General features: G+C 63.5%; 47 protein-coding genes (1 of these 47 only partly in view). 12 read left to right on the top strand and 35 right to left on the bottom strand.

Annotation, left to right across the window (positions count from 1 at the left end):
* On the bottom strand, nucleotides 1–981 hold the 5' portion of the coding sequence (cydB, locus tag MPN20_RS02130) for a cytochrome d ubiquinol oxidase subunit II (protein ID WP_242778937.1). The gene continues 42 nt to the left of window position 1, outside the view; only the first 981 of its 1,023 coding nucleotides appear in the window; it begins with the start codon at nucleotides 979–981; the stop codon falls past the left edge of the window.
* Nucleotides 982–993: 12 nt separating this feature from the next.
* Nucleotides 994–2,562, bottom strand: coding sequence for a cytochrome ubiquinol oxidase subunit I (locus MPN20_RS02125; protein ID WP_242778934.1), 1,569 nt, complete (start codon nucleotides 2,560–2,562; stop codon nucleotides 994–996).
* Between the two features lie 258 nt (nucleotides 2,563–2,820).
* Here MPN20_RS02125 and MPN20_RS02120 point away from each other — a divergent pair, with 258 nt between their 5' ends.
* Entirely contained in the window at nucleotides 2,821–3,183 is a 363-nt protein-coding gene (locus MPN20_RS02120; RefSeq protein ID WP_242779064.1) for a BlaI/MecI/CopY family transcriptional regulator, read from the top strand.
* A gap of 18 nt (nucleotides 3,184–3,201) precedes the next feature.
* A complete protein-coding gene (locus tag MPN20_RS02115) occupies nucleotides 3,202–4,095 on the top strand; it encodes a M56 family metallopeptidase (protein WP_242778931.1) in 894 nt (297 codons plus the stop codon).
* Between the two features lie 186 nt (nucleotides 4,096–4,281).
* Here the strand turns inward: MPN20_RS02115 and MPN20_RS02110 are convergent, their stop codons facing one another.
* Entirely contained in the window at nucleotides 4,282–6,393 is a 2,112-nt protein-coding gene (locus MPN20_RS02110; RefSeq protein ID WP_242778928.1) for a DNA topoisomerase IV subunit B, read from the bottom strand.
* Nucleotides 6,394–6,520: 127 nt separating this feature from the next.
* On the opposite strand from MPN20_RS02110, the gene MPN20_RS02105 reads away from it, so the two are divergent.
* Nucleotides 6,521–7,342, top strand: a complete 822-nt coding sequence (locus tag MPN20_RS02105) for an N-acetylmuramoyl-L-alanine amidase (RefSeq protein ID WP_242778925.1) — start codon at nucleotides 6,521–6,523, stop codon at nucleotides 7,340–7,342.
* A 174-nt stretch (nucleotides 7,343–7,516) separates the two neighbouring features.
* Here the strand turns inward: MPN20_RS02105 and MPN20_RS02100 are convergent, their stop codons facing one another.
* Both MPN20_RS02100 and MPN20_RS02095 read right to left on the bottom strand, forming a co-directional pair.
* Nucleotides 7,517–9,037, bottom strand: a complete 1,521-nt coding sequence (locus tag MPN20_RS02100; protein ID WP_242778923.1) for an RNA polymerase sigma factor — start codon at nucleotides 9,035–9,037, stop codon at nucleotides 7,517–7,519.
* A 147-nt stretch (nucleotides 9,038–9,184) separates the two neighbouring features.
* Entirely contained in the window at nucleotides 9,185–10,468 is a 1,284-nt protein-coding gene (locus MPN20_RS02095; RefSeq protein ID WP_242778920.1) for a DUF4192 family protein, read from the bottom strand.
* A gap of 233 nt (nucleotides 10,469–10,701) precedes the next feature.
* On the opposite strand from MPN20_RS02095, the gene MPN20_RS02090 reads away from it, so the two are divergent.
* Both MPN20_RS02090 and MPN20_RS02085 read left to right on the top strand, forming a co-directional pair.
* Entirely contained in the window at nucleotides 10,702–11,424 is a 723-nt protein-coding gene (locus MPN20_RS02090) for a fused MFS/spermidine synthase (protein WP_242778917.1), read from the top strand.
* Between the two features lie 86 nt (nucleotides 11,425–11,510).
* The gene (locus MPN20_RS02085; RefSeq protein ID WP_242778914.1) at nucleotides 11,511–13,721 is read left to right on the top strand and encodes a UvrD-helicase domain-containing protein; all 2,211 of its coding nucleotides are present in this window, start codon (nucleotides 11,511–11,513) and stop codon (nucleotides 13,719–13,721) included.
* Between the two features lie 348 nt (nucleotides 13,722–14,069).
* On the opposite strand, the gene nrdR is transcribed toward MPN20_RS02085, so the two are convergent.
* The 22 genes from nrdR to mraZ form a co-directional block, all read right to left on the bottom strand.
* Nucleotides 14,070–14,567, bottom strand: a complete 498-nt coding sequence (gene nrdR / locus MPN20_RS02080) for a transcriptional regulator NrdR (RefSeq protein ID WP_242778910.1) — start codon at nucleotides 14,565–14,567, stop codon at nucleotides 14,070–14,072.
* A 2-nt stretch (nucleotides 14,568–14,569) separates the two neighbouring features.
* Entirely contained in the window at nucleotides 14,570–15,880 is a 1,311-nt protein-coding gene (gene hisD / locus MPN20_RS02075) for a histidinol dehydrogenase (RefSeq protein ID WP_242778907.1), read from the bottom strand.
* A gap of 39 nt (nucleotides 15,881–15,919) precedes the next feature.
* Complete coding sequence (gene dnaE / locus MPN20_RS02070) at nucleotides 15,920–19,477, bottom strand: DNA polymerase III subunit alpha (RefSeq protein WP_347566789.1); 3,558 nt, start codon at nucleotides 19,475–19,477, stop codon at nucleotides 15,920–15,922.
* A 96-nt stretch (nucleotides 19,478–19,573) separates the two neighbouring features.
* The gene (locus MPN20_RS02065; protein WP_242778904.1) at nucleotides 19,574–20,497 is read right to left on the bottom strand and encodes an RluA family pseudouridine synthase; all 924 of its coding nucleotides are present in this window, start codon (nucleotides 20,495–20,497) and stop codon (nucleotides 19,574–19,576) included.
* Nucleotides 20,490–21,035 (bottom strand): signal peptidase II, encoded by a 546-nt coding sequence (locus MPN20_RS02060; RefSeq protein WP_242778901.1) that lies wholly within the window; start codon nucleotides 21,033–21,035, stop codon nucleotides 20,490–20,492. The genes MPN20_RS02065 and MPN20_RS02060 overlap by 8 nt, the downstream gene beginning before the upstream one ends.
* A 132-nt stretch (nucleotides 21,036–21,167) precedes the next feature.
* Entirely contained in the window at nucleotides 21,168–22,019 is an 852-nt protein-coding gene (locus tag MPN20_RS02055) for a DivIVA domain-containing protein (RefSeq protein WP_242778898.1), read from the bottom strand.
* A 341-nt stretch (nucleotides 22,020–22,360) separates the two neighbouring features.
* On the bottom strand, nucleotides 22,361–22,660 hold the full coding sequence (locus MPN20_RS02050; protein WP_242778895.1) for a YggT family protein: 300 nt from the start codon (nucleotides 22,658–22,660) through the stop codon (nucleotides 22,361–22,363).
* Nucleotides 22,661–22,914: 254 nt separating this feature from the next.
* Nucleotides 22,915–23,403: a cell division protein SepF gene (gene sepF, locus MPN20_RS02045; RefSeq protein WP_242778892.1), complete on the bottom strand. Its 489-nt coding sequence runs from the start codon at nucleotides 23,401–23,403 to the stop codon at nucleotides 22,915–22,917.
* 76 nt (nucleotides 23,404–23,479) lie between these two features.
* Nucleotides 23,480–24,238, bottom strand: coding sequence for a peptidoglycan editing factor PgeF (gene pgeF, locus MPN20_RS02040; RefSeq protein ID WP_242778889.1), 759 nt, complete (start codon nucleotides 24,236–24,238; stop codon nucleotides 23,480–23,482).
* Nucleotides 24,239–24,241: 3 nt separating this feature from the next.
* Nucleotides 24,242–25,447, bottom strand: a complete 1,206-nt coding sequence (ftsZ, locus tag MPN20_RS02035; RefSeq protein WP_242778886.1) for a cell division protein FtsZ — start codon at nucleotides 25,445–25,447, stop codon at nucleotides 24,242–24,244.
* A gap of 254 nt (nucleotides 25,448–25,701) precedes the next feature.
* The gene (locus MPN20_RS02030) at nucleotides 25,702–26,457 is read right to left on the bottom strand and encodes an FtsQ-type POTRA domain-containing protein (protein WP_242778883.1); all 756 of its coding nucleotides are present in this window, start codon (nucleotides 26,455–26,457) and stop codon (nucleotides 25,702–25,704) included.
* 5 nt (nucleotides 26,458–26,462) lie between these two features.
* Complete coding sequence (murC, locus tag MPN20_RS02025; RefSeq protein ID WP_242778881.1) at nucleotides 26,463–27,863, bottom strand: UDP-N-acetylmuramate--L-alanine ligase; 1,401 nt, start codon at nucleotides 27,861–27,863, stop codon at nucleotides 26,463–26,465.
* Nucleotides 27,864–27,865: 2 nt separating this feature from the next.
* A complete protein-coding gene (locus tag MPN20_RS02020) occupies nucleotides 27,866–28,969 on the bottom strand; it encodes a UDP-N-acetylglucosamine--N-acetylmuramyl-(pentapeptide) pyrophosphoryl-undecaprenol N-acetylglucosamine transferase (RefSeq protein WP_242778878.1) in 1,104 nt (367 codons plus the stop codon).
* 1 nt (nucleotide 28,970) lies between these two features.
* Nucleotides 28,971–30,578, bottom strand: a complete 1,608-nt coding sequence (ftsW, locus tag MPN20_RS02015; RefSeq protein ID WP_242778875.1) for a putative lipid II flippase FtsW — start codon at nucleotides 30,576–30,578, stop codon at nucleotides 28,971–28,973.
* A gap of 1 nt (nucleotide 30,579) precedes the next feature.
* Nucleotides 30,580–32,115 carry a UDP-N-acetylmuramoyl-L-alanine--D-glutamate ligase gene (gene murD, locus MPN20_RS02010; RefSeq protein WP_242778872.1) on the bottom strand — a complete coding sequence of 512 codons (1,536 nt, stop codon included), beginning with the start codon at nucleotides 32,113–32,115 and terminating at the stop codon, nucleotides 30,580–30,582.
* Nucleotides 32,108–33,196 (bottom strand): phospho-N-acetylmuramoyl-pentapeptide-transferase, encoded by a 1,089-nt coding sequence (mraY, locus tag MPN20_RS02005; RefSeq protein ID WP_242778869.1) that lies wholly within the window; start codon nucleotides 33,194–33,196, stop codon nucleotides 32,108–32,110. Before mraY ends, murD begins: the two co-directional genes overlap by 8 nt.
* On the bottom strand, nucleotides 33,193–34,659 hold the full coding sequence (gene murF / locus MPN20_RS02000) for a UDP-N-acetylmuramoyl-tripeptide--D-alanyl-D-alanine ligase (protein ID WP_242778866.1): 1,467 nt from the start codon (nucleotides 34,657–34,659) through the stop codon (nucleotides 33,193–33,195). Before murF ends, mraY begins: the two co-directional genes overlap by 4 nt.
* A 1-nt stretch (nucleotide 34,660) precedes the next feature.
* Nucleotides 34,661–36,286 carry a UDP-N-acetylmuramoyl-L-alanyl-D-glutamate--2,6-diaminopimelate ligase gene (locus tag MPN20_RS01995; protein ID WP_242778863.1) on the bottom strand — a complete coding sequence of 542 codons (1,626 nt, stop codon included), beginning with the start codon at nucleotides 36,284–36,286 and terminating at the stop codon, nucleotides 34,661–34,663.
* A complete protein-coding gene (locus tag MPN20_RS01990) occupies nucleotides 36,286–38,067 on the bottom strand; it encodes a penicillin-binding protein 2 (RefSeq protein ID WP_242778860.1) in 1,782 nt (593 codons plus the stop codon). The genes MPN20_RS01995 and MPN20_RS01990 overlap by 1 nt, the downstream gene beginning before the upstream one ends.
* A gap of 60 nt (nucleotides 38,068–38,127) precedes the next feature.
* Nucleotides 38,128–38,694: a hypothetical protein gene (locus MPN20_RS01985; RefSeq protein WP_242778858.1), complete on the bottom strand. Its 567-nt coding sequence runs from the start codon at nucleotides 38,692–38,694 to the stop codon at nucleotides 38,128–38,130.
* Nucleotides 38,691–39,653: a 16S rRNA (cytosine(1402)-N(4))-methyltransferase RsmH gene (rsmH, locus tag MPN20_RS01980; protein ID WP_242778854.1), complete on the bottom strand. Its 963-nt coding sequence runs from the start codon at nucleotides 39,651–39,653 to the stop codon at nucleotides 38,691–38,693. Before rsmH ends, MPN20_RS01985 begins: the two co-directional genes overlap by 4 nt.
* Before the next feature lie 166 nt (nucleotides 39,654–39,819).
* Nucleotides 39,820–40,251, bottom strand: a complete 432-nt coding sequence (mraZ, locus tag MPN20_RS01975) for a division/cell wall cluster transcriptional repressor MraZ (protein ID WP_242778851.1) — start codon at nucleotides 40,249–40,251, stop codon at nucleotides 39,820–39,822.
* A gap of 708 nt (nucleotides 40,252–40,959) precedes the next feature.
* Here mraZ and MPN20_RS01970 point away from each other — a divergent pair.
* From MPN20_RS01970 to MPN20_RS01960, 3 genes are read left to right on the top strand one after another with little or no spacing between them, the layout of a single operon-like run.
* A complete protein-coding gene (locus MPN20_RS01970; RefSeq protein WP_242778848.1) occupies nucleotides 40,960–41,949 on the top strand; it encodes an AAA family ATPase in 990 nt (329 codons plus the stop codon).
* A gap of 4 nt (nucleotides 41,950–41,953) precedes the next feature.
* Entirely contained in the window at nucleotides 41,954–43,102 is a 1,149-nt protein-coding gene (locus MPN20_RS01965) for a DUF58 domain-containing protein (RefSeq protein ID WP_242778845.1), read from the top strand.
* A complete protein-coding gene (locus tag MPN20_RS01960) occupies nucleotides 43,066–45,576 on the top strand; it encodes a DUF3488 and transglutaminase-like domain-containing protein (RefSeq protein WP_242778842.1) in 2,511 nt (836 codons plus the stop codon). The genes MPN20_RS01965 and MPN20_RS01960 overlap by 37 nt, the downstream gene beginning before the upstream one ends.
* An 80-nt stretch (nucleotides 45,577–45,656) precedes the next feature.
* On the opposite strand, the gene MPN20_RS01955 is transcribed toward MPN20_RS01960, so the two are convergent.
* From MPN20_RS01955 to dinB, 3 genes are all read right to left on the bottom strand, one after another.
* A complete protein-coding gene (locus tag MPN20_RS01955; RefSeq protein WP_242778839.1) occupies nucleotides 45,657–46,262 on the bottom strand; it encodes a YdcF family protein in 606 nt (201 codons plus the stop codon).
* Between the two features lie 149 nt (nucleotides 46,263–46,411).
* Entirely contained in the window at nucleotides 46,412–46,825 is a 414-nt protein-coding gene (locus tag MPN20_RS01950) for a DUF3040 domain-containing protein (RefSeq protein ID WP_242778836.1), read from the bottom strand.
* A 145-nt stretch (nucleotides 46,826–46,970) separates the two neighbouring features.
* Entirely contained in the window at nucleotides 46,971–48,209 is a 1,239-nt protein-coding gene (gene dinB, locus MPN20_RS01945) for a DNA polymerase IV (protein ID WP_242778833.1), read from the bottom strand.
* Between the two features lie 69 nt (nucleotides 48,210–48,278).
* Here dinB and MPN20_RS01940 point away from each other — a divergent pair, with 69 nt between their 5' ends.
* On the top strand, nucleotides 48,279–48,809 hold the full coding sequence (locus MPN20_RS01940) for a hypothetical protein (RefSeq protein ID WP_242778830.1): 531 nt from the start codon (nucleotides 48,279–48,281) through the stop codon (nucleotides 48,807–48,809).
* Nucleotides 48,806–50,095, top strand: a complete 1,290-nt coding sequence (locus MPN20_RS01935) for a polyprenyl synthetase family protein (RefSeq protein ID WP_242778827.1) — start codon at nucleotides 48,806–48,808, stop codon at nucleotides 50,093–50,095. Before MPN20_RS01940 ends, MPN20_RS01935 begins: the two co-directional genes overlap by 4 nt.
* A 40-nt stretch (nucleotides 50,096–50,135) precedes the next feature.
* Here the strand turns inward: MPN20_RS01935 and MPN20_RS01930 are convergent, their stop codons facing one another.
* Nucleotides 50,136–50,486 (bottom strand): Rv2175c family DNA-binding protein, encoded by a 351-nt coding sequence (locus MPN20_RS01930; protein ID WP_242778824.1) that lies wholly within the window; start codon nucleotides 50,484–50,486, stop codon nucleotides 50,136–50,138.
* 156 nt (nucleotides 50,487–50,642) lie between these two features.
* Here MPN20_RS01930 and MPN20_RS01925 point away from each other — a divergent pair, with 156 nt between their 5' ends.
* Together MPN20_RS01925 and pknB are read left to right on the top strand one after the other, a co-directional pair.
* Nucleotides 50,643–51,959, top strand: a complete 1,317-nt coding sequence (locus tag MPN20_RS01925; RefSeq protein ID WP_242778821.1) for a LysM peptidoglycan-binding domain-containing protein — start codon at nucleotides 50,643–50,645, stop codon at nucleotides 51,957–51,959.
* Complete coding sequence (gene pknB, locus MPN20_RS01920) at nucleotides 51,956–54,004, top strand: Stk1 family PASTA domain-containing Ser/Thr kinase (RefSeq protein ID WP_242778818.1); 2,049 nt, start codon at nucleotides 51,956–51,958, stop codon at nucleotides 54,002–54,004. Before MPN20_RS01925 ends, pknB begins: the two co-directional genes overlap by 4 nt.
* Before the next feature lie 64 nt (nucleotides 54,005–54,068).
* On the opposite strand, the gene MPN20_RS01915 is transcribed toward pknB, so the two are convergent.
* From MPN20_RS01915 to gcvH, 4 genes are read right to left on the bottom strand one after another with little or no spacing between them, the layout of a single operon-like run.
* Entirely contained in the window at nucleotides 54,069–55,463 is a 1,395-nt protein-coding gene (locus MPN20_RS01915; RefSeq protein ID WP_242778815.1) for a 3-deoxy-7-phosphoheptulonate synthase class II, read from the bottom strand.
* Nucleotides 55,464–55,473: 10 nt separating this feature from the next.
* A complete protein-coding gene (locus tag MPN20_RS01910) occupies nucleotides 55,474–55,959 on the bottom strand; it encodes a bifunctional nuclease family protein (RefSeq protein WP_242778812.1) in 486 nt (161 codons plus the stop codon).
* A gap of 10 nt (nucleotides 55,960–55,969) precedes the next feature.
* Nucleotides 55,970–57,133 (bottom strand): FHA domain-containing protein, encoded by a 1,164-nt coding sequence (locus MPN20_RS17450; RefSeq protein ID WP_347566788.1) that lies wholly within the window; start codon nucleotides 57,131–57,133, stop codon nucleotides 55,970–55,972.
* Nucleotides 57,133–57,537 (bottom strand): glycine cleavage system protein GcvH, encoded by a 405-nt coding sequence (gcvH, locus tag MPN20_RS01900; RefSeq protein ID WP_242778809.1) that lies wholly within the window; start codon nucleotides 57,535–57,537, stop codon nucleotides 57,133–57,135. The genes MPN20_RS17450 and gcvH overlap by 1 nt, the downstream gene beginning before the upstream one ends.
* Between the last annotated feature and the right edge of the window lie 134 nt (nucleotides 57,538–57,671).

The following is a 57,671-nucleotide window of genomic DNA, read 5'->3' as shown; positions in this document are numbered from 1 at the left end:
GTGTGTCTCCTTGATGCGTCCCAGGAACATCCGGTAGCTGAAGATCTGGTAGCCGATGATGATCGGCAGGCAGATCACCGTGACGACCAGCATCACCGTCAGCGTGTAGTCCGATGACGACGCCGAGGCGATGGTCAGGGAGTTCGCAGGATCGAGTGTGGACGGAAGCACGTTCGGATAGGCACCGGCGAAGACTGCCGCCAGCCCGGCCACGAGATAGATCCCGTGGAAGACGAAGGCCCGCTTCTCGGCACCGGCGCGCACTGCAGCGAAGGCGGCGATGAGGGCAGCCACGGTGACAGCGACGATGACGACGAGCCACGTCCGGTGCGCGATAGCTAGACCGAACCAGATGAGGAACGGGATGGCGCACGGCAGCATCGCCCGCTTGGCCCACCGCTGGGCTTTCTTCCTGACGTCGCCTTCGGTCTTCAGGCCGAGGTAGATCAGCCCGTGGACGAAGGTGAATCCGAGCCCACCCAATCCGCCGATGATGGTGGGCCAGCCGAACCATGCGAAGGCGCCTCCGACGAGGTCACCGTTTTCATTGAGCGGCAGACCGCTCGAGGTGATGGCGAGCATGGCACCGATGAAGAAGGCTGTGCCCGCTGAGCCGAGCGCCATCGCCCACGTCCAGAACGACTTCCAGACCTTCGTGTGGCCCTTGCCTCGGTATTCGATCGACACGGCGCGGAAGATCAGTGCCAGCAGGCATAGGGTCAACGGAATGTAGAGGGCACTGAACAGCGACGCGTACCAGTGAGGGAAAGCGGCGAAGGTCGCGCCGGCTGCGGTGATCAGCCAGACTTCGTTGCCGTCCCAGACCGGTCCGATCGCGTTGAGCAGGACGCGCTTCTGCCGCTCATCGCGGGTGAAGATCGGCATGAGCATGCCGACTCCGAGGTCGAAGCCGTCGAGGAACAGGTACCCCATCCACAGCACGATGATGAGGACGAACCAGATCGTAGCGAGAGTTTCCATTGTGTCTTCTCCTCAGTACGCGAACGACAGGACGTCGTCGTCGTTCGTGATCCGCGGGGTGTGGTTGGTGGCATTGAGCTCAGGCATCGCCGAGGCGACCCCTCCCCTGATGTAGACCGTGAGCAGCCGGAGTTCGACGACCATGAGAACCCCGTACACGAGGCTGAGGCTGATCAAGGAGAACAGCAGCATCCCCGGTGTCAGCTCGGGTGAGAGCGCGGCTTGGGTGAACATATACACCCCGTCGAGCTGCGCCGGGTTGGGTGCGACGACGAAGGGCTGGCGGCCCATCTCAGTGAAGATCCATCCTGCGGAGTTCGCAATGAACGGTGCGGTGATGGCCAGAAGGAAGCCGCGCATCAGCCAGGGCGATAGCGGGACAGTTCCCTTTCGTGTCAGCCACAGTCCCAAGGCACAGACACCTGCGGCGAGGATCCCGAAGCCGATCATCATGCGGAAGCCCCAATAGGTGACGATCATGATGGGTTGGTAGTCGATCTTCTCTCCCGCGTGCTGGCCGTAGCGTTCGTCGTCGGGCAGATGGGTTCCGTACTTCGCCTGGTATTCCGGTAGCAATGTTTTCACTCCGTGAACCGGTGTGGAGAAGTCACCCTTGGCGAGGAAGGACAGCAGACCGGGGATCTCGAAGACGTTCTCCACGCCCTTGCAGTCGTTCGACGAGGGATCGCCGATCGTGAGGACGGAGAATTCAGTACCGTCGTGGCAGGCAGCCTCGGCAGAGGCCATCTTCATCGGCTGCTGTTCGAACATGAGTTTGGCCTGAACATCGCCGGTGATCGCAACACCGGCGAAGGCGATGATGCCGACGATCGCACCGATGCGCAGCGTGCGGATCCAGACCTCATGGTCGAGAGCGTCGCGGCCGGGAACATCCGGAGCGGACCCGACGATGACCTTCTTGTTCTCGCCGATCGTGTCGATGCCGTCCTTGCGGCGACGGTAGAGGTGATACCAGGAGATACCCAACAGAAAGCTGCCGCCGACGGCCAGGGCACCGCAGAGAGTATGCGTGTAGGCGGCTATCGCAGTGTTGTTCGTCAGGACTGCCCACACATCGGTCATGACCGGACGCCCGTCGACCATTTCGACTCCCACCGGATGCTGCATCCAGGAGTTGGCCACGATGATGAAGTACGCGGAGAGCCATGAGCCGATGACAGCGCACCACAGGCTGCCGAGGTGGACTGCTCGGGGCAGGCGACCCCAGCCGAAGATCCAGAGCCCGAGGAATGTGGATTCGAGGAAGAACGCGAGAAGGGCTTCAAGCGCAAGCGGTGCCCCGAAGACGTCTCCGACGAACCGGGAGTATTCGCTCCAGGCCATCCCGAACTGGAACTCCTGGACCAGGCCGGTCGCCACACCCATGATGAAGTTGATGAGGAAGAGCTTGCCGAAGAATTTCGTGCTGCGCAGATACACTTCGTTGTCGGTGCGGTGATACATCGTCTGGAGAATTGCGACCAGCATGCCGAGGCCCAGCGTCAGAGGAACCATCCAGAAGTGATAGACGGTGGTGATACCGAACTGCCAGCGTCCGATGAGTACCGGATCCAGATCCATGGGTGCTCCGTTCCAGAAAATCTAAATTCTACGTTGCGTAGAATTCTACATTGCGTAGAACGAACACCGATAGCGTGTCGCAATGCAAGATCACGCGTACCAGAATCACCGGTGCCCAGCTATGGCCCGCCAGCCTACTCCCCCTGCGAACAATGTCGAGGCACACGGCGATCCAGCGGCGCCTCACATGGAATTCGACGGCTTGTAGAGTTAAACTGGAACTGCAGCATGAACCAACACTCGAAGGACAAGGACACTGTGGGAACACTGGGCGAACTCGAACGTAGCGTCATGGACGCCATCTGGGTGCATGATGACGGATTGAGTGCCGCCGAGCTCCGGGAAGTCCTGGCAGAACGAGACCTGGCCCTGACTACGGTCCACACCGTCCTCACGCGCCTTGAGAAGAAGGGCTTCGTCACCCGTGATCGGAGCATTCGCCCTCATCGTTATCTCGCAGTGTCGACACGCGAAGACCATGTTGCTGAACTGATGACCGAGGTACTGTCACAGGCCCCGGATCGCCAGGCGGTTCTCGCTCGATTCCTCGGCACCGTTTCGGAGGCCGACACGAAGGCACTGCGCAACCTGCTGGGACGCAATCACTCGGCCAACTCCTGACGCAGGCCGGACACGATCATGAGCATCGTGGGAGCCGTCCTTGCGGTACTTGCCTTCCTTCTAGCGTGGCCGATCCCGGCCGCGCTCTCCCGCTTTCGCGGTGACCCCATCTCAAAGGTTGTCCTCTGGCAGGCAGTCGGACTCTCCGGTGGCCTGTCACTGATCGGAACCGCCCTGGCCTTCGCTGTGGCACCGACGTCGCGGAGTCTGCCCGAGGGAATCTGGCGCCTCGCACAGGGACAATCCCACGCCGACCTCTCGATTCTCGGCTGGATCTTCCTCATCATCGCCGTTGCGCTCATCGGACGGCTGCTCGGCTGCCTGGCTCTGACGTTCTACAGCGCACGCAGAACTCGCCTGCGCCACGATGAGATCCTCCACCTGCTCAGCGAACCGTCGGCGACCTACCCCGACACCCGCATCATCTCAACGGACGAGGCCGTCGCCTACTGCCTGCCGCAGGGTCCGCGGAAGGGCACCGCAGTGCTGTCGACCGGTCTGCTCGAGGTCCTCAGTGAACAGGAGCGCACAGCGGTCATCGCCCATGAGCGGGCCCATCTGGACTTCCGCCACGACGTCTTGGTGATTCCCTTTGCCGCATGGCATCGTGCGCTTCCGTTCTTCTCCGCCACGGCCATCGGCCTCAATTCGGTCAATGGCCTCATCGAGCTCATGGCCGATGACAAGGCACGCGAGCACGTCGACCCGAGTATCCTCGCACAGGCGGTCCACGCTGCTGCGAGAATCAGCCCGGAGCATCGCGAGGATCTCTCGACTCAGCGCATCCAGCGCCTCTCCCGTCCGCTCGACTCTGCGAGGATCCCTGTCAGAGTGACGGCAATCCTCGCCTCAATCGTGCTGGTGCTCGCACCGGGAATGCTGCTGCTCTCTCCCCTGCTGACTGGGTTCTGAACCCTGTCAGGGTTCTGAATCCTGTCAGGGTTCTGAATCCTGTCAGGGTTCTGAGTAGCCGCTCCCGTCGCGGGCACGACCGATATGGAGCGACGTCCGACCGCGTGATCAGCACAGGACGTCCGTCCGGGTGATCAGCACACGACGTCCGCCCAGTCGATCAGCACTGGACGTCCAACCAGTCGATCAGCTGTCGATGCGCTCGGTGTCGAGGATTGCGGCTCCAGAGACGATGAATTCCTTGCGCGGCCCCACGGAGGATCCCATGAGGAGTTCGAAGGTGTTCTCCGCCGCTTCGGCATCAGCCATCGTGACTCGGCGCAGGGTGCGCATACTCGAATCCATCGTGGTCTCAGCCAACTGATCCGCGTCCATCTCGCCCAGCCCCTTGTATCTCTGGATGGGCTCCTTGTATGTCTTCTTCGACTTCTCCAGCTTCTTCAGCAGAGCGTTGAGCTCAGCCTCGGAGTAGGTGTAGACGACGTCGTTCGGTGTTCCGCGCTTCGTTACGACTTCGACGCGGTGCAGCGGCGGAACAGCTGCGAAGACTCGTCCCTGCTCGACCAGCGGCTTCATGTAGCGGAAGAACAAGGTCAGCAGCAACGTCCGGATGTGCGCGCCGTCGACGTCGGCATCGGTCATGATGATGACCCTGCCGTAGCGGGCGGCTTCGAGGTCGAAGCTGCGTCCGGACCCGGCACCGATGACCTGGATCAGAGCCGCGCACTCCACATTGGCCAGCATGTCCGCCAGAGATGCCTTCTGCACATTGAGGATCTTGCCGCGAATCGGGAACAGCGCCTGGTGATCGGAGTTGCGAGCGGCCTTCGCCGTACCCATAGCCGAGTCGCCCTCGACGATGAACAGTTCGGTGTTCTCCACCCCGTTGTCTCGGCAGTCATAGAGCTTGGCAGGCAGCGACGACGCTTCGAGTGCAGTCTTGCGACGCTGGTTCTCTTTGTGAGTGCGTGCGGAGATGCGGGATTTGAGCTCCGCGACGACCTTCTCCATGAGCACTGCGGCCTGCTGCTTCTCCGCGCGTTTAGTCGAAGACAAAATGTCCCCGAGCTGGGCTTCGACCGTCTTCGCCACGATCTGGCGAACCGCTGCCGTACCGAGGACCTCTTTAGTCTGTCCTTCGAACTGCGGTTCGGAGAGCTGGACGGTGACGACGGCGGTCAGACCGGCCATGACATCGTCCTTCTCGAGTTTGTCCTTGCCCAGCTTGAGCTTCCGAGCATTCGCCTCGACTGCCTTGCGCATGGCTTTGAGACTGGCCTGCTCGAACCCGGCCAGGTGGGTGCCGCCATGCGGAGTGGACACCACGTTGACGAAGGATTTGATCTTCGTGTCGTAGCCAGTCCCCCATCGCAGCGCGATGTCGACGCCGACCTCACGGTCAACTTCCTTCGAGACCATGTGCCCCGACGAGTCAAGCACTGGCACGGTCTCCTTGAAGTGACCGGTGTTCTGCAGACGCCAGGTGTCCGTCATCGGCGGATCGATCGACAGATGGTCGACGAATTCGGTGATGCCGCCGTCGAAACGGAAGACTTCGACGCGCTCGGCGATGACTTCGCCGGTCTCGTCACGTGCGACTCCGCGACGATCGACGATGCGCAGTTCGAGTCCTGGAACGAGGAACGCTGTCTGTCGTGCACGCTCGACGAGGTTCGGGTAGTCGAACTGTGCTTTGGTGAGGAAGATCTGCGGATCTGCCCAGTACTGCACGCGGGTGCCTGTGACTCCGCGCTTCGCCTTGCCGACGATCTCGAGTCCGGTCGGCTCCTTGAACTCTTCGAATGGATTGTCCGGACCCGGCGTACCCGAGGAATCGTCGAAGCGCCCGGGCACACCTCGGCGGAAGGACATCTTGTGAACCTTCGAACCGCGCGTGACCTCGACATCGAGGCGCGCGGAGAGAGCATTGACGACGGAGGCACCAACACCGTGCAGGCCGCCCGAAGCGGCGTAGGAGCCGCCGCCGAACTTGCCGCCGGCGTGGAGCTTGGTCATGACGACCTCGACACCGGTCAGACCGGTCTTGGGTTCAATGTCGACAGGAATGCCACGGCCGTCGTCGCTGACGGCGACAGAGCCGTCGGGAGCAAGTTCGATGACGATCGACTTGCCGAAACCGCCCAATGCCTCATCAACGGAGTTGTCGATGATCTCCCACAGACAGTGCATCAGCCCCCGGGAATCGGTTGTCCCGATATACATGCCCGGTCGCTTGCGAACTGCTTCGAGACCCGACAGCACGGACAGATGCCTGGCGCCGTAACTTTCCTCTTCCACACGTTTCCTCTCGTTCGATTAAATTCTAATCGCTGCGGCGTCGTTGTCGGCATTCCGCCGTGCCGTGTCGGGACCCGATCGGCCTGAAACCATCGTGTTCGGCGTCTTTCCTGGAACAATGGGCATCATGCCCTCTCGTCTCCGCCCGCTGATTCCTCTGCTGGCCGCCATTCTCGCACTGCCGGCCCTCACCGGGTGCGGAACCGAATCGCCCTCCGACACGCAGACGACGCCGGTGGCATCCGAGGCGATGCCGTCCCCTGGCGACACCAGCACCGAGGCGGCCCCGACGACTGATTCCGCACCTGATCTCAGCGGGCGCACGATTGCCATCGACCCCGGGCACAACGGCGGCAACGCTTCCCACCCGAGCGAAATCGCCCGCCAGGTTCCCGACGGACGAGGCGGAACGAAGCCGTGCAACACCACGGGGACCGCGACCGCATCCGACTTCCCGGAGACGGACTTCACCTGGGCCGTGGGGAAGACACTTGCCGCATCCCTGCGCGAGGCCGGCGCCAAGGTGATCATGAGTCGAGATGACAATGACGGAGTCGGCCCCTGCGTCGACGAACGGGGCACCTTCGCCGATGACGCCGACCTCATGGTCAGCATTCACGCCAATGGCAGCGAATCCACGTCGGTGAAAGGATTCCATGTCATCGTGGCCGATCCCGGCGACACGAAGAAGCTCGAAGACGAGTCGATCAACCTCGCAGAGGACATGAGTGCGGCGATGGCCGACTCCTTCACTCCGAACAAGGCCTATGGCAAGGATGCGATCTCACATCGCCCGGATCTCGCTGGGCTCAACAATGCGTCGGTGCCCGCAGTCATCGTCGAATGCGGAGAGATGCGCAATCCTGACGAGGCCAAGGCAATGGAGTCGAAGTCCGGTCAGAAGAAGTACGCCGAGGCCCTGATGCAGGGCATCGTCGACTGGTACTGAGTCGACTGGTGCTGAGTCGACTGGTGCTGAGTCGACTGCGCCAACACGCCAGCATCGGCGTCGCTTAAGCCCAATGACGATCGCCCATGGCCGCGGTGTCTCCGCGCCCATGGGCGATTATGTGTCTCAGATGCCACGAGACAGGTGCCCGGACACGGATGTCCGGATCGAACCTCAGTCGAGGTAGTCGCGCAGAACCTGCGAACGTGAGGGGTGACGCAGTTTCGCCATGGTCTTCGACTCGATCTGACGAATACGCTCACGGGTGACGCCGTAGACCTTGCCGATCTCATCAAGGGTCTTCGGCTGACCGTCGTTGAGTCCGAATCGCATGGACACAACTCCGGCTTCACGTTCCGACAAGGTGTCGAGCACCGAGTGCAGCTGTTCCTGCAGCAGAGTGAAGCTGACCGAATCGGACGGGACGACTGCCTCGGAGTCCTCGATGAGGTCGCCGAATTCGGAGTCTCCGTCTTCGCCCAGCGGTGTGTGCAGTGAGATCGGCTCGCGACCGTACTTCTGGACCTCGACGACGCGCTCAGGAGTCATGTCGAGTTCCTTGGCGAGCTCTTCCGGGCTCGGCTCACGACCGAGGTCCTGCAGCATCTGCCGCTGGACACGAGCGAGCTTGTTGATGACCTCGACCATGTGCACCGGGATGCGGATGGTGCGAGCCTGGTCGGCCATCGCACGGGTGATGGCCTGACGGATCCACCAGGTGGCGTAGGTCGAGAACTTGAAGCCCTTCGTGTAGTCGAACTTCTCGACCGCGCGGATGAGGCCCAGGTTTCCTTCCTGGATGAGATCGAGGAAGAGCATTCCGCGACCTGTGTAGCGCTTGGCCAACGACACGACGAGGCGGAGGTTTGCCTCGAGCAGGTGGTTCTTCGCGATCCGACCGTCGTGGATGATCCACTTGAAGTCCATCGTCGCTCGGGGTTCGGTCACTTCGCCCGCGTTGAGGAGGTGCTCGGCGTACATTCCCGCTTCGATGCGCTTGGCCAGATCGACTTCCTCGGCCGCGTTGAGCAGTGCAACCTTGCCGATCTGCTTGAGGTAGTCCTTGACCGGGTCGGCCGTCGCGCCGGCCGATACGACCTGCTGAGCAGGAGCATCCTCTTCGTCGGCGTCAGAGACGATGAAGCCGCCGGCCTCGGTGACTGCGGCGTTCTTCTGCTTCTCTTCGGAGTTCTTCGTCTCGGTGGCCTCTGCCGGGCTCTGCTCGGTGCCGAGCGCATCCGCTGCCGGCTCGACCTCTTCGCTCGTCTCGAGAACGTCATCGGACTTCTTCTTCGCCCCGGCCTTGCCTGCCTTCGCCGGGGCCTTCTTTGCTGGAGCAGCCTTGGCAGCCTTCGCGGCGGCAGCCTTCGTCGTGGCCGGCTTCTCCGCTGCCGTCTTGGCCGCAGCAGCCTTGGCAGTCGTCGCCTTTGCCGCTGTCGTCTTCGCGGCCGCCGTCTTCGTAGCAGGCTTGTCGGCCGCTGACTTAGCAGTGGTCGTCTTCGTGGCAGCGGTCTTGCGAGCTGCCGTGGTGGTCTTCTTGGTCCTGGTCTCCGCAGCTGTGGTGGAGGCAGACTTCTTCGTCGTCTTTGCCCCGTCCGTCGCCGCCGTGGTCTTGGATCCAGTGGCAGCGGACTTGGCGGTCGATCCCTCCGACTTTTCCGTCACCGTCGTGGATTCCTTGTCGACTCTCGGCACGTGTTCACCTTTCGCGAGCGTTGAAACTTCTCAAAATGCACCAGGACATTACTAAGACCCATGTCAAGAGGCTCAAGGTTCGAGCCCGCGGGGAACGCATAGTTCGCCCATGATGCAATGACAGGGTCAACGCCCAATTTTCGCACGTTATTCCCGGCTTGGCGAATTGGACCGCACCGGGCCACGGCCGGCACCCATCAGCCATTGCGGCAGGTACCCATTCTCCACTGCGCTGATGATGAGGCCGGCCATCGCGTGATCGGGATCGAGGTCAAGCGCGGCACGGGCATACAGCTCGGCCATCGTCGATCCTCCCAACGACCATTCGAACCAGGCGATCACGGCATAGGCCGTGGCTCGGACCTCGGGGTGGCCCACGCGCACGTATCGTCTGAGCAGTTCGATGCTGAGCTTGATGTCGCTGGGACGGGGTGGCCGCGAGGACAGTCCGACCATCTCCTGTGCGGCTTGTCGAGAACGCGAATACCGCAGTGCCCTGTCCATCAGTTCTCCGGGCAAGCACCCCATGAGATCACATGGTCGAAAATTCGGGTGGTCGAAGCTGAGGATCATCTCGAGGGCATCCCGCGACCATTTCTCGCTGAGGATGGAATCGATGGCCATCACCACAGGCAGGGTCATGAGGTCGTCGAGTGTCTGCCGGTCGAGGGCGGCGGCGGTCCGGCGCTGGTCCGTCAGTTGGGGATAGATCAGAGTCAGCAGATCGAAACTGTCATCGATGCTCAACCAGGCATCTGTCCGCCCTTCCCTGCCGGCTGCGAACTCGGCTGCCGAGATGGGCCTGACCACCAGCTCCTGGGCCTCAGCCACGGGTGAGGACCCTCCCGCGACCAGTTCGGTCGCGCAGGCTGAGGCAGAGGCCTCCTCGAGCGAGGTGCCGGGATCCGCCTCGTCGTCGATGCGTCCGAACAGATCCTCGCTGACCCACCACGCTCCCAGAGTGTCAATGCCCTGTTCGCCCAGCGCCGTCGCAAGTTCATCGACGGAGGCCCGGACAAGTCCCCGATGGACGCGCCCGTACTCATCGTCGTCGAGGTCGAGACCACCACTGTCGACGTCGAGCGAGTCGAGGTCGAGACCCCCACCGTCGAGGTCAAGCGAGTCGACGTCAAGCGAGCCGAGGCGATCGTCGGCACACGCAGGCAGAAACTCGTCGTCGTAGAGGACGAGGAACACCCCCGTTGCCGGGCATGCTCCGGTTATGAGCTGGGCGAACCAATCGCCTCCTTCTGAGACGATGTGCGCCGCGGTCTCGAGGTCGAAGTCGACGCGCAGCGTCGTCTCGCAGGTCCGGACACCGGATTCGTCCGTGACGACGATGATGGCGACCAGGCTCCTGTGCGGGACGTATCCGAGGGTGTGAGGCACGATGCCGATGAGATCTTCTGCTGTCTTCGCTGGAGTGTCCATGACTCCACTCCAATGCCGGCAGGCAGAGCCTGACCAGGGGGAGATCTTCGGCTGTGGAAACCGCGCGGGTATCCACAGGCGAAACGCACATGAGTGCCCGCTGCTGTCCACACGCAGCAGCGGGCCGAATTGCCACCGGGACGCATGTGGCATACAAGTGAGTGGTGGCGAAAAGACGGATATACACAGCACCTGGCTCACAAGTCGTCGACATCTCGACCGGGAGCGCGTACTTGGAGAAGCTCGACGGCGAGCCCGACAGCTACGTTCTCCATGTCAACGGAGTGCCGTCATCATCGATCACACTCAGTGACCCGGCCCGCCTGGACTTCGAATATCTGGACTGGATGGCGCGGATCATCGACTTCCAGTTCCCGCCCGGCCCGCTGCGGGCAGTTCACATCGGCGCCGCTGGCTGCGCATTGGCCAGGGCGCTGCACTCGACCCGTCCCGGTTCGAAGCAGACAGCGATCGACATCGATTCGGCTCTCCTCGACTACTCCCGCACTTGGTTCGATCTGCCCCGCTCCCCCGCGCTGGCGCTGCGGGCGGGCGACGGAGCCGCGGAGGTCGAGAAGTTCCGCCCTGACACTCTCGACGTCCTCGTTCGCGATGCCTTCGACCATGATTCGGTGCCACCGGCGTTGCAGACCGATCAGTTCTTCTCCACCTGCGCGAGCATCCTCAAGGACTCGGGACTCTATCTCGCCAATGTCCCCGACTCCGGTGACCACAAGGTCCTCCGGTCGGAGATCGAGCTCCTGTCAGCGTCGTTCGCCCATATCGCTGCGGCCGCCGAACCGGGGATTCTCAAGGGACGACGCCGTGGAAACGTGGTCGTCATCGCGTCGAACACACCCTTGCCTGCCCCCGAACTCGACCGGAGTCTGCGCACTGCGGCGACCATGGCGACCTTCCTCTCGGCACAGCCGCTGCGCGCTCGTCTGGGGCTGTGACGAAACACACCGAGGGTGAATGTTTCCTTTCGGGTACTCCCGGTGAGGAAAGTTCGGCATAATTGAATGCCGATTGGGAAGGTGAGATGACGGAGACTTCAGAAATACGCGTCGAGCAGATCAAACTCGACGAGCTCTATGCACGACTCGACGAACTGCGCGATGAGACCATGGCCCGATTGGGCACAGTGAGGATCACCGAAGTCGGCGGCAATCATCAGCACCGGAGCGAACGCGACGCGTTCGCGACTCTGTATGAGGATCAGCTGATCAGGCTCAACAGTGCCGAGGACGGTCTGTGCTTCGGTCGCCTCGACCTCAAGGACGACCCCGAACCGAGCTATATCGGCCGGATCGGACTCACAGACGCCGACCGCCAGCAGATCCTCATCGATTGGCGGGCGCCGGCCTCTGAGCGCTTCTATCAGTCGACGGCGGCCAACCCCTCAGGAGTCGTACGTCGCCGTCACCTCGTGACGAAGAACCGGAAGGTCACCGATCTCGAGGACGATGTACTCGACCTCGAGGCCCTTAACGACGCGGACAGGTCGAACCTGCAGGGTGAGGGCGCACTGATCGCAGCACTGACCAACCACAGGACCGGACGGATGGGCGATATCGTCGCCACCATCCAGGCCGAGCAGGACGCGATCATCCGCCAACCTCTCCAGGGCGTGCTCGTAGTCCAGGGCGGACCGGGAACCGGGAAGACCGCGGTGGCACTCCACCGTGCTGCCTTCCTCCTCTACCGACACCGTGAGCGCATCGCTAAGTCAGGTGTGCTGCTCGTCGGGCCCTCCCCCGTCTTCCTCAAGTACATCGAAAAGGTCCTGCCCAGCCTCGGCGAGACCGGTGCTCTTCTGCTGACCCCCGGTCAGCTCTACCCGGGCCTCGACACCGAACTCGCCGACGCCACCGACGTCGCCGTTGTCAAGGGCAGGACGGAGATGGCGGCGGTGCTGAAGAACCACATCGCCAATTACGAACGGATTCCCGATCAGGACGAAGAGCTGCGCGTCGGCTCACACACGATCTGGCTCCGCCGCCGCGACGTCCGCACAGCCAGAGAACGGGCTCGACGCAGCGGCGATGCGCACAATGCCGCGCGGAACGGATTCGTCTCCGGGCTGCTCAAGATCCTCGCCGAAGACCTGGCTCGGCAGATGGGCCTCGACGGTGCCGGTGAGCGACTGCCGGAACTGATGGAAGAGCTGCGTTCGAGTGTCGACGTGCGTCGTGCGCTCAACCTCGCCTGGTTCCCGATCAACCCTGCCGGGGCCCTGCGCGCGCTTCTGTCCAAGCCGCATAAGCTGCAGGCCGCCGCCCGGAATCTGCTCTCGCCCGCCGATCAGGCGAAGCTGATACGCCCGGCCGATTCCGCGTACACGGTCGAGGATGTACCGCTCCTCGACGAGCTGGCCGAACTGCTCGGAACCAGCCCTCAGCAGACCGCCGCCCGCGACGACTCTGCCCGGGAATACGCCGAGGCCGTCGTCGACATGACTGACACCGCAGGGATGATCGATGCCGAGTCTTTGGCCGCCCGCTGGGAGGAAGAGGGCCCGACTATCACATTGGCCGAGCGCGCGATCGACGACCGCGAGTGGACCTATGGTCACCTCGTCGTCGACGAGGCCCAGGAGCTCTCACCGATGCAGTGGCGGGTGCTCTTCCGCCGGGTCCCGTCGAAGTCGGCAACGGTCGTGGGCGACCTGGCCCAGTCCTCGCACGTCGACAATTCGCGCACCTGGGAGTCAATCCTGTCCGAGTTCGTCGGCGACCGATACGCTCTGCAGGTGCTCACGGTCTCCTACCGCACTCCGCAGTCGGTGATGGATCTGGCGAACCGCTACCTGCACCGCCATTTCCCGCAGCTCGAACTCGTCGAGTCCGTGCGTCAGGGTGGGCCCGATCCGCGACTCGACACGTTCGCCTCGACTGCTGATACCGTGGATGCGCTCGCACCTGCGGTCGCCGCCGAGGTCGAGGCCGTGGCCGGCGGCAAGATCGCCGTCATCGCTCCGGATAGCCTGATCGATTCCGTCGCCGAGGTGCTTGCCAGCTTCGACATCGGTCGTTCCGTCATCGGCCTCGACCATCAGATCGCGGTCATCACTCCACAGCAGGCCAAGGGCCTCGAGTTCGACTCGGTTGTCATCCTCGAGCCGGGGCTCATCGCCCCGACCGGTCACGAAGACGGCGTCGGTGCGCTCTATGTGGCGCTGACGAGAACGACTGACCGGCTGCGGATGTTGGCGTCGGTCGACACCGAGCTGAGCGAGCTCCACGCCGGCTGATCGGACCAGCCGGCACGTCGGCTGATCGGACCAGCCGGCACGTCGGCCGCTGGACCGCAGCGAAGGCAGGAACCTCACACCGAGGATACGGACGAGAGTCCCATCGAAATCGCCGCAGGGCGCACCGGAGTCGCCTCCGATGCGCCCTGCGGACGTCTGTGGACTGAGTGCAGATGTGGTTGCCCATGGGTGTCCCATGAGACTCTGCGGGGGAAATTAAAGGGCCGCCTGACGGTTCGGCTTCCCCTCCGAACCGCAAGCGGCCGCGCGCCGAAGCGCGCACTGTCAATATTACACAACTATCGCAGTACTGGTGAACTCAGCTCCGAGAATTCTTCGATGAATTCGTCAGTTCTGGAAATCTTCGGGCACAGCCTCTCTGGCCTCGCCCGATTTCAGTGCTGCGTCTGCACGCAGAGAGTCGATCGTCGTCTCGAAGTCCTCGAGCGAATCGAAGCCCTGGTAGACGCTGGCGAAACGCAGGTAGGCGACCTGGTCGAGCTCACGCAGCGGTTCGAGGATGCTCAGACCCACCTCGTCGGCATCGATCTCCGCGATGCCTTTCGAACGGATGTCCTCTTCGACCTTCTGCGCGAGCTTCGCGAGGTCGTCGTCGTTGACCGGTCGTCCCTGGCAGGCCTTTCGGACCCCGGACATGATCTTCTGGCGCGAGAACTCCTCGGTCACGCCTGAGCGCTTGATGACCGAGAGACTCGTCGCCTCCATGGTGGTGAATCGTCGGCCGCAATGGCGGCACTGACGCCTGCGCCGGATGGCCGCACCGTCTTCGCTGGTTCTCGAATCGACGACTCGGGAATCGGACTCCCGGCAGAACGGACAACGCATCTCTACTCCTCGAACCGAATGCGAACAGCCTGGCCGTGAGCCGGGAGCTGTTCGCTGGCAGACAGCACTGCGATATGGTCGGCGACCTCTGACAATGCGGCACGGTCATAGTCGATGACCTGACTGACCTTGATGAAGGAGTGCACGCCCAGGCCGGAGCCGTGGGCGGCGGTTCCCATCGTCGGCAGAACGTGGTTCGAGCCGGCACAGTAGTCGCCGAGTGCGACCGGCGCCCAGTCACCCACGAACACGGCTCCCCCGTTGGTGATCCGCTGCGCCGCTGCTGAAGCGTCGGCGGTGTGGACCTCGACGTGTTCGCCGGCATAGCCGTTGACCACGGCGATGCCCGCGTCGAGGTCATCGACGAGGACGATGGCCGACTGATCTCCGGCCAGGGCGACGCCGATGCGATCCGAGTGGGCTGCAGCCGGCGCCTGAACTTCGAGTTCGGCCCGCACCTGGTCGGCCAGCTCGGTCGAGTCCGTGACGAGGACGGAGGCGGCTAGTTCATCGTGTTCTGCCTGACTGATGAGGTCGGCTGCGACGAACGACGGGTCAGCGGTGGAGTCCGCGAGGATGATGATCTCCGTGGGTCCGGCCACCGCATCGATGCCGACCTGAGAGCGCATGAGCGACTTCGCCGCCGCCACATAGGCATTGCCGGGGCCGGTGATGAGGTCGACGGGAGCCAGTTCCTCATCGTCGTCGAGGCCGTAGGCCAAGGCACCGATGGCCTGCGCACCGCCCATCGCCCAGACTTCGTCGACGCCGAGGATGCTGGCCGTGGCGAGCACCGTCGGGTGCGGCAGGCCGTTGCTCTGAGGAGGACTCGCAATGGCCAGGGAGGCGGCTCCTGCCGCCTGTGCGGGAACGACGTTCATCACGACGGTCGAAGGATAGACCGCCAGACCGCCGGGTACGTAGAGTCCGACCCGTTCGATCGGAAGGTGTCGTGTCGTCACGAACGCTCCGGAGCCCAGTTCGGTGCGGACGTCGTGGGGTCGCTGGTCGTCAGCGACCTTCCGCGCCCGGGAGATCGACTCGATCAGCGCGTCCTTGACCGCAGGGTCCAGCTCAGCCTCGGCGCGTTCCAACTCGCTCACAGGCACTCGCAGCGATTCGAGTTCGACAGAGTCGAAGCGGGCAGTGAATTCCTTCACGGCATGCGAACCGCCGGTCCTGACCTCAGCCAGCAGATCGGCCACGCGCCGTTCGATGTCGGCATGGGTGGCGGCCGCACGGGGCAGTCGCTGCTTGAGGAATCTCTTGTTCAGGGTCTCGCCGCGGAAGTCCAGTATGTTCACCCGCACCATTCTAGTCCCGAGGCCACGAGCAGTGCCTGGCACCCCGAATCAGCCGCTGAAGCAGCGAGAGCCCAGCAGCGCCTTGAGGTCGCCGTAGAGACTCGGATTCGGATCGACGCGGATCGAGCGGTCGAGTCGCATGACCGTCTGCCTGCCCGGCTGGGACAGGATCAGGTGCACGTCTGTCTGTCCCTTATTCGATTCGAGGATGCGCCGCAGCTTTCCCGCCATCTCCTCGGTGGCCTTTTCCATCGGCATCATGAGGTTGAGCGGTCGATCCTTCGGGTCGGTGACATCGGGGATCGTCATCGACATCGCCATCATCGAGGTCGGACGGTCGTCGGAGAGACGGATCCGGCCGGTCAGTGAGATGACGAGGTCGGTGGCCAGCAGACTGGCCACGGGTTCGTACGTATCGCCGAAGAACATGACTTCGACTTCGGCCTCGAGGTCCTCCACCGTGACGATTGCGTACGGCTTGCCCGAGTTCTTCGAGACCTTGCGCTGGACCTGCGTGATCATTCCGCAGATCTTGACCTGCGATCCGTCGTGGCGGTGGGTCTCGGGGTCGACCACCTCGGCGATGGAGGCCTCTGATTCGGCGGCGAGGACGCCTTCGAGTCCGTTGAGCGGGTGGTCGGAGACGTAGAGGCCGATCATGTCGCGCTCGAACGCGAGCTTCTCCTTCTTCTCCCATTCGGGGCGGTCGGGGATCGCGACCGAGAAGCTGGGCCCGTCGTCGCCTCCGCCGAGGCCCGCGAACAGGTCAAACTGGCCGTTGGCCTCCTGCCGCTTAACGCCGATGACCGAGTCGACGGCTTCTTCGTGCACCTCGACCAGCGACCGACGGGTGTGGCCCAGGGAGTCGAAGCCGCCGGACTTGATCAGTGATTCGATGGTGCGCTTGTTGCAGACGTGGCTGGGGACCTTGTCGAGGAAGTCGGTGAAGGAGGTGAAGGCGCTCTTCTCCGCGCGAGCTTCGACGATCCCGTCGACCACATTGGCGCCGACGTTGCGCACTGCTCCCAAGCCGAAGCGGATGTCCGTTCCGACAGGGGTGAAATGCAGCGAGGACTCGTTGACGTCGGGCGGAAGTACGGTGATGCCCAGCCGCCGGCACTCATTGAGGTAGATCGCGAGCTTGTCCTTGTTGTCGCCCACCGATGTCAGCAGGGCGGCCATGTATTCGGCCGTGTAGTGCGCCTTGAGGAAGGCCGTCCAGTAGGACACGAGTCCATAGGCTGCGGAGTGGGCCTTGTTGAACGCATAGTCGGAGAACGGGAGCAGGATGTCCCACAGCGCCTGAGCAGCGGGTTCCGAATAGCCGCGCTCCTTCATGCCGCCGAAGAACCCGACCTGCTGCTTGTCCAGCTCCGACTTCTTCTTCTTACCCATGGCGCGACGCAGAATGTCGGCTTGGCCCAGCGAATAGCCAGCGACCTTCTGCGCGATCGCCATCACCTGCTCCTGGTAGATGATGAGGCCGTAGGTGGTGCCGAGAATGTCCTGGAGAGGCTCTTCGAGCTCCGGGTGGATCGGAGTGACTTCCTGGAGACCATTCTTGCGCAGCGCGAAGTTCGTATGGGAGTCCGCACCCATGGGGCCCGGACGGTACAGCGCAATGGTCGCGGAGATGTCTTCGAAGTTGTCGGGCTTCATCAGCCGCAGGAGGGCTCGCAGACCACCGCCGTCGAGCTGGAAGACGCCGAGGGTGTCACCCCGCGACAGCAGATCGTAGGCGCCCTGATCGTCGAGCTCGAGATGTTCGAGGTCGAGGTCGAAATCGCGGTTGGTCTTGATGTTCTCAACCGCGTCGGAGATGATCGTCAGGTTCCTCAGACCCAGGAAGTCCATCTTGATGAGGCCGAGGCCCTCGGACGTCGGGTAGTCGAACTGGGTGATCACCTGCCCGTCCTGGAATCGGCGCATGATCGGGACGACGTCGATGATCGGATCCGAGGACATGATGACGCCCGCGGCGTGCACGCCCCACTGGCGCTTCAGGCCTTCAATGCCCTTGGCGGTCTCGAAGGTCTCGCGCGCCTCGGGGTCGGTGTCGACGAGCTCGCGGAATTCGCCGGCCTCTTTGTAGCGCTTGGAGTCGGGGTTCTCGATGTCCTTGAGCGGGATGTCCTTGGCCATCTCTGCCGGTGGCAGAGCCTTCGTCAGACGATCGCCCATCGAGAAGGGCTTGCCGAGCACACGCGCGGAGTCCTTGAGCGCCATCTTCGTCTTGATCGTGCCGTAGGTGACGATCATCGCCACACGCTCGTCGCCGTACTTCCGTGTCACATAGTCGATGACCTCGCCGCGGCGACGATCATCGAAGTCGACGTCGAAGTCGGGCATGGACACGCGGTCCGGGTTGAGGAAGCGCTCGAAGAACAGTCCGTGCTGCAGCGGATCGAGGTCGGTGATGCGCATCGCGTAGGCCACCATGGAGCCTGCGCCCGAGCCACGGCCGGGTCCGACCCGGATGCCGTTGTCCTTCGACCAGTTGATGAAGTCGGCGACGACGAGGAAGTAGCCGGGGAAGCCCATCGAGATGATGATGTCGAGCTCGTAGTCGGCCTGTTTGCGGACATCGTCGGGGACGCCGCCCGGATAGCGGTAGTCGAGTCCCTTCGCGACCTCCTTGATCAGCCATGAGGTCTCGTCCTCTCCCGGCGGGCAGGGGAACTTCGGCATGTAGTTCGCCGAGGTGTCGAAGGAGACCTCGCACTTCTCAGCGATCTCGAGGGTGTTGTCACATGCCTCGGGGAACTCGGAGAACAGCGCCCGCATCTCCGCCGGGGTCTTGAGGTAATACCCGGAGCCGGAGAAGGCGAAGCGCGATCCGCCCTGGTCATAGGTCGGCTCGATGAGCTTCGACCCCGACTGGATGGCCAGCAGCGCCTCGTGGGCCTTCGCATCCGATTCGTGGGTGTAGTGCAGGTCGTTGGTCGCAACCAACGGAATGTCCATCTCCTTCGACAGACGCAGGAGGTCCTTGGTCACCCGCTTCTCGATGGACAGGCCGTGGTCCATGAGCTCGCAGTAGTAGTTCTCGGGCCCGAAGAGCTCCCGATACTTACCTGCTGCGGCTTTGGCCTCCTCGTACTGGCCTAGGCGCAGACGGGTCTGGATCTCTCCGGAAGGGCAGCCCGTCGTCGCGATGAGACCTTCCGAATAGGTCTCGAGCAGATCTTGGTCGAGGCGCGGCCATTTCGCGGTCACCGAGTCGAGTGAGGCATAGGACGAGGCCTTGAAGAGGTTGCGCATGCCGGTGTTGTTCTTCGACAGCAGGGTCATGTGGGTGTAGAGACCACCGCCGGAGAGGTCATCGCGCTTCTGTGATTCCTCGGTCCGCCATTTCACCCTCGTCTTGTCACGACGGTCTGTTCCCGGGGTGACATAGGCTTCGACGCCGATGATGGGTTTGATGCCGGCCGCAGTCGCCTGGGACCAGAAGTCGAAGGCTCCGAAGAGGTACCCGTGGTCGGTGGTCGCGATGGCCGACATCCCCGAGGCCTTCGTCGCCGCCATCAGATCGGTGAGGCGGGCCGCACCGTCCAACATGGAGTACTCGGTGTGGACGTGGAGATGGACGAAATCGTCTTTCGGCACTGGCAGCCTTCCGTGGTTCGTGACCTGTGTTGCGACCCCAGCTTAGACCATCGCCGAGGGTGTCAGAAGGTGCTGCGGACGTGAGCGCAGCCGACCTCAGGGAGTACGGATCCGATCGATGGCGATCTGCAGATCCTCGGGATATCCGCTCTCGAACTCGACCCACTGATTCGAGTCGGGATGGTGGAAACCGAGCTTGACCGCGTGCAGCCACTGGCGTTCCAAGCCCAGATCCTTCGCCAGCGACGGGTCGGCACCGTAAGGCAGATCACCGGCACACGGGTGCTTCACGGCGGAGAAGTGAACGCGAATCTGGTGGGTGCGTCCGGTCTCAAGGTGAACTTCGACGAGCGCGGCACGGCGGTGCGCCTCGAGGACCTCATAGTGCGTGATGGCATTCTTCCCGCCGCTGTGGACGGCGTAGAGACCATCGTGGCGTGGATGCCGAGCAATGGGCGCGTCGATGGTTCCAAGGACAGGATCGGGCAGTCCTTGCACGAGAGCGTGATAGGTCTTCTCGACTGTGCGCTCTTTGAACGCGCGTTTGAGGACGCTGTAGGCGTATTCGCTCTTCGCGACGACCATCAGTCCGGAGGTGCCGACATCGAGGCGTTGCACGATGCCCTGCCGCTCGGCCGCACCCGACGTCGAAATCCGGTATCCGGCAGCGGCCAGTCCGCCGACGACTGTCCGTCCCGTCCATCCAAGAGCCGGGTGTGCGGCAACGCCAACAGGTTTGTCGACGACGACGAAGGCGTCTTCGTCATGGACGATTCGCATCCCAGGGACCGGGTCGGCGACGACCTCGAGCGGGCGTTTGGGTTCGGGCATCATGATGTCGAGGCGTTCCCCGGCGGTGACACGATCGGATTTGCCCACGACGCGACCCGACAGCTGCACTCCCCCGTCGGCGCAGATCTCTGCAGCCGCAGTGCGGGAGAGTCCCAGCACCTTCGACAAGGCTGAGTCCACGCGCTGGCCCTCAAGCCCCTCGGGTACCAGAATCGAGCGTTCAGTCATGTGTGTCCTCTCTGATCGTGCGTGAGTGCTTCGAGTCCGAACCGTCCAGATCGATGCCTCGCAGACTGGTCACCACCAGGGTGACGGCAGCTGCGGAAATGGCAATGTCGGCGACATTGCAGATGAAAAGGGAGAGGTCGATGAAGTCGACGACGGCGCCGCGGAGAAACCCAGGCGGCTGAAACAGACGATCGGCCAGATTGCCGAACAGTCCGCCCAGGAGCAGTCCCAGCCCGATGGCCCAGGCTCGTGATCCCAGCTTTCGTGCCAACACGATGATCGCAATGAACACGGCAATCGCGATGAGCGGGAAGATCCAGGTGATTCCGGCACCCATGCCCAGCGCGGCGCCCGGATTGCGATAGAAGTCGAATCCTGCCAGCGTTCCGATGACAGGAACCGGCGGCTGTCCTTCGAGGAATCTGACGGCGAAGAACTTCGTGATCTGGTCCACGAGAAGGACGACTGCGGCGATGCCGAACAGCATCAGGAGCATTCTGCGACGGAGGGGTTTCGCCTCGGAGGCACGCTCGTTCATTTGGCTCATTCTAGCTCACTGACTCGGGGCTCAGGACGACTGCCGACGACCTCGCGGAGGTGCGGTTCGCGGCACAAAGGAGGTCCGGGAACTCCTGAGAGTTCCCGGACCTCGGATGTGTGTGTTTGAGACTCAGAGCTTGTGGTTCGAGGACGAACCGAACGAGTTCCCGTCGAGGGTCTCCGGAGCCAGGCTCGTGGAGTTCTCGAGATCCCGCAACTGGTCGTTGAGGTAGCTCTTGAGGCGTGTGCGGTACTGACGCTCGAAGTTCGACAGCTGATCGATCGAACGCTCGAGGGTCGACTTCTGCGACTCGAGGGTCGACAGGATCTCGTCGCGCTTCGTCTCGGCCTTGCCGACGATGTCCTGAGCTTCAGCTTCCGCACCCTTGATGAGTTCGTCGCGCTTGCGCTCACCTTCGGCAACATACTCGTCATGGACGCGCTGAGCCAAAGCGATCAGACCGTGTGCGTCTCCGTCGCCGGAGAATCCTGCGCCGAGTCCGGCACCGGCAGTTGCGCCACCGGCGGCAGCGGCAGGAGCTGCGGAGTTGTTGCCGGCAGGCGCGGACTCGCTCGGAGCCTTGGTCTGCGGAGCCGGAGCGGCGTCCTTGACCACAGGTGCCGACGGAGCCGAGGGCTCTTCGGTGACCTTCGGAGCTGCTGGAGCCTCCGGGACCTTCTCTTCCTTCGGAGCTGCCGACTTGCTCGACTCGGAAGGAGCCGGAACTGCAGCGGGCACAGCCTGAGTGGCGTCGATGTCCTGGGCCGGAGCCGCAGCGGAACCGCCGCCGGCTTCGAGCTCCTTGACACGCTGTTCAGCGGTCGAGAGCTTCTGACGCAGTTCGTCGTTCTCCTGGTAGAGACGGCGAATCTCAACGACTACCTCGTCGAGGAAATCGTCGACTTCATCCTGGTCGTACCCGTCGCGGAACTTCACATGCTGGAACCGCTTGTTTACTACGTCTTCAGGCGTGAGCGCCATGAGGTCACCTTTGGTCGATCTACATTCATTACGCTGCCGTCCCGGAGGACGGCTTCAACGTCACATTAGCGTAACACCTGCAGTCTTGTCCTGCAGAAATGCCGAGTTACGCGCTGTTTGACGAACATTTACACATTGAGCCTAACAATCCCCCGGGCGATTAGGCTAACCGGGGCGCTGGTCAGGGGCATTGGTCAAGGGTGGAACGAAAGATCCGGCCCGCTGCCCTCGGACATGCGAACCGGGTCCAGCCTCGGCGAGCCCGGCCTCAGCCAGTCCCGGGCTCAGCGAGTCAAGCCTCAGCCAGTCCCAGACTCAGGTTCCGGGCACAGATTCCGGGCTCAGATTCCGGTGTGGGACAGATTGAAGAAGACCGACGCGATGATCTGGATGCCGATCAACAGGACGATGAATCCCAGATCGAGCGAGATCTGACCCAGACGCAACGGCGGAATCACCTTGCGCAGGAGGCGCAGCGGCGGGTCGGTGAGTGTGTAGACGATCTCAGCGAGGACGAGGAAGAAACCTGCGGGCTTCCAGTCCCGGGAGAAGACCTGCACGAGGTCGAGAACCACTCGTGCAAGGAGCACGTAGACATAAAGGCTGAGTGCTGTGCCGAGGATGTAGAAGATGATTGACACGTGTGTTCCCTCGCGCCTTTCGTTGGTGCTTGACTGTCGAGGACTAGTCTATCGGTCCGAGCTGTGCAGAAGTTCAGAAACCGGCCGGTCGGGCGCGCCCGCGGGAGAGCGGTCGACCATCCGCGGGAAGCGGTCGACCATCTTGGGGCCGAACGCCTCCGGCGTCGGGGGCGACCAGAGGCAACGCGAGCCAGACCGGTGCCGACCAGCGTGTGTCGGCACCGTCGAGAGTCCGTCCGACTCGGACGGAACTGTCAGCTCTGGTTGAAGAAGCTCGCCTGAGTGTCCGGATCGGATTCGTTCTCTCCCGTGACTTCGATGCTCTCCGGAGTCAGCAGGAACACCTTGTTCGTCACGCGCTCGATCGATCCGTGCAAGCCGAAGATCAGGCCAGCTGAGAAGTCGACGAGTCGCTTGGAGTTGTTCTCATCCATCTCGGACAGGTTCATGATGACCGGGGTGCCTTCGCGGAAAGCGGAGCCGATCACCATGGCGTCGTTGTAGCTGCGGGGATGGATTGTCTTGATGCGATTCATAGAGATTCCTGGCGCCGGGGTGTCAACTGGACGAATCGGTGACGGATGGATCGGAGTCACCTGTGCCGAGGGACGTTCCTCTTCCTCGACACGTTCCTCGACGGGCTCGTCATACGTCTCAACGACTTCACGGTCGCGACGATCGAGAGTCTCGTCCTCTTCCTCGACGAAACCCAAGTATTCAAGCGTCTTCTTGATTGCTGACATATCTTCACTCCTCGGCCTTCGGCACTTGCACGCCTGCCGCCAAACTATCTCACTGGACCCACACGGCGTGTGAGTCTCATGGGTGTGTCGTGTGGTTTTCTTCCTGCAGCCAGACCACGCCCGCAAAACGGCCCGTGCGCTGCTGTCTCCGGTAGGAGAAGAGCTCATCCGACTCGCGCGTGCAGGTCCGTGAGAAATGGTCGATGCTCACGCCTGCTCGCCGCAGCTGTTCGGCGACAGCACCGGCGACATCGATCGCCGGGGTGCCGGTCGCAGAGACCGATGCGGCCACAGGCTCGATGGCCGCTACCTCGTCACGGAGACTTTCAGGCACTTCGTAGCAGCGGGGGCACACGGACGGGCCGATGATCGCGTGGATGTCACCGGCACCGAGGTGCTTCATCTGGGCGACCGTCGTGTCCACGATTCCCGCGGCCATTCCAGGGCGGCCCGGGTGGATCGCGGCGATGACTCCCGCTTCGGTATCGGCCAGCATGATGGGAGTGCAGTCAGCGACCATGATTGCCAGGCCGACGCCCGGAGTCGTCGTGATCTGCGCGTCGGCTTCGACCGGGGAATCCCGCAGCGCCTCGACACTGTCGACGGTTCGGACGTCTGTGCCGTGGACCTGGGACACGAAGCTCAGACGCTCGGCGCTCAAGCCCAGCACCTGAGCCAATGCCGCGCGGTTCGCCGACACCAGTTCGTCGTTGTCGCCGACGTGACGGGCCAGGTTGAACGACGAGAAGTCGCCGTTCGAGTATCCGCCGTTCCGGTCGGTGAACGCCACATGTGCCTTCAGCCGGCCCGGGACGACGAATCTCGAGTGCAGCATGGTCTACTTCAGGAAGTCCGGGATGTCGAGATCGTTGTCGAAGCTCGACGTGCTTCGCTCACCGGGCAGCGATGTCGGGATCTGGTGATCGTCGCTGCGATCTCCGCGGTCGAAGCGGTCTCCACGGTCGACGCGGTGTTCCGACTCAGACTCTGCTTCTTCGGGCACGCTGCTCGGGACGGGCTGCTCGGCCTCGACGGGGGCCGCCACTGCAGGAATCGACGCCGGAGCGGCATCGCCGGCAAGGCCGTCCTGGTTCGTTGAAGTGCTGTCGAATCCAGCGGCGATGACGGTGACGCGGCACTCGTCGCCGATGTTGTCGTCGATGACCGCGCCGAAGATGATGTTGGCTTCGGGGTGGGCGGCTTCCTGCACGAGACGCGCGGCCTCGTTGACTTCGAACAGTCCGAGGTCGGCTCCGCCCGAGATGCAGAACAGCACTCCGTGCGCACCGTCGATGCTCGCCTCGAGCAGCGGAGACGCGATTGCGGATTCGGCAGCCTGGACCGCGCGGTCGTCGCCGGTTGCGGAGCCGATGCCCATGAGCGCCGTGCCCGCGTCCTGCATGACCGACTTGACGTCGGCGAAGTCGAGGTTGATCAGACCGGGGACCGAGATGAGGTCGGTGATGCCCTGGACGCCTGAGCGCAGAACTTCGTCGGCGGAGCGGAAGGCTTCGACGACGGAGACGCTGCGATCAGAGATCGAGAGCAGACGGTCATTCGGGATGACGATGAGGGTGTCGACCTCTTCGCGCAGTGCCGCGATGCCGGCTTCAGCCTGTGCGGAACGACGACGTCCCTCGAAGGTGAACGGGCGGGTGACGACACCGATGGTCAGTGCGCCCAGCGAACGAGCCACACGGGCCACGACGGGAGCGGCGCCGGTACCGGTGCCACCGCCTTCGCCTGCGGTGACGAAGACCATGTCGGCGCCTTCGAGGGCGTCGCGGATGGCTTCTTCGCTCGAGTCAGCGGCCTTGCGGCCGATCTCGGGATCGGCGCCTGCGCCGAGCCCGCGGGTCTGGTCGCGTCCGATCTCCAGTTTCACATCGGCGTCCGAGAGCACGAGGGCCTGGGCGTCCGTGTTGATCGCAATGAACTCCACGCCGCGCAGACCGACGTCGATCATCCTCTGAACAGCGTTGACACCGCCGCCGCCTGTACCGGCAACCTTGATGTCCGCTCCGGATTGTGGGAATTCAGCCAAGTCGGTTCCTCTTTCGGCGCATCATCCACGCAGCTTCTGCGTGCGAATCGAAAAGTCTTCTCTGCCCTGAGGCTATTGTCCGGGGCAAGACTACTGCAACCATTCTCGCCGGAGTGTCGGACATCAGCCAAACTTCAGCCTCGGTGTGTCGGCGGCAATGACCGGCTTCGACAGTATTTCCTCGGGATTGGGCGTGGTTGGCCCCCGAATCGACCCACAGCAGGTATTTCCGTGCCTGCCACCGGTACTCTTCCTCAGTTCGTGACGGGCACAGACGGCACGGACACGTCGATCTCCGTGCGACCGTCTGCCGCCAGCTGCGCAGCCGTGCGCATCTTCAGGCTCGCACTCGTGCTGTCACCGAAGACCACCTTCGCCTGCACATCACCGGTGTCGATCTCCCCCGACAGGTTGAGCGCGTCCTTCGCCCTGATCGTCAGCAGCTCGGAGCGCAGCTCCGGGCGCAGTTCGGCCATGAAACGGATGACTGCAGCCACGGTCTCCCGATCAGGCGCACCGCCCGAGTCCTCGAGGACGGTCAGCCCCTTCGGCGCCTTGTCCACGGGCCCCAGATCGACCGCCTCGGCGTCGAAGAGCTCGAACCCGTCGGAGTTAGCGATCGCGACGACCGGAGTGCGGTCAGTGATCTCAATGCTCAGACTGCGGGGACCTGCGTAGTGGATCGACGCCTTCTCGGCCCGGGGGAACTTCTCCAGGATGTCCTTCTCGAGGCTGCCCAGACGCAGCTGCGGCAGCGGTGTGCCGGCATGCGCGTCCATGGCGAAGTTGGAGACCTGACCGTTGTCGACGAGGTCGCTTCCCTTCACACTCACCTTGTCGAGGCTGAGCGCCGGGGAGAACCACGCGAGCCCGGCCAGGACCAGCAGTGCCACGACGATGCCGATGGCGATCAGCCGTTTGCGCCAGACCTCTCTTCGGCGCGCACGGATGACACCGGTGAGATCCGCAGTGGAGTTGTCGCCAGTGCGTGGCTCGGGAAGGGGCACCACGTGACTCAGCTCTCCAGTGCGGTGAGCAGCTCGGGCCCGAGGATCGTCACGTCCCCTGCACCGACCGTGAGCACGAGGTCGCCGGGGCGCACGCGGGCAGCGACGAAGGGGACCGCTTCACTGAACGATTCGATGAAGGTCACGTGCTCGTGGGGAACCCGATCAGCGATCAGTGCCCCCGTGACGCCTGGAACCGGGTCCTCCCGGGCGGGGAAGACGTCGAGGACGACGACTTCGTCGGCCAGGCCGAGCTCCTCGCCGAATTCGGTGCGGAATTCCATCGTCCGCGAGTACAGGTGCGGCTGGAAGATGGCCCACACACGACCGCCGTCGGTGACGACTCCGCGGGCTGCGCTCAGGACCGCACGCAGTTCTGTCGGGTGGTGCGCGTAGTCGTCGATGACGCGCACTCCTCCGGCGATGCCGCGTTCCTCGAAGCGCCGACGAGTCCCGCCGTAGTTGCCGAGTCCGACGGCTGCCTTCTCAACATCCGCGCCGAGGCTGTGCGCCACGGCGATCGCGGCTGTGGCGTTGCGTGCGTTGTGGGCGCCCGGCTGCCGCAGCGAGACAGAGAGCGGGCCGTCATGGCCCGGCACGTCGAGGACGAACTCCGAGACGAGGCCCGATTCGAGTTCGCGCAGGCGGATGTCGGCGTCCTTCGAGGTGCCGTAGAGGATCACCGATATGCCCTTGTCCCGGGCATGGGTGGCGACGTCGAGCGATCCCGGGTCGTCGGCGCAGGCGATGATCGTGCCGCCGCGGGCTCCGATGCCGTCGCAGAATTCAATGAAGGCCTCACGGACCTTCTCAGGCGTGCCGTAGTGATCGAGGTGATCGGCCTCGACGTTCGTGAGGATGCCGATCGCCGGTTCGTAGAGCAGGAAGGAGCCGTCCGATTCGTCCGCCTCGGCGACGAAGACGTCCCCCGTGCCCAGGTGGGCGTTGGTCCCGGTCGTCGAGAGCACTCCCCCGATGACGAACGACGGGTCGAGCCCGCAGGCCTGCAGGGCCACGGTCGTCATCGACGTCGTCGTGGTCTTGCCGTGGGTGCCGGCGACGGCCACAGCCGTCTTGTTCGCCATCAGCGAAGCCAGTGCGCCCGACCGGTGCAGGATCCGCATACCGCGGCGCTGAGCCTCGACCAGTTCGGGATTGTCCTTGCGGATGGCAGAGGAGATGACGAGAGTATCGGCCGCGCCGAGGTTGTCCACCGAATGCCCGATCTCGACCCTGGCGCCCAGGGTCCGCAGGACTTCGACGACCGCCGATCCCTTCGCATCGGACCCGGAGACGGGGACGCCGTTCATGACCATGATCCGCGCGATTCCGGACATGCCCGAACCGCCGATCCCGATGAAGTGGACGGCACCCAACTCTGCGGCGGGAACGATCTCAGCTGTGCTCATGTTCAACCTCTCAGCGCGCGTGTGACGATTTTGGCCATGGTGGCCGCGGCATTGGTCGGGTAATGCAGTTCGAGGGCGGCTGCGCTCATCGCTGCCAGGCGGTCTCGGTCGTGGACCAGGGGAAGGATCTGGTCGGTCACGGTCGACGGGGTGAAGTCCGCGTTGTCGACGAGCTGCGATGCTCCGGCTCGCACGCTGCCGGCCGCATTCAGTCGCTGTTCGCCATTGCCGATGGCCAGCGGGACGTAGAGAGCAGGCACACCGGCGACAGTCGCCTCGGAGACAGTAGCCGCGCCGGAGCGCGCCACGAGCAGGTCGGCCACCGCATAGGCGCGGTGCATGCCGTCGACATAGTCGACGACGTGGTAGTCGGGCAGGTCGGCGGCCGCCTCGCGGAGCGCATCGTCCTTCCCCGCTCCTGTGATGTGGAGGACCTGGACTCCCCGTTCCTGACACAGCGGCGCTGCGGCGAGGAAAGCGTCGTTGATTCGCTGGGCTCCGGATGATCCGCCCGTGACCACGAGGACGGGCAGGTCATCGCGGAGTCCGAGCTCCCGCCTGTGCGACGCGCGCACTGCGGTGTCTCCGCGGTCGAGTTCGGTAATGTCAGTCGGCATCGGCATGCCGACCAGAGCGGCGTTGCGCAGCTTCGTGTCAGGGAACGTGACCCCGACCATTCCCGGCTGGGTCAGCACCGCGCCGAGGCGGTTCGCCATTCCCGGCTTCGCATTGGCTTCATGGACGATGAGGGGGATCTTCGCCTGTCGGGCTGCAATGAAGGCCGGGGGGCATACGTACCCGCCGACTCCGACGACGGCCGTGACGTTGCGCTCGGCGATGATGCGTTTGACGTGGGAGATGTTTCCCGCGAAGCGGCCGGGGAACTTGAGTGCGGCCGGGCTGATCGAACGGGGCATCGGGACCTTGTCGATCGTCAGGAGCTCGAATCCGGCCTTGGGCACGATCTCCGCCTCGAGTCCGTCCGCGGTGCCGAGGGCGATGATGTCGGCGTCGGGGTGGGTCTCACGCAGCTCGCGGCCGATCGCCAGCATGGGCGAGATATGGCCGGTGGTGCCTCCACCGGCGAGGAGGATACTCGTCGTCATCTCACTTCTTTCTCTTGCGGGCCAGGACGGCGAACGAGGACCTCAGTCGATCCTTGTGCGCTTTGATCGCTGCCTCTGCGCCTTCCTCGGTGCGGGCGAAGGACAGCACCACCCCGATGGCCAGCAGCGAGGCGATGATCGAGGAACCGCCGTAGGACACGAAAGGCAGGGGCAGGCCGATGACCGGCAGCAGACCGGTCACGACGCCGATGTTGATGGCTGCCTGACCGATCAGCCAGGCGAACAGTCCGGCTGTTGCAACCTGGATGAAAAGTGTCTTCGACCGCAGGATCACTCTGATCATGCCATAGGCGAGGATCGCGAAGACGAGGACCACTGCGAGCGAACCCAGCAGGCCGAGTTCCTCCCCGATGATCGCGAAGATGAAGTCGTTGTGTGCTTCAGGCAGCCATGACCATTTCTCGCGGCTGGCGCCGAGGCCGACGCCGAGCCATCCGCCGGAGGCGAGCGAGAACAGTCCGTGGTTGGACTGCCAGGCCTGCCCGGTGATGTCCGAGGCTGTCTGGTCGGCGTGGCCGGTCAGTGCTGAGGTGATCCGGTCGAGGCGGTTCTGCGAGCTGAAGACGAAGAAGGTGGCCACCGCGACGCCCGAAGCGAGGAGCAGGAGGAAGTAGCGCCAGGGGAAGAAGCCGATGAACAGACACACGAGGACCATGGCCATGAGCACGAGGCCAGTGCCGAGGTCGTTGCCTCCGACGACGAGACCCACGCCGAGGAGGATGACGGGGACGATGGGGATCATAGCGTGGCCGAAGGTCGTCATCTTGCCGTACTTCTTCGCCAGGATGAATCCCAGCCAGACGGCCAGAGCAATCTTGAGGAATTCGGAGGGCTGAAGCTGGAATGCGCCGAGCTGGATCCAGTTGGCATTGCCCTTGGTCGTCTTCCCGAGACCGGGAAGGAATACCAGTGCCTGCATGACGACGCCGAGGAGGATTGCCGGCCAGGCCAGCTTCTCCCACACTGACAAGGGAACGAACGCGGCTACGAACATGAGCACGATGCCGATCGCTGCGAATCCGGCCTGCTTGTTGAAGTAGGCGAACGACGATCCTGCTCCCCCGTCATACGACGTGATCGAGGAGGCGGACAGAACCATGACGAGGCCGAGCGACGTGAGCAGGAGGACAGCCGCGAGGATGAGGTAGTAAGTGGTCAACGGGTGGGCGGAGATCCGACCGAACTCGCGTCGGATCGCACCCAGGACCTCTTTGCCGGGGATCTCCCGACGCTGGCTGGCTGAATCCTTCGACCCTGTAGTTGCCTTCGAGCGAGCGGACGCTTTCGCTCCTGTGGACATCTTCGAAGGTGCGGTCGTCTTAGCCGACTTGCTGCCCACGGACGTCTTTGCAGTGGGGGCAGACTTCGTGCCAGTTGCAGGTCTCTTCGCAGCTGCAGGTTTCCTCGCAGCAGTGGACTTCTTGCCACCTGCGGGCTTCCCTGCCGCTGCGGCGCGCTGAGGGCCAGAGGCACGTCCGCTCGCCGTAGCCCGCTGATCGGCAGCCGGTTTCGTCGCAGCAGCCTCGGCTGCCTTGGTGGGGCTCGGGCGGCGGCGTGATTCCGACTTCGCGGTGGTCTGCCGTCCCATCTCAGCGCCCCAGGTACGTGTGGACAGCCTGGGTGAAGAGTTCGCCTCGAGTGTTGTAGTTGAGGAACTGGTCCATGCTGGCCGCGGCAGGGGCAAGCAGCACGGTATCCCCGGCTGCGGCAATTGCTCCGGCCGCCTCGACGGCCGCGGCGGCAACGGCTTCACCGCGACGACGGGGCACGCCCGAGTCGACGGCGAGTGCAGGCTCGATGCGGATCACTTCAAGATCGGGAGCAGCCGCGGCGATGGCTTCACGGAATGCCGCATCGTCGGCGCCGATGAGCACGAGCGCTTTGAGACGGTCGCGATGGTCGGCGAACAACGAGGTGAAATCGGCGCCCTTCGGCAAACCGCCGGCGATCCAGACGATCGACTCGAAGCTGCTCAGGGATGCGTTCGCGGCATGCGTGTTCGTCGCCTTCGAATCGTCGACCCAGCGCACACCCTGCGCCTCAGTCACTGTGACCATGCGATGGGCGCCGAGGGAATGGCTCTTCAGCCCTTCGGAGATCGCCTGTCCGGGCACACCGATGCTGCGGGCCAGAGCCGCCGCCGCGAGGGCGTTCGACACCTGGTGGGCTGCCGGATCGCTGCCGGGCACACCAGTCGCCGCCGCCACATCGGCGAGCGAGGCGAGCTCGGCTGCCGAGGAGTAACGCTGCGGAATGAAAGCCCGATCGACGAGCAGATCTTCGACCACGCCCAGCTTTCCGGGACCGGGAATGCCGGTCGTGAACCCGATGGCCTTGGCCCCGTCGATGACGTCGGCGTCCTCCACCATGTGCAGAGTCACCTCGTCGGCGACGTTGTAGACGCAGGCGAGCTTCGCATTGTGGTAGATCTTGGCCTTGTCCGCCTCGTAGGCGTCGGCGCTTCCGTGCCAGTCCAAGTGGTCAGGTGCGATGTTGAGCACGGCTGCCGCATCCGCGCTCAGCGAATGCTGCCAATGCAGCTGGAAGCTCGAGAGCTCGATGGCGAGGACCTCGAGTCCCGGCTCGAGGACAGCTTCGAGCAGCGGAGCACCGATGTTCCCACAGGCCTTGGCCCGCAGTCCGGCAGCATGGAGCATCGACTCGAGCATCGTCGTCGTGGTGGTCTTGCCGTTGGTGCCGGTGATGGCCAACCATTTGGCGTCGTTGGTTCCACGGATCCGCCATGCCAGCTCGACTTCACCGATCACGGGCACACCCGCCTCGGCGGCGGCCGAGAGCACGGGATGATCAGGGCGCCACCCAGGTGAGGTCACGACCAGGTCGAGCGGCTCCTTGGGCAGGGTCGTCACATGCTCAGAGCCGCGTCGGATGTCGACGTCGAAGACCTCGAGGATCTGCGCCTTCTCGCTCACGTCGGCCTGGTCGTCGCCGTCGATGACGATGACATCGGCACCGCGTTCGCCCAGATGCACGGCTGCCGGGAACCCCGTCACACCCAATCCGGTGACGAGGATCCGCAGTCCGGCCAGGGATGAGCTCGGTCCCTGCAGCGCGGCCGGGATCTTGTCGAAGTTCGGGTACTCGGACACGGGGTTCTCAGCCAAGACGGGATACCCATTCGGCGTAGAAGAGACAGATTCCGGCGACGACGAAGAGCGCTGCGATGATCCAGAAGCGGACCACGATGGTCACTTCCGCCCACCCCTTGAGCTCGAAGTGGTGCTGGAGCGGAGCCATCCGGAAGACGCGTTTGCCGGTGGTCTTGAACGAGGCCACCTGGATGATCACGGACAGCGTGATGATGACGAAGAGACCGCCGATGACGACGAGCAGGAGCTCGGTTCTCGACATGATGGCCAGACCGGCGATTGCGCCGCCGATGGCCAACGATCCCGTGTCGCCCATGAAGATCTTCGCAGGCGAGGTGTTGAACCACAGGAACCCGAAGCACGCGGCGGCCATGGCGCCCGCGACCATGGCGAGATCCCGTGGATCGCGCATGTAGTAGCAGGCATTGGTGGCTTCGGACATCAGGTTGCAGTTCTGGGTCGACTGCCAGGTGCCGATCACGACATATGCCGTGAACACGACCACCGAGGCGCCGGCTGCGAGACCGTCGAGGCCGTCCGTGAGGTTGACCGCGTTGGACACGGCCGTGACGATGAGGTTGGCCCAAATGACGAACAGCACGAGTCCGAGCACGGCGGAGCCGAAGGCCAGATCGAGGTTCGTGTCGCGGATGAAGGAGACCTTCGTCGAGGCCGGGGTCTCTCCGAAGGAGTTCGGGAACTGCAGCGCCAGGACGGCGAATGAGATGCCGACGAATGCCTGGCCGATGAGCTTCGGCAGAGGCCGCAGTCCCAGCGACCGCTGCTTCTTGATCTTGATGAAGTCATCGAGGAAGCCGACGACGCCGAGGCCAGCGGCCAGCCACAGGACCAGGAGCCCCGAGGCGGTCGGGACGGACCCGGTGAACAGGTGGCCGAGGAGGTACGCCAGGATCGCTGCGCCGATGATGACGACACCGCCCATGGTCGGTGTGCCCCGCTTGGTCGCGTGCGAGGTCGGTCCGTCATCACGGACGAACTGGCCGTACCCACGCTTGACGAGGAGCCTGATGTAGAGCGGCGTGCCGACCAGCGTCAGGATCAGGGCCAGACAGGCTGCGAGCAGTACGGCGATCATTGGCCCCCCGATACACCGGCGATTTCGTCTCCGAGATACCGCAGACCGGCATCCCGGGATGATTTGAACAGAACGATGTCGCCGGGCGCCAGTTCTGCGTTGAGCAGATCCTTCGCCTCGGCCGCGGTGGCGACCCAAGTCGCCTCGTTGCCCCAGGAACCTTCGAGATTCGCGGAGTTGAAGATCGGCTTCGCACCGTCACCGACGACGATCGTGCGCGTGATGTTCAGACGCACGACGAGTTCGCCGATCTCGGAATGGGCCGAAACCGACTCATCACCGAGCTCGAGCATCTCGCCGAGAACCGCGAAGGTGCGACGCGGACGGCTGTCCTCGTCGCCGCGGCCCATCGAAGCCAAGGTCTTCAGCGATGCACGCATCGATTCCGGATTCGCGTTGTAGGCGTCGTTGAGCACGGTCACGCCAGAGGGCGAATCGATGAGTTCCATCCGCCAGCGGCTAGCCGCCGACGAGGTCGAGAGCGTCGTCACGATGGACTTCACTCCCACACCACAGGCGTGGGCGATCGCGGCAGCTGCCAGAGCATTGCCGACGTGGTGTTCGCCGATCAGGGCCAGACGCAGATCGCGCGGCTCCTCACCGGGCAGCTGCAGGGTGAAGGCAGGATGTCCCGAAGCATCGGTTGAAACGTCGGTGCCGCGGACCACAGCGTCATCGGCGCCGACCCATTCGGGCAGTGACTCGCGTTGTGAGAACCAGAGCGTGTTCACCTCGGGGGCGAGGACCTCGCGCATACCAGCCACACGGGAGTCATCGGCGTTGAGGACCGCAGTGGATCCCGCGGTCAGGGACTCGACGAGCTCAGCCTTGGCACGGGCAGTGTTCTCGATCGAGCCGAAGACGCCCGAGTGGGCCGTACCGACTGCGAGTTCGACGGCGATGTCCGGTCGGACGAGGCTCGTGAGGTAGGCGAGGTTGCCGATCGAGCGGGCGCCCATCTCGAGGACGAGGAAGCGCGTGGACTCCCCTGCCCGCAGCGCGGTCAGCGGCACGCCGACCTCGTTGTTGTATGAGTTAGGCGGCCAGACAGTCTCGTCCTGGCCGGCCAGAAGGTCCGCCGCGAGGTCCTTGACCGTCGTCTTGCCGACCGAGCCGGTGATCGCGATGACGGTGATCTCACCGTCAGCGCGCAGGGCTTCGATGTTGTAGCTGGCCAACTGGCCCAGGGCCTCCGTGGCGTCGGAGACGTGGACCGTCGGCAGCGTCTCGTCGTCGAGGGTAGGAACGGATTCGCCGATGATCAGCGCGGCACCGGCCTCCACAGCGGCTGCTGCGAATTCGATGCCGTCGAAGGACTCACCTCGGCGGGCAACGTAGATATCGCCGGGTCCGACTTCTCTCGAGTCGGTCACCACTCCAGCGGACAATAGGGTCTCGGGGTCAACGCCGTACAACTCGCCGGAGACGGCGGTTGCGATTTCGGCTGCACTCAGTCGCTTCATATCAACTGTGAACTTTACCTGTTTGTGCGCCCTCGAGTCGCGCTGACAGCGCCGAGCGTGTCCTCGACCGGTCGTCGAACTCGCTCACGACTCCCCCAACGGACTGTCCGGTCTCGTGTCCCTTCCCAGCGATGAGAACGGTTGTCGCGGCATCGGCGTCTGCGATCGACTGGTCGATCGCAGCTCCGCGATCAGCGACTTCGATGATCTTCTTCACACGTGCGCGGCCGGTCGCGACCTCCGCATCGATGCCTTCGCGGATTGCGGCCCGGATCGCTTCCGGGTCCTCGGTGCGCGGATTGTCATCGGTGAGGACGATCACATCGGCTCCGCGTGCTGCGGCGCTGCCCATGCCGAACCGTTTGCCGCGGTCGCGGTCCCCGCCGGCGCCGAAGACGATGACGAGCTCATCGCTGTCGGCGTGCAGAGATTCGAGTGCCTTCTCAATCGCGTCTGGGGTGTGCGAGTAGTCGACGATGGCCCGGGGCAGGTGTTCGGGGTTTGACTGCAGAGCAACATGGGGACCGCTGACGTCGATGATCTCCATCCGTCCCGGCACCGAGGCGGTGAACGTGGTTCCGATCGCATCCAGAGCAGCCGGAGAGACCCCGGCTTCGACGAGCATGGCGGCGGCCAAGGCCGTGTTGGTGACGTTGAAGTCGCCGGGCAGCGGAGAGCGGAGCGTGATGGCCGGAGCACGGTCGGCATCACGTTCACCGACCGAATCCGTCGCGCGCATCTGCGGGGCGGTGCTGTCAGTGGTCAGAGTGTCGAAGCGGAGGACGAATTCGGACTCGCCGGGGGTGTGGATGATCCTCCACTCACTGCGCTCGTCCCGACCGAGGGTCCGCACGGGGACCTGGGCGGCTTCGACCATTCGCTCGCCCCACTGGTCTTCGACGACGATGACAGCGGAGTCGGAGAACGCCCGAGTGAAGAGCGTCGCCTTGGCCGCGAAGTACTCGTCCATCGAATGGTGGAAGTCGAGGTGGTCCTGGGACAGGTTCGTGAATCCCGAGACGCTGAAGTGAGCACCGTCGACGCGATGCTGGCTCAGTGCGTGGGAGGAGACTTCCATTGCGCAGGTGTCGACGTCGGCAGCACGCATCTTCGCGAACAGCGCGTGCAGCTCGGGGGCTTCGGGGGTCGTGCGCACGCTGGGCACCGTTGCTCCGGCGATCAGGGTGGCGACCGTGCCGATGACTCCGGTGCGTCGTCCGAGAGCTTCGAGCATTCCGTCGATGAGGTAGGTCGTCGTCGTCTTCCCGTTGGTTCCGGTCACTCCGAGCAGCTGGGGTTCACCCGAGGTGCCGTAGATCGCGGCGGAAACGTAGCCGAGGACCGATCGCGGGTTCTCGACGATCAGAGCGCTCACATCGTTGAGGACGGAGCCGTCGACCGCTGTGCTGATGATGTCCCAGCCGGTCGCATCGGTGAGGATCGCGGTGACACCACCGGCGATGAGATCCGGGGCGAAACGGGCGCCGTGGACGTTGGCTCCGGGCAGCGCAGCGTAGAGCTGGCCCGGGGTCACGGTCCGCGAATCGAGGGAGACTCCGTCGACCTCGCGGTCCGGATCTCCGTGGACGGTTCCTGGGGCTGCCGGCAGCAGCTGTGAAATGCGCATCATTTCCATTCTCGAGCAGGTAGCTGTGGTTCCGTGGTCGACGGCGGAATCTTGAGGTGCCTCATGGCGAATCCGGCGACGTCGGAGAAGACAGGGGCGGCCGCAGATCCACCGTAGTAGCCGTTTCGGGGGCGCTGCAACGTCACCGAGATCGCGATCTGCGGGTCCTCGGCCGGAAGCACACCGACGAATGAGGCCGTGTAGCCGTCGTATCCTCCGCCTTCGGCAGCCGGCGCCTGAGCGGTGCCGGTCTTGCCCGCAACACGGTACCCCGAAACAGCTGCGGACTTGCCCGTGCCTTCGGCGACGACGCCCTCGAGCATGCTCAGAGTCTCGTCAGCGGCTTTCTTACTCACGACCCGCTGGGTCTTCGCAGTCGGGCTCGGAATCGTCTTGCCCGACGGGGATACCGTGCCGTCGACGAGCGTCGAGGGCACGTGGACTCCGCCGTTGGCGATCGTGGCGATGACATCGGTGGTCTGCAGCGCATTCGCGGCCACACCCTGACCGAACATCACCGTGTACTTCGTGCGGCCGTCCCAATCCTTGTACGGGTGGAGAATACCGGCGGTCTCTGCGGGGAAGCCGATTCCGGACAGTGATCCGAAGCCGAACTTCTTCATGTAGCCGTAGCGTTCCTCCTCGTCGAGCTTGTTTCCGGCGAGGATGGTTCCGGTATTCGACGACTCGGCGAGGATGCCGGCGAAGGTCAGCTTCTCATCACCGTGTTCGTGGGAGTCACGGAACTCCTCGCCGTTAGGCGCCTTCCATTTGCCTGGAACGGTGAATTCGTCCTCGGGGGCCACGAGCCCCTGGTCGAGCAGCGCGGCAGCCGTGACCATCTTCGCCGTCGACCCCGGCTCGAAGACGTCGGTGAAGATGCGTGAGCCGCGATCCTTGCCGCCGACCTTGCCCGGCGAGTTCGGATCGACGCTCGGCGCATCGGCGGCGGTCAGGATCTTGCCGGTCTTGGTGTTTTTGATCAGGATCGAGGCGGACTCAGCGTCGTGCTTCTTCCGCTGCTCTTCGATCGCCTGCTGTGCGTAGTACTGCAGGTCCGGGTCGATCGAAGTCTGCAATCCCTGACCATCGACGGCATTCTTGATGTTGTTGTCGCCGAGGGGAATGATCTCGCCGCGAGCACCGCGCTCGTACTGCTGCTGGCCGTCACGGCCGCTGAGCTGCTTGTTGTACTCCATCTCCAGACCGGCCTGCGGTTGCCCGTCGGAGCTGAGGAATCCGACGAGGTTTCCGGCCACGGCTCCCGAAGGGTACGAGCGAACTGAGTATTCTTCGGCGGAGACGCCGAGGATGTTGAGGTCTTTGACGGCGCGCCAGGTCTCCGAGGTCAGACCCTTGGCGACCGGGTTCCAGCGTTTGTCGCCGACGAGCTTCGGGTAGAGCAGTCCCGGGTCGGTGTCGAGGGGTTTGGCCAGGGCCTCGGCAGCGCCCCAGGCGCCGACGAGCTTCCCGTCGATTTTGTACTGGGCGACGTTCTGCTGGTCGACGACGAGCTGATAGCGCGAGACGCTGTCCGCGAGGACCGTGCCGTCGGAGGCGAGGATCTGTCCGCGCGCAGCTGGCAGGGTGCGTGTGACCAGGCGGTTCGACAGGGCTTTCTCAGCCAGCTTCATCGAATCCATGCCCTGGATCGAGATCAGGCGGGCGGAGGTGACGAGGAGGACGAGGACGGACAGGGCCGCGATGATGCCCATCCGCAGGCGCAGATTGGGTCGGTCCCGTCCGCCGTCCTTCTTCACCCGATTTGCTCGTGGGCCCATTGCACTGTCCTTGGTCCTTGCGTCATCGGCGAACGGTTCCACGTGGGGGTCGAGCTCGCCTTATTTCGGTGCCTTCTGAGCAGGCGCCGCGATGTCCTTGCTCGGGCTGCCTCCGACAACCGGCAGCTTCTCATCCGATCGTAGATTGGGACGGAGGTCGTCGCGGGTATCGGCGCGCGGGCCGGGGACAACTGTGGGCTCTTTCTCACCACTGACGTCGATCGGCGGGGCATCGATGATCTTGCCGGTCTTCGCATCGAGGAATTCCGGGGAGGAGTCCCGGACCAAGCCCAGGTCCTCGGCGGCGATCGAGATGTTCTGCGGCGACTCCCGATAGGAGTTGTCCTCGACCAGCTTGTCCTTCTCTTCGGCCAGCGCTTCCTTCTGGGAGTTGAGCTGGTCGATCTGGTAGGAGGTGTGGGAGACGAAGATGTTGAGCAGCAGGACTGCCACCAGGGTGGCCACGAGCATCGCCACGCACATCAGGGAGAACGGCAGTCTGGCCTTCGGCAGCTCGAACTTCAGGAGTTTGAGTCGCGGCGGTACCGGACGGCTGAAGCTCTCTTCGAGGCTGCGGGTCCGTTCGGTCACGTGTGGTCGGCCGATGGCCGCTTGAGCGTTCCTCACGATTGTGCCTCCCTGATCTTCTTCACTGCACGCAGTCGCACGCTTTTGGCGCGGGGGTTGTTCTCTGCTTCTTCACTGTCGGCGAGTTCAGCCCCGCGGACGATCTCGGACAGCCACGGCTGGAGTTCCTCGGGGACGACGGGCATGTCCGGGGGCGCCGAGGTGGTGGTGGCAGACCGGAAGATCTTCTTCACGATCGTGTCCTCGAGTGATTGATAGGACTCGATGACGGCCACTCCCCCGAGGTGCAGGGCCTTGAGTGCCTCCGGCAGTGCGGTTCGCAGAACCCCGAGCTCGTCATTGACTTCGATCCGCAGCGCCTGGAAGGTCCGTTTGGCCGGATGGGACTTCTTCTTCGTCTCCGGAAGAACTCGGCCCAGCATTGCGGCCAGCTGCTGGGAGGTCTCCCACGGGGTGTGCTCGCGGTCGGCGACGATGATCTTCGCGATTCGGCCGGCCATCTTCTCTTCGCCGTATTCCCGGAGAATACGGCGAAGGTCGGTTTCGGAATAGGTCGCCAGCACCTCGGCGGCGGTGAGCTTCTGGGTTCGGTCCATCCTCATGTCCAAGGGGGCGGGCCGGGAGTAGGAGAATCCGCGCTCGTCTTCGTCGAGCTGCAGGGACGAGACGCCGAGGTCGAGGAGGATCGCAGAAATCTGATCGACTCCGAGGTCGTCGAGGATCTCGGGCAGCTCGTCGTCGACCGCATGGATGATGTCGGTCCGATCGGCGAACGGCGCCAGCCTCTGCGTGGCGATGTCGATGGCTTGGGTGTCACGGTCGATGCCGATGAGATGGACATCTTCGAACTCTGTGAGGATGGCCTCTGAGTGGCCGCCCATGCCCAGCGTGCCGTCGACGACGATGGGGGTGATCCCGCGCTCTCTGGCGGCGTGGACCCCGACACCGATGAGCTCGACCACGCGCTCGAGGAGCACCGGTACATGCTGAGCGTTCATAGGTGAGTCCTTCGTGGATGGTCGTCGTGGGGGTGAACTGCTGGAGCCAGAACCTTGACCGCCGCTGCCCTGGCACCGGGGAAGTGTGTCAGGACTGCCGAGCTTCGGAAACGGGGAAGTTCCCCGAAACTCGAACGCGGCGGGCAAGGATCAAACCCGAGCAGAATCAGATCACTCCGGGGATCACCTCGTTCTCACGCTCAGCGAATGCCTGCTGAGCGCCGACCAGGTAGCTCTCCCATGTCGGCGAATCCCAGATCTCGACGCGGTTGCCCATGCCGATCACTGCGACTTCCCGATCAAGTGATGCGTACTGCCGCAATATGTTCGGGACCGTGATGCGTCCCTGTTTGTCCGGCTGATCTGCAAAGGCCGCTGACAGGAACACACGCTGGTAATCGCGGGCTTCCTTATTCGTCTTCGGCGCGTTCTGGATTCGCTCATGCTCGGCTTCGAACTCCGTGGTGGGGAACAGGGTGAGGCAGTTCTCCTGTCCACGGGTCAATACGAGACCGGGCGAAAGCTCCTCGCGGAACTTTGCAGGCAGGATGAGGCGACCTTTGTCGTCGAGCTTCTGCATATGAGTGCCCAAGAACATGTCGTCTCACCCCTTTCGAAACCCAATTGGCTCCGATAGCAACCACAGTACTCCACTTCCCTCCACGTGATCTAGTCCCAGACCTATCTCTTCTCCTTTGGCGGTATGTTTCCCCAGGTCAGGCCGGTGGAGGAAAGTGGAGAAAAATTCCCATCGGCGCGTCGGGAACCCGGTTGAATGTGTCGTTTTCGCCAACGAAACGGGTCAAACCGCGCCGCCGGCGATTCGGCTCTCACGCGTACGATCCGCGAGTTCTCGCGGCAGACCTGGTCACGTCGACATTCGGTGGAGGGATGTGGGGAGGAAAGTGGGGAGGAAAGTGGGGGGGCGCCCGGTGGAGCGGAGTGGGGAGCGAAGTGGGGAGCGAAGTGGGGACGCCCGGTGGAGCCAAGTGGGGAGCGAAGTGGGGACGCCCGGCGAGGAGCTTTACAAGCAGCCCAGCACCCGGTCCCCCTTGACCTCTCGCCCCTTCACCCCTTGCCCCTTCACCTCTTGCCCTTTCCCACACCGCGGAATCGCGCTCAGGTTCAGCCTGGAATCGCGCTCAAGTTCCCCGTGGGATCGCGCTCAGGGCTGCGCTGCCTGAGTGAGACAGTGGACAAGAGCAGCACTGCCGCACCATGGCGCCGGAACACCGGGGACTGTGCTGCGGGAATCCTGAACAACACCCGTGTGGATGCAGTGGACCGGATAGGGGACAATGGAGGCATGTCGATCAGCCAAGAAGGTACACAGACCAACTCCGTGATCGGTGCCGAGCACATCGAATGGGTGCAGCAACTGACCTCACGGGCACGCACCGCGATGAACGCCGTCCTCGAAGGCAAGGACGAAGCCGTCGGCCTGTCGCTCATCGCGCTCCTGTCCGGTGGCCATGTCCTCCTCGAAGACGTTCCCGGAGTCGGAAAGACCCTGCTGGCACGCGCCATGGGCAAGGTCGTCGACGGAACGGTGCGCCGCATCCAGTTCACTCCCGACCTGCTGCCTACAGACGTCGTCGGAGTCAACCTGTTCAACCAGGAGACCCGTCACTTCGAGTTCCGGCAGGGGCCGGTGTTCGCAAATATCGTCATCGCCGACGAAATCAACCGCGCCTCCCCCAAGACTCAGTCGGCCATGCTCGAGTGCATGGCCGAGGGCCAAGCCACCATCGACGGTGAGACGTACGCGATGCCGACGCCGTTCATTGTCGTCGCCACGCAGAACCCGGTCGACATGGAGGGCACCTATGCTCTGCCCGAAGCGCAGCGCGACCGGTTCATGACACGCATCTCGCTAGGATATCCGAAGACCGCTGATGAGATCGACCTCCTCGACAACCAGATCGAACACGATCCGCTGTCTAGTGCGACACCGGTGACCAGCCTCGAGCAGATCAATCAGGCCCGCGGAATCGTCCGACACGTCAGCGCCAGCAGGCAGCTGCGTGAGTACATCGTCGCGATCCTCGATGCCAGTCGCAATGATCAGGCGATTCTGCTCGGCTGCTCGCCTCGCGGGGGCGTTCACCTTCTCCGTGCCGCCAAAGCTCGGGCCGCACTGTCGGGTCGGACCTACGCGACTCCGGACGATATCCAGGCGTTGGCACCCTATATCCTTGCGCACCGGATCATCCCCCGCGATGGTGATGACTCCGAACTGGCCGCCGATCTGATCGGCCGCATCCTGTCCCGAGTTCCCGTCTCGTCGAACCAGTGACCGTATGCGTCTGAGCACCTCGGGAATCATCTTCATCATCGCCGGGGCCGCGTTGATCGTCGCGGCCTACCGCTTTGCGCTGCCCGGGCTTCTGCCTGCCGGAATTCTGCTGCTGGCTCTGGTCCTCCTGTCAGCACTGCTGATCACCTGGGGCACCAGACGTGTATCGATCACGCTGCGGACGACGTTGCCGATCGTGGCTCTGGCGCAGTCCAAGGACCGCTATCCACTCGCTCCCGAGGGCAAAGAGGTCGAGGTCGAAGCCACTGTGGTCAATACCGGCCATCTGGCGATCCCGGCGTCGACGATCGACTTCCGGGCCGCCGACGGGTTCGGTGACTCCACAGTGGGCGAGGTGCCGTCCCTGTCCGGTGGCAGCTCACAGACCGTGCTGACCTCATTCACGCCTTATCGGCGCGGGCTCAGCGGAATCGAAGCGGTACTCATCACGGTTGCTGGTCCTTTCGGACTCGTGACGATGAAGAAGAAGGTGTTCGACAATTACACGATCGCCGTCTCGGTGCCGATCCTGCCGGCCAGGATCCCCTCGGACTCGGCGATCAGACCGGCCCGCCTCGACGACGGTAAGGTCCGTGCCGGCCACACCACTCGTGACTTCCACACCCGGGAGTACGTGCCGGGCGACGACCTGCGTCATGTGCACTGGCCGACCACAGCGAAGTCCGGTGAGCTCATGGTCCGCCACGAGGCCGACGAGGAGACTCTCCACGCGCTCATCGTCATCGACCTGGAGGGTCAGGACGAACATCCGGACGAACACGAAGTCGAATACCTCTTGGCCGCAGCTGCGGCAGCCGGAACCGCTTTCCTGCGTGCCGACTACGATGTCTACGTCGTGGCGCCCGGCCATCAGGCCCGCCTCGCCGGACAGCGTGACGTCGAACGCCTGCGGCTGCTCACCGCGCTCATCGAGCCAGGCCGGGTCGAGTTGCCTGCGCACGACAATCCCAACCACATCGTCATCTGCGCAGCCGATGACCACCGCGGCCAGCAGCTGGCCGCCCAGTTCTCCCGCCGAGTCCCGGTGACAGTCCGCAGCCTCGGCGACATCAGCGATATGACCATGGTGGGGCTGACCGAAGACCTGCCCGAGTCATGGACCACGTTCGACGCGAAGCGAGTGAAGAGATGAGCCCCGACGCGCAGACCGGCGCTGTGAACCAGGCACCCGTTTGGCTCGAGGCCTGCGCGGTCTTCGTGGCCATGATCCTCGCAGCCGTCGGGCTGTCAGCGGTCTTCTCCGATTTCGCCTGGCTTCCGTCAGTCGTCATCTCGATCCTCGTCATCGTCATCGTCGGTGCGGTGTTCCGCAGCATCCCGACGCTGCGGGCCAGCGGCGCCGCAGTCATCGCGCAGTGCATCGTCGGCCTGGTGAGCATCCTCGTGCTCTGTGCGCCGGAAACTCTGATGCTCGGGTTCATCCCCAGCGGGAGTTCGTTCACCGCCGTCATCGATCTTCTCTCAGCTGGAGTCAGCGACCTCTACACCACGACTCCCCCGGCACCCAACACTCCTGGCTTCACCACCGTCCTGACGATCGCGTTCACTCTGATCACGATCCTCATCGACGGTTTGGTATCCGATCTCAAAGCGCCCAAGGTCAGTGGCGTACTGCTGCTCGTGCTGTGGATGATCCCTGTCTTCTTCGCCCCGACAGAGGTGAGATGGTGGCACGTCACGGCGATTCTCGCGGCGTTCCTCCTGCTGATGCTCAGCCCGTACTTCCCCTCGACGAGGTGGCGCGGCGGACTCACCGCACTGACCGCGGGTGCGGTGGCAGTCGCCATCGGCATCGGCGTTCCTGTGCTCCTGCCACAGGTTCAGACGCTGCCCAATCGCGCGGCCAGCGACAAGGGCGACCTGACAGTGACCAACCCGTTCCTCGACCTGCGTGCCGACCTGGGCAACCGTGACGACTCCGTGCTGTTCAACTACACCTCGACCGAATCTAAGCCGCCGCCGATCAGACTGACCTCGATCAACTCCTTCGATGGTCAGTCGTGGTCGCCCACTCCGTTCGCCCTCGACCAGTTCGCAATCGCCGACGAGGGACTGCCCTGGCCCGCGGGTCTGTCAAGGGATAAGAACTTCACCGAAGAGCGGATCGACGTCACGGTCAATGACTACGATCAGCAGTACCTGCCGACCCCGTATGCGCCGCAGCAGCCGACCGGGTTGGACCGGCGGTGGATCTATGACGAGAAATCGCTGACGATCGTCGGCAACGGTGAGAAGTTCGGCGGGCAGAAGTATTCGATGGACTACCTCTCCAGCGATCCAGACGTCACCGACATGCAGAAGGCATCACCGGTGAACACTCGTGATTTCGAGACCGAGCTCGAGGTTCCCGACAGCATGCCGAAGAGCGTGAGCAAGACTGCCGAGGACATCACGGCCGATGCGAAGAACCAGTGGGAAGCGGCAGTGCTGCTGCAGGCCTATTTCCGCAGCGGTGACTTCGAGTACTCTCTCGATGCGCCTGAGAAGGCTAGCGGAGATGCGATCTCTGACTTCCTCGTCGACAAGAAGGGCTACTGCGTCCAGTTCTCTTCGGCGATGACCATCATGGCTCGCACGATGGGAATCCCGGCTCGGATCGGAGTGGGCTTCTCCTCCGGCACCGAAAAGGGCGACGGCTTCGATGTGACGATGAAGGACTCGCACGCGTGGCCCGAGCTGTACTTCGAAGGCGTCGGTTGGGTTCGCTTCGAGCCGACTCCCGGCGGGCCCGCCGGAGATCCACCGAAGTGGACGGTCGCCAGCGGTGCCTCCCAGGACAACTCGGACGAAAACTCGGACGAGTCCGCCTCACCGACCGAGGAGCCGACCGATGGCGCCAAGGAGGCTGAGCCGACCGATTCCGAGTCCACCAGCAGCGAAGAGACGACGGCGGCAGCGGAACCCGCCGGCCAGAACCTCGGCACCTATGCCTGGGCCGGCCTCATCGTGCTCGTCATCCTCCTGCTCGCAGCGATTCCTGCGATTCTGCGTCTGGTCCTGCGTCGCCGTCGCACCAACGATCCGGATGATCTTGAACGCGTATGGACCGAAGTCCGCGCCCTGGCAACCGACTACGGTCAGAGCCTCGATCCGAGCAGAACTCTGCGACACAACGAGCTCGTTCTGGCCGGTTCGGCCGCCGGAGCGACAGCAGAATCAGCCCCTGCAGGTACGGCCCGTGTGGATTCAGCCCCTGCAGATTCAGCTCCAGCAGACACGGGCCATGCAGATTCAACTCCGGCGGATACGTCGACGACTGGGAACGCGGAAGCATCGACGGACGGCACAGCCACACCAGGTTCAGCGGCGTCTGATCCTGGTCGTGGGCACACACAACGGGCCACCGAGCCCGATGACAAGTTCTCTGCACTGCGGAGCCCTGCACCGTCTGCATCCGCCATCAGACGCGATGATGACACCGCGCTGTCGGCCTTCGTCGACGCTCTCGAGGCTCAGCGTTACGGGACGAAGCAGCAGGGTCTCACCGAAGCAGAAGTCGACGCTGTCGTCGACGAAGTGACCGCCGACCTCTCCGAGACGGCAACTCCTGGGAGCCGAATCACCGCGAAGATCTGGCCGGCCAGCATCTTCAACCCGCCCCGCTGATCAGCTGGCTCCTGTTCCGCGGAGAGGTCCTTGAGACCGCATGGCAGGGCCTTGTGCCCACAGCTTCGGCGCCGTTCCGGTCACGCGACATCGCCCTGCGCCTTGAGTCTGCGCAGGGCGATCAGTCCGAGCAGCGCGGCGATCGGTTTGACGAATTCGAGCTCCCCGAAACGGTAGTCGGCGCCCCAGCACAGGCGCACACCCAGATCGGGGCGAAGACCCCACAGGTGGATGCGAGCTTTCTGTGCATGGTGGGAGTTCGAGACGATTTTGATCGCGTCGGCGTCCTCGACGAGTGGGATCGCATTCTGGACATTCTCAAACGTCGACAGGCTTGCGCATTCGAGGCGCACATCTCCGGCGTACCCCAGTTCCTCCCGCGCGTACTGGTCCATCAGCTCGGCTTCCGAACGGTCCCCGGCAACGTTGCCACCGCAGAGCACAAGAACGGAGCTGCGCGCTAAGGGATCGATCGAACGGATGCCCGCCCTGACCCTGAAGCGATTCATGAAATTGGCGCGGTTCCCGTGGTTTCTGTAGCCGAGAACCACAACTGCCTCGTCCCGACCTCGACTGCGGCCGTATCCGAGGTCGCGACGGCTGGCGCTCCAATGGGTGACCTCGCCGAACACGAAGACGGAGGCAACGCAGGCGGAAGCAATCATTGCGGCGGGAACTCTTCGCATGACGTAATGGTACGTGTAAACGATGACACGCTACGGGTGCACGGTGACGGAGTGCTGGGAAGGATTGTGCAACAACCGGAGATTCGACCAGTCGCTGAGTGGCAGGGCTTCGGGTCGCTGGTATCAGCGCACCGCGAAAGTCACCGCGGTCATTCGCCCCGCTGGCGCTTCTCCCACCGGTCTTCGATGCGGTTCATGAAACCGGGCGAACCTTTGGCCTCGGGCTTCGGCCCATTCGACGTCGGATGCGATCGTTTGGCAGTGTCGCCGACCTGGCCGGGGCGACTGAACGCCCAGTACATTCCTGTGACCATGAGTCCGAAGCCGACGACGCCGAGGGCGATCCACCAAGCGGACTGGGCAACCATGGAGATTGCGAAGATCGCCGCGGCAAGCCCGGCGAGCGTGAGCAGAATTCCCACCACGAATCGCTTCGCTGAGAATCCTGGTCCATCTGCGGCGGCTTGGGTCTCTGAGATATTGCGTGCGAAACGTGGGTCTTCACTGCGCAGCTGCTTCTCCAACTGATCGAGCAGCTGTTGTTCGTGATCGGAGAGTGGCATCTCGAACCCCCGTTTCCTTACTATGGCCTAATGCCTCAATCATAGTCTCTGAACACTGAAAAAACATCTTGAGAACGGGTCAGCTGTCCGGATTCCCACTGCGTCCCCAGACTGTGAGGCACCTGGCTACGGACCACCTCAGCAACTAGTCCTGATTCGGATGCTTCCTCAGCAGAGAAGCCTGGGAGATCGCTGCCGTTCCGAATCGCTTCCGCACATCATCGAGAGCAACCTCTGCTTCCCGACCCGCATGCTCGGGTTCGTCCAATCGTGCCTGCCGGCCGCTGATCGCAAAGTCCATGAGTCCAGCGGCGCGAAGCCCCAAGAGTCGAACGCCCTTCGACTTCTGTTCGCGAAGTCCGATGACGATGGGCCGCAGCGCCTCATACATCTCACGGGCCAGATCCGTCGGAGCATCCAGCGTGACAGACCGCGACAAAGTGGTGAAGTCGGACAGACGATACTTCAGACCCAGGGTGGTGGCGACCTTGCCATCGGCTCTGACTCGATGCGCAACCTTGTCGGCCAGTCTCAGCAGTTCGTGTTCGAGCTGACTCAGGTCCCAGACGTCTTCGGCGAAGGTCTGCTCAGCGCTGATCGACCGATCCTTGACCTCACGGTCCATCCCGTGGGAATCCTGCCCATGGGCGCTGCGCCACAGGTGATGTCCATGGGCTCCGAAGACCCTGCCGGCCCAAGCCTCGTCCACTGCAGCCAGGTCGCCGATCAGTCGGATCCCGTACTTCGCGAAGGACTCCCTGGTCTTCTCCCCCACACCGGGCAACGCTTCGATCGGCATCGGATCGAGGAACTTCTGGGTCGCTGCCAGCGGAACCAGCAGCTGACCATGCGGCTTGGCCCGCGTCGACGCCAGCTTCGCCACCACTCTGCTGCCGGCGATGCCCACTGACGCACTCAGCCCGGTTCTCGCTTCGATCTCGGATCGCAGCTGCGAGGTGATCAGGACAGGCGGCCCGAGACGGCGCACCGCGCCGGAGACATCGATGTAGGCTTCGTCGACGCTGACCTGCTGGAAGTCCGGCGTCACGTCGGCCACGAGGTCGAAAACCTGTCGGGAATAGGACGAATACAGACCATGCGAAGGGGGAATCACCTCGGCGAACGGGCAGAGATTCATGGCACGGGCCATGGGCATTGCCGCGTGCACGCCGAACTCACGCGCCTCGTAGCTGGCGGACACGACCACCCCGCGTCCGCCGCGGCCCCCGACGATCACGGGACGGCCGAGCAGCTCCGGTCGCGTCAGCAGCTCCACCGAGACGAAGAATGAGTCCATGTCGAGGTGAAGCATCGTGGCACCGGTGTCATCGGTCCCGAGACGACTCAGGTCACCACCCGATCGTGCCAACTGTTTCCGGCTCATCGCTCACCCATGGGTCTGCATCGGCTCCTTTCGGCCCCCCCCGTCGCTCAATCCGGGTATTCTGTAGTCATGGTATCGCGCACCACTGTCATGACATTGCCCCTCGCCCTCGCCCTCGTCCTCGCAGGATGCTCGGGGCCGGCCGACGAAGCTTCCCCTAAGACCTCTGCCGCCGATCAGTCGCAGGCGGCTGAGGCATCAGCCTCGCCCGAGGCGTCCGGCGGCACGGCCAGCACCCAACCCACTAAGGATTCGGCGTCGACCAACGTCAAGGACCTCCCGGACTACATCAAGCCGTACCCGGATTCGGAGGTCCTCTCCAGCTCGGCATCGAAGGCCAAGTCCGGCGACAATGAACTCAAGCAGGTCAGCCTGGTGGTGAAGGCCAAGGCCAAGCCGAAGGACATCTTCAAGTTCTACGACAAAGCCCTGAAGAAGGGCGGCTTCGAGTCGTACGGCAAAGAGGTCAAGACCAAGAGCGCCGAGGTCGTCAACTACCGCAACAAGGACAATGACGGCCTGCTCGTGGTGACGATTGCGAAGGACCCCAGCGACACAGTGAACTCGATCGTCACTGTCGGTGGGAACGTCATTCCATGACATCTGCCGACGATCCGCTGGTGAGCCGACCCCTCGCTAGCGGCCCGACGAGCGAACCGGCCGGTGGCTTCGGACAGTCCCGCCCTGTCGCGTCGCTCGACACCCCGGAATCCATCGCCGCCGAGGTTTCGGCGCGGATCGAGGAATTCCTCGAGTCCAAATCCGCAGAGTTCCTCACGATCTCCCCCGACGCCGCTGACATCGGCCGCGCACTCGTCGACTTCACGCGTGGGGGCAAGCGGATTCGCCCGGTGCTGCTGTGGTGGGGCTATCAGCTCGTCTCCGAACTTGGCTTCGATGAAACGTCGTTGACCGCGGGCGTCGCTGACGCTGCCGGTTCTCTCGAGCTCCTCCATGCTGCGGCGCTCATCCACGACGATGTCATCGATCATTCGGACACTCGCCGGGGCAGTCCTGCGCTGCATCGGCAGTTCGAGTCCCGCCACCGCGAACGCGCCTTTCAGGGCGAGGGCGAGTCTTTCGGAGTGGCCGCCGCCATCGTTATCGGCGACATCTGCCTGGCACTGAGCGAAGAGCTGTTCGAACGGTCTCAGGCGACCCTGGGCATCACCGCGTCTGCGCGAGAGCTGCGGGCCACGATCCGCCGCGACGTCATGGTCGGGCAGTACCTCGATGTCCTTGCCGAGGTGATTCCACTCGACGACGAACGCATCGGCGATCGGGCGTGGGAGGTCCTCAGCTTCAAGTCGGCGAAGTATTCAGTCGAGCAGCCGCTTCTCCTCGGTGCCGCCCTGGGCGGCGCGAGTGAGGAGCAATTGACGGAGATCTCCCGTTTCGGACTCCCTCTCGGCCAGGCCTTCCAACTGCGTGACGATGTGCTTGGCATCTTCGGCGACCCCGAAGCAACGGGCAAGCCTGCCGGCGACGACATCCGAGAGGGCAAGCGCACCGTCCTCATCGCCGAGAGCATGAAGAATCTCGCTCCAGATCAGATCCGCCTCTTGGCCGAGCGCCTCGGAGATCCGAAGCTCTCCGACACCGAGGTGGCCGAATGTGTGGCGATGCTTGCTGACGCGGGCGGCCTCAAGGCGGTCGAAGACTACATCGATGCCAAACATGCCGAGGCGCTGGCAGTCATCGACAGCTGGGCCTCCGGCGACGAGGCGCTGGCCTCAGAATCTGATGCCAGAGTGCCGCGGAACACCGTGCCGCCGAACACCGTGCCGCGGGACGCCGAAGCAGGGCGTGCCCGAGTACGGATCGGCGCCGAGGCGAAGAATCAGCTCACGGCGTTCGCCGATGCGCTCAGCTACCGACAGAAATAGCCCAGTCAGGCTGAGTTGAGGTTGAGCTGAGGCTGAGCTGTCAGAACGCGAGTGCCTGGGCTCGACGCCGGACTTCCTTGCGGTTTCCGGCACGCAGCAGGTCGATCGGGCGCCCGGGCAGGGTCTCATCTGGGGTGAAGAGCCAATCGATGGACTCCTGGTCGCTGAATCCTGCGTCGCGCAGCGTGCTCAAGGTTCCTTTGAGCGGAGTGACGACCGACCCGTCCATGAAGAACTCCGTCGGCACCCGCAGAACTTTCGGCTTCCCATGCTTGTATCCGCAGAACGCACCGTCCTCGAGGAGCCTGCGCACCTGGGTGATGCCGAGCCCGGTCATGTCGGCGATGTCTGGCAGTGTGGCCCAATCCTGGACGAGTTCTTCCGTATTCACGTCCCCAAGCCTAGCAATATTTGGCAGAAACGCCCCGCCATGCCCGGCCGAATGCTCGGGAGGTGCCTGGCCACTCGATAGTCTGGAGTGTGAAACTTCCCCATCCGATATGAAGTCAACAGGTGACAGATGAGACGTACGCGACGGAATCCTCAGATGCCCATCACCGCCGCTCCTGACATCCGTGCCGCATCGAAAGTGAATTCGACCGGCCCGATCCCCGGCTTCACCGACCCCTCGCACACCGCTCGCGCCCCTGAAGCCTCCTCTCACGACGCTGAGGCCCTCGCAGAATCCGATGCCGCGCGCACGCCGAATACCCCCGCGCCGAGCGAAGTACAGCGGACCCACGAAACGGCCGGCACCGAAGACTTCGGCCCGGCATTCAGCTCCGCTCCACAGGCTCCCCAGGTACCGTCCGCTGAACCGCAGGCTGCCGAATCACATGCTCCTGAATCGCAGGCTCCTGAATGGCAGTCCTCTGAATGGCAGTCCCCTGAGCTCCACGACTCTGAGTCTGAACCCAAGGAGTCTGAACCCAAGCCAGCTCATGCTCGGCATACGGGCCCTCGGTGGACGTCCGGTACCAACGGCGAGACCGTCCCGGTCACCCACGGCGGACGCACCTATAAGACCAAGCAGGGCGACACTCTCTACGGTGTGGCCAGCCGCCACGGCGTCTCCGTCCCCGCACTGGCCGAACTCAACCGCATCTCGCCTCGACAGAACCTGCACCAAGGGCAGGTCCTGTCCCTGCCGGAGAAGAACGACCTACCCGATACCGATCCATCTCATGTGGTCGCGCCCGGCGAGACTCTGCACGGCATCGCGGCCCGCCATCACATGGCGCCCTCGGCTCTGCGCAGGGCGAACTCGATGGGAGACGATTCGTTCCTCAAGGTCGGCGAACTGCTGCTCCTCAGGGACTCGACGGCCAAGCGTCACAGAATCGCTCCCGAACCACCTGCCGACGTTCCCCGCGTCGCCACCAGTGCTCAGGTCGAGGGGATTCGACCCGACGTGCTCAGGGCGGCTCGGCTGAACAAGTTCACTCTGCTTCAGCGCACCCACCCCGCACCCGCCCAGGCCCGACTGCTCGTAGCCTCGATAGCTGAAGAGCTCGGCGCCGAGCCGGCGCTCATGCAGGCGGTCGCCGCCCAGGAATCGGGATTCCAGCACACTACAGTCTCAGCGGGGAACGCGATCGGCATCATGCAGGTCACTCCCCGTTCGGGACGGTGGGCCAGCGACATCGTCGGCCGCGCCCTCGACTTGCTCGACATCGCCGACAACGTCGTCGCAGGAACCGTCATCCTCGGATGGCTGATCGAAACCGCAGAATCGGAGAACGAAGCATTGGCCGGTTACTACCAGGATCTGCGCTCAGTCCGGTCAGAGGGACTCCTGCCGGAGACGAAGGCCTTCGTCAGAGCTGTGCAGATGCAGCGCCCGAGAATGCAGGTGGCGCTGTGAGCGCACGCCCAGATCCACTCATCGGGGTCACACTCAACGACCGCTACCGCATCGACGCCAAGGTGGCACGAGGCGGGATGGCCATGGTCTACCGCGGCACCGACCTCCGCCTCGACCGTGAGATCGCCATCAAGGTCATGCACGAGCATCTCATCTCCGATGACACCTTCGTCGAACGCTTCCGGCGTGAGGCGATCAACGCCGGCCGCCTGACACACCCCAACCTCGTTGCGATCCACGATCAGGCTCGCGACGGCGACATCGTCTACTTGGTCATGGAGTACCTGCCCTCGGTGACGCTGCGCCGTGAGCTCAAGCATCGGGGAACGTTCACTCCCCGCCAGGCTATTGTCGTGCTCGACGCGATCCTCGCCGCGCTCGAGGCTGTCCACTCCACCGGAATCATCCATCGCGACCTCAAACCCGACAACGTGCTGCTCGGCACCGACGGGCAGGTCAAGCTCGCAGACTTCGGGCTGGCTCGAGCCGTGACCTCTGCGACGACGACGAAGACTCTGATCGGCACTGTCGGCTATGTGGCACCGGAACTCGTCACCCGCGCCGGAGCCGATGCCAGGACCGACCTCTACACCGTCGGCATCATGTTCTACGAAATGCTCACCGGCACTCAGCCCTACACGGACGATGTGCCGATTCAGGTTGCCTACCGGCATGTTCACGATTCGGTGCCGGCACCCTCAGAGAAGATCGCCGGTCTCAGCCCGAGGCTCGATGCCCTGGTGCTGTGGGCGACCTCGAAGGACCCCGAAGATCGCCCAGCTGATGCTGCCGAGTTCCGCAATGCCCTCGCCGAGGCGCGTGCTGAGATGAACGAGAGCGAACTCGACCTCGGTGACCCGGACGTCACCCCAGGTGAGCACTCCCCCATGCTCACTGCGAGCATCGACCTCGGCTCGGACTCGCCGAAGGAGAAGCGATCGCGCACGGATGAGATCCCCTACCTCGGCGAAGGGGAGGAATCCGATGACGGTTCCGAAGAATCCGCGGGCGCCGTCGCCGGTGCGGGTGCGGGTGCGGGTGCCGCCGGTGCCGTCGCCGGTGCAGTTGCGGCCGGAGCGGGCGCAGGCGCCATCGGTGGAGCTGGCCCAGCGTCAGCCGATTCGACCCTGAGCAGATCCGACAGTGACGAACTCGACGAGCATGAAGGCGATGACAACGACGGTCACGGAGACGATGACCACGGGAACTCGACGGGGACAGCGGCTGCAGCAGCCGCCTCGGCGGGATCACCGCGTCGAAAACGCAGACGACGTCTGGCGACGACGGTCGCAGCAGCATTGGTCGCCCTTGCCCTCGTGGCCTGGCTGGTCATCGCCAACCAACCTGCTCCGACTGCCATCGTGCCCGCTCAGCTCGCGGGTAAGCAGCTGGAAGAGGTGACCTCGCAGCTCGAAGAGAGCGGGTTGGATCCGAAGCCGAAGAAGGTCTTCGACGACAAGGTGCCGGCCGGTACGGTCATCGGCACGGACCCCGTCGGCGGTGCGGAACTCTCCCCGGACTCGACCGTGACCGTGGTCGTGTCCAAGGGCGAGGAGATGTTCGCCGTGCCCAAGCTCGAAGGCCTCAGTGCCGACGAGGCGAAGGACGCGTTGAAGAAGTCTGATCTCTCTGTCGGAAAGATCGACGAGAAGTACAGCGACTCGATCAAGAACAAGCAGGTCATCTCGGCCTCGAAGAAGCCTGGCGAAAAGCTGTCCAAGGGCACCAAGGTGGATCTGGTGGTGTCGAAGGGCGTTGCCCCGATCCCGGTACCCAAGGTGGAAGGGCTGACCTTCGACGCTGCCTATGCGACCTTGGCGAAACGCGGCTTCCGCGTGGGCAAGGACGAGGTGTTCTCTGATGATGTCCCCAAGGGCAAGGTCATCTCGCAGTATCCGAAGAGTACGGAATCCAAGCCCGCGAACTCGCTGATCATCGTCAAGGTCTCCAAGGGCAAGGAGAAGAAGGACGACAAGTCCAAAGACGATAAGTCCAAGGACAAGAAAGACGAGAAGAAGAAGGACGACAAAAAGAAGGACAGCTAGCGAGTAAGCAGCTCACAGGTTGCTCGCTCGCTAGCTGACTTCGGGTCAGACTCGAGCCCGTCGTTCAGTTGCGACGGGTCAGGTACTCTGCCACTTGGAAGGCCATCTCGAGTGACTGATCGTGGTTGAGACGCGGATCGACAAGCGTCTCGTAGCGGCGACGCAGACCCTCGTCGTCGATCTCTGTCGCTCCGCCCATGATCTCGGTGACGTCATCACCGGTGAGTTCGATGTGCAGGCCACCAGGAATGGTGCCGGCGTCCTGATGCGCATTGAAGAAGCCTTCCACCTCAGCCATGACGTCCTCGAACCGGCGGGTCTTGTAGCCGGTGTTCGATGTGATGGTGTTTCCGTGCATCGGGTCGCAGACCCAGGTCACGTGAGGCAGTCGGTCGCCGATTCCTGCGAGGAGCTTCGGCAGAGCCTCTCGGATATTGCCAGCGCCCATGCGGGTCACGAAGGTCAGTCGTCCCGGTTCGGCATCGGGGTCGAGCTTCTCAGCCAGCGCCAACGCATCATCGGCGGTGGCAGTCGGGCCGAGCTTGACACCGATGGGGTTGCGGACCTTGGACAGGAAATCGACGTGTGCACCGTCGATCTGACGCGTGCGCTCACCGATCCACAGGAAGTGGCCTGACACGTCGTAGGCCCGACCCGTCCGCGAATCGATGCGGGTCAGTGCGCGTTCGTATTCCAGCAGCAGTGCCTCATGGGCAGCGTAGAACTCTGTGGTCTTCAGTGCCTCGAAGTCTGCACCGCAGGCATCCATGAAGCGGATGGCACGGTCGATCTCCTTCGCGGTCTGCTCGTAGCGCTGGTACCCGGGATTTGATGTGAGGAAACCGCGGTTCCATTCATGGACCAAGCGGAGGTCAGCAAAGCCGCCCTGGGTGAAGGCGCGGATGAGGTTGAGCGTCGAAGCCGAGACCTGGTAGGCCTCGAGCAGACGCGCGGGATCGTGGCGACGAGACTCCTCGGTGAATTCGTAGCCGTTGACGATGTCGCCGCGGAACGACGGAAGGGTCACGCCGTCGCGGGTCTCGGTGTCCTGGGAACGAGGCTTGGCGAACTGGCCGGCCATGCGGCCGATCTTGACGACCGGCATCGATCCGCCGTATGTGAGCACTGCTGCCATCTGCAGCACCGTCTGGACACGAGCGCGGATGTTGTCAGCCTGAGCTCCAGTGAAGGACTCGGCGCAGTCACCACCGGCAAGGACGAATGCCTCACCGCGGGCGGCGGCTCCGATGCGCTGCTTGAGCACATCGGCCTCACCTGCGAAGACCAATGGGGGCGAACTGCGCAGCTTCGTCATCGCCTCGTCGAGCGCTTTGGCGTCAAGATAGGTCGGCTGCTGTTTCGGGTCCATCTCTCGCCAGTCGTCGAGACCGCTGAGATTGTCGGAATCTGCGGCGGCGATACCGCGGTCGGCGAAGGCAGGATCAGTATGAAGGCTCACTGTGGTTCTTTCATGGTGTGTCGGTGCCGGTTTCGAAGTCCTCGGCTGAGACGTTGTCGAGGAAGTCCCTGAACTGGGCCACCTCTTCCTCATCAGCGGCGGGAGCCTCGATGCCGGCTTCTTCGAGCAGTTCTGAATCGACGTACACCGGGCAGGATGCAGTCAGCGCCAGGGTCACAGCATCCGAGGGACGCGCGGAGATCGACTTCCCGTCGCTCGTGTGGAGCTCGGCCAAGAAGATCTGCCCGTCGCGGCCAGTGATGGTGACATCGGCCAGCTCCGCCTCATAGGACCCGAGGACATCAAGCAGAAGCGCATGCGACATCGGGCGAGGAGGAGTCAGTCCCCGCTGAGCGATCGACAGTGCGTTCGCTTCGATGGCTCCCACCCAGATCGGCAGGTAGTAGGCAGGCTCGGTGGCCTTGAGCAAAAGGATCGGCTGGTTGGCGGGCATTTCGATGCGCACACCGACAACCTCAACTTCGACGTTTGACATTATCCCCCGGTCAGGAGCGCGGACGCTGCTGGAAGATCATACGGAACTTGCCGATCTGCACATCGGCGCCATTCTGAAGTTCGATGGAGTCGATCAGCTGGCGACCGACGTATGTTCCGTTGAGCGATCCGGTGTCTCGCAGGGTGAATCCACTCGGCGTGCGGATGAACTCGGCATGCTTGCGGGAGACAGTGACGTCGTCCAGGAAGATGTCCGCGTTCGGGCTGCGCCCCACGGTCACTACGTCGGTGTCGAGCAGGATCTGCGAGCCGGAGTCGGGTCCGGAGACGACGACGAGGAGCGCATCGGTGTCCTGCAGGCCCTCCATGTCTGGGACAGGGTGGATCTCCCCGGTGTGCGGGTCCAGGATTCCCTGGAACTGCTGACTGCCGGAGTCGCTGGAAACCGCTTCACCGTTGTTCTGGCGCTGCTGGTCCTGGTTATTCACGTCGTACGGTCCCTGACCCTGACTGTTGCCCTGTGGCTGATTGTTGCCCTGTGGCTGATTGCCGGAATACGAAGAGCCCGGGCCGAAGTCTGCACCCTGTGACGGATTGCCGTAGGGCTGGTTGCCGTGCTGCTGGCCTGCGTTCGGCTGGTTGCCGTATGACTGGCCGCCGTTTGGCTGACTGCCGTACTGCTGGGCACCGTTCGGCTGACTGCCGTACTGCTGGCCGTCGTATGACTGACCGCCATTTGGCTGACTGCCCTGTCGAGGCTGCTGGTGTGTCGGCTGAGGAGGCTGGAACTGATTCTCCTGATACTGACCGCCCTGGCTCTGCCCCTGAGGCCGCTGGCCCTGATTCTGCTGACCCTGATTCTGCTGGCCCTGTCCGGGGTTGCCGTATCGCTGGTCCCCGTACTGCTGGTTGCCAGTGTGAGGTCCGTTGGGCTGGGCTGGATCGCCGTATTGGGGTGCCTGGGGTGCCTGGGGTGACTGCGGAGCCTGCGGTGACTGCGGAGCCTGGGCACCGTTTCCGCCGACTGGCGTCTGGCCGTAGGGAGGGGTGCTCCCCTGCTCAACACCACGCTGGTCGGCGCCGGAGTTCTCGGCTCCTGTGGCCTCTTCACCGTTGCTGGCGCCGAATGGAAACTTCTTCGACTGCGGCACCTGGCCGTTGTCGTACCAGGTCTGCGAGGGGTTGGGTCGACCTTGGTCGTTATTCTGCGACATTACGCCTCCTCGCTCTGAATGAGCTCTTGGTACTGCTCGTTGTTCAACAGCGTTTCAACCTGCTCTGGGGCACTGAGTTCGACGAGGTACATCCATCCGCCTTCGAACGGAGCGGAGTTCACCGTCTCAGGAGAATCGTCGAGATCCTCGTTGATTTCTGTGATGGAACCTGACACGGGCGCAATGAGATCGGACACGCTCTTCGTGCTCTCCACCTCGCCGCAGGATTCTCCAGCAGTGATCGAATCGCCGACAGCAGGAAGGTCGACGTAGACGACGTCACCCAGCTGCTCTTGGGCAAAATCCGTGATACCCACACGGACAACAGCGCTGTTCTCCGTAGTCCCGACCCATTCGTGGTCGGTTGAGTATCGCAAAGACTCTGGATAATCCAGATTTGCCATGTCGACTCCTCTTAGCTTGTTGGTCCTCCAAGCATAGCCGCCTGGGATGCTTTCATAACAATCACGAAACGGAAATGTTACCGGCCGTTGAATCGTCCCTGGAATCATACCCGTCTCTCATATGACTACCTGGG

The sequence above is a fragment of the Brevibacterium sp. ZH18 genome, assembly GCF_022748595.1.
In the GTDB taxonomy this organism is placed as follows: Bacteria; Actinomycetota; Actinomycetes; order Actinomycetales; family Brevibacteriaceae; genus Brevibacterium.
Note: the sequence above shows the minus strand (reverse complement) of the source record. Positions and strands in the feature narration are given on the sequence as shown.

Excerpts from the sequence above, each read along its gene's own strand:
- MPN20_RS02125 (WP_242778934.1), bottom strand. The coding sequence starts at position 2,562 with ATGGATCTGGATCCGGTACTCATCGGACGCTGGCAGTTCGGTATCACC.
- MPN20_RS02115 (WP_242778931.1), top strand. The coding sequence starts at position 3,202 with ATGAGCATCGTGGGAGCCGTCCTTGCGGTACTTGCCTTCCTTCTAGCG.
- MPN20_RS02105 (WP_242778925.1), top strand. The coding sequence starts at position 6,521 with ATGCCCTCTCGTCTCCGCCCGCTGATTCCTCTGCTGGCCGCCATTCTC.
- MPN20_RS02095 (WP_242778920.1), bottom strand. The coding sequence starts at position 10,468 with ATGGACACTCCAGCGAAGACAGCAGAAGATCTCATCGGCATCGTGCCT.
- MPN20_RS02085 (WP_242778914.1), top strand. The coding sequence starts at position 11,511 with ATGACGGAGACTTCAGAAATACGCGTCGAGCAGATCAAACTCGACGAG.
- nrdR (WP_242778910.1), bottom strand. The coding sequence starts at position 14,567 with ATGCGTTGTCCGTTCTGCCGGGAGTCCGATTCCCGAGTCGTCGATTCG.
- hisD (WP_242778907.1), bottom strand. The coding sequence starts at position 15,880 with ATGGTGCGGGTGAACATACTGGACTTCCGCGGCGAGACCCTGAACAAG.
- MPN20_RS02065 (WP_242778904.1), bottom strand. The coding sequence starts at position 20,497 with ATGACTGAACGCTCGATTCTGGTACCCGAGGGGCTTGAGGGCCAGCGC.
- MPN20_RS02060 (WP_242778901.1), bottom strand. The coding sequence starts at position 21,035 with ATGAACGAGCGTGCCTCCGAGGCGAAACCCCTCCGTCGCAGAATGCTC.
- MPN20_RS02055 (WP_242778898.1), bottom strand. The coding sequence starts at position 22,019 with ATGGCGCTCACGCCTGAAGACGTAGTAAACAAGCGGTTCCAGCATGTG.
- sepF (WP_242778892.1), bottom strand. The coding sequence starts at position 23,403 with ATGTCAGCAATCAAGAAGACGCTTGAATACTTGGGTTTCGTCGAGGAA.
- pgeF (WP_242778889.1), bottom strand. The coding sequence starts at position 24,238 with ATGCTGCACTCGAGATTCGTCGTCCCGGGCCGGCTGAAGGCACATGTG.
- murC (WP_242778881.1), bottom strand. The coding sequence starts at position 27,863 with ATGAGCACAGCTGAGATCGTTCCCGCCGCAGAGTTGGGTGCCGTCCAC.
- MPN20_RS02020 (WP_242778878.1), bottom strand. The coding sequence starts at position 28,969 with ATGACGACGAGTATCCTCCTCGCCGGTGGAGGCACCACCGGCCATATC.
- ftsW (WP_242778875.1), bottom strand. The coding sequence starts at position 30,578 with ATGGGACGGCAGACCACCGCGAAGTCGGAATCACGCCGCCGCCCGAGC.
- mraY (WP_242778869.1), bottom strand. The coding sequence starts at position 33,196 with ATGATCGCCGTACTGCTCGCAGCCTGTCTGGCCCTGATCCTGACGCTG.
- murF (WP_242778866.1), bottom strand. The coding sequence starts at position 34,659 with ATGAAGCGACTGAGTGCAGCCGAAATCGCAACCGCCGTCTCCGGCGAG.
- MPN20_RS01995 (WP_242778863.1), bottom strand. The coding sequence starts at position 36,286 with ATGCGCATTTCACAGCTGCTGCCGGCAGCCCCAGGAACCGTCCACGGA.
- MPN20_RS01990 (WP_242778860.1), bottom strand. The coding sequence starts at position 38,067 with ATGGGCCCACGAGCAAATCGGGTGAAGAAGGACGGCGGACGGGACCGA.
- rsmH (WP_242778854.1), bottom strand. The coding sequence starts at position 39,653 with ATGAACGCTCAGCATGTACCGGTGCTCCTCGAGCGCGTGGTCGAGCTC.
- mraZ (WP_242778851.1), bottom strand. The coding sequence starts at position 40,251 with ATGTTCTTGGGCACTCATATGCAGAAGCTCGACGACAAAGGTCGCCTC.
- MPN20_RS01970 (WP_242778848.1), top strand. The coding sequence starts at position 40,960 with ATGTCGATCAGCCAAGAAGGTACACAGACCAACTCCGTGATCGGTGCC.
- MPN20_RS01965 (WP_242778845.1), top strand. The coding sequence starts at position 41,954 with ATGCGTCTGAGCACCTCGGGAATCATCTTCATCATCGCCGGGGCCGCG.
- MPN20_RS01960 (WP_242778842.1), top strand. The coding sequence starts at position 43,066 with ATGGACCACGTTCGACGCGAAGCGAGTGAAGAGATGAGCCCCGACGCG.
- MPN20_RS01955 (WP_242778839.1), bottom strand. The coding sequence starts at position 46,262 with ATGCGAAGAGTTCCCGCCGCAATGATTGCTTCCGCCTGCGTTGCCTCC.
- MPN20_RS01950 (WP_242778836.1), bottom strand. The coding sequence starts at position 46,825 with ATGCCACTCTCCGATCACGAACAACAGCTGCTCGATCAGTTGGAGAAG.
- dinB (WP_242778833.1), bottom strand. The coding sequence starts at position 48,209 with ATGAGCCGGAAACAGTTGGCACGATCGGGTGGTGACCTGAGTCGTCTC.
- MPN20_RS01940 (WP_242778830.1), top strand. The coding sequence starts at position 48,279 with ATGGTATCGCGCACCACTGTCATGACATTGCCCCTCGCCCTCGCCCTC.
- MPN20_RS01935 (WP_242778827.1), top strand. The coding sequence starts at position 48,806 with ATGACATCTGCCGACGATCCGCTGGTGAGCCGACCCCTCGCTAGCGGC.
- MPN20_RS01925 (WP_242778821.1), top strand. The coding sequence starts at position 50,643 with ATGCCCATCACCGCCGCTCCTGACATCCGTGCCGCATCGAAAGTGAAT.
- MPN20_RS01910 (WP_242778812.1), bottom strand. The coding sequence starts at position 55,959 with ATGTCAAACGTCGAAGTTGAGGTTGTCGGTGTGCGCATCGAAATGCCC.
- MPN20_RS17450 (WP_347566788.1), bottom strand. The coding sequence starts at position 57,133 with ATGTCGCAGAATAACGACCAAGGTCGACCCAACCCCTCGCAGACCTGG.
- gcvH (WP_242778809.1), bottom strand. The coding sequence starts at position 57,537 with ATGGCAAATCTGGATTATCCAGAGTCTTTGCGATACTCAACCGACCAC.